At 64.5% G+C, this 57,671-nt stretch carries 38 protein-coding genes and 1 riboswitch (1 of these 39 running past the window's edge); of the genes, 18 read left to right on the top strand and 20 right to left on the bottom strand.

Features of this window, described 5'->3' with window-relative positions:
• Positions 1 to 310 carry the 5' portion of a 30S ribosomal protein S12 gene (rpsL, locus tag ACJRPG_RS24130; protein ID WP_231767594.1) on the bottom strand. 74 nt of this gene lie to the left of the window's left edge, so 310 of the gene's 384 nt are visible here — the first part of the coding sequence; it begins with the start codon at positions 308 to 310; its stop codon lies off the left edge, out of view.
• A gap of 288 nt (positions 311 to 598) precedes the next feature.
• Here rpsL and ACJRPG_RS24125 point away from each other — a divergent pair, with 288 nt between their 5' ends.
• From ACJRPG_RS24125 to ACJRPG_RS24090, 8 genes are all read left to right on the top strand, one after another.
• Positions 599 to 2,404, top strand: a complete 1,806-nt coding sequence (locus ACJRPG_RS24125) for a phosphoethanolamine transferase (protein WP_408002659.1) — start codon at positions 599 to 601, stop codon at positions 2,402 to 2,404.
• A gap of 139 nt (positions 2,405 to 2,543) precedes the next feature.
• Positions 2,544 to 3,815: an efflux RND transporter periplasmic adaptor subunit gene (locus tag ACJRPG_RS24120; RefSeq protein WP_408002658.1), complete on the top strand. Its 1,272-nt coding sequence runs from the start codon at positions 2,544 to 2,546 to the stop codon at positions 3,813 to 3,815.
• Positions 3,816 to 3,843: 28 nt separating this feature from the next.
• Positions 3,844 to 4,536 carry an ABC transporter ATP-binding protein gene (locus tag ACJRPG_RS24115; protein WP_408002657.1) on the top strand — a complete coding sequence of 231 codons (693 nt, stop codon included), beginning with the start codon at positions 3,844 to 3,846 and terminating at the stop codon, positions 4,534 to 4,536.
• A gap of 9 nt (positions 4,537 to 4,545) precedes the next feature.
• Entirely contained in the window at positions 4,546 to 5,859 is a 1,314-nt protein-coding gene (locus ACJRPG_RS24110; RefSeq protein WP_408002656.1) for an ABC transporter permease, read from the top strand.
• Between the two features lie 8 nt (positions 5,860 to 5,867).
• Positions 5,868 to 7,106, top strand: a complete 1,239-nt coding sequence (locus ACJRPG_RS24105; RefSeq protein ID WP_408002655.1) for an ABC transporter permease — start codon at positions 5,868 to 5,870, stop codon at positions 7,104 to 7,106.
• A gap of 29 nt (positions 7,107 to 7,135) precedes the next feature.
• A complete protein-coding gene (locus tag ACJRPG_RS24100) occupies positions 7,136 to 8,485 on the top strand; it encodes a sigma-54-dependent transcriptional regulator (RefSeq protein ID WP_408002654.1) in 1,350 nt (449 codons plus the stop codon).
• A gap of 119 nt (positions 8,486 to 8,604) precedes the next feature.
• Complete coding sequence (locus ACJRPG_RS24095) at positions 8,605 to 9,909, top strand: sensor histidine kinase (RefSeq protein WP_408002661.1); 1,305 nt, start codon at positions 8,605 to 8,607, stop codon at positions 9,907 to 9,909.
• 21 nt (positions 9,910 to 9,930) lie between these two features.
• A complete protein-coding gene (locus ACJRPG_RS24090) occupies positions 9,931 to 10,689 on the top strand; it encodes a spermine/spermidine synthase domain-containing protein (RefSeq protein WP_408002653.1) in 759 nt (252 codons plus the stop codon).
• 19 nt (positions 10,690 to 10,708) lie between these two features.
• Here the strand turns inward: ACJRPG_RS24090 and ACJRPG_RS24085 are convergent, their stop codons facing one another.
• The gene (locus tag ACJRPG_RS24085) at positions 10,709 to 12,556 is read right to left on the bottom strand and encodes a glycosyl hydrolase family 18 protein (RefSeq protein WP_408002652.1); all 1,848 of its coding nucleotides are present in this window, start codon (positions 12,554 to 12,556) and stop codon (positions 10,709 to 10,711) included.
• A 290-nt stretch (positions 12,557 to 12,846) separates the two neighbouring features.
• Between ACJRPG_RS24085 and ACJRPG_RS24080 the strand changes: the two genes are divergently transcribed.
• The gene (locus ACJRPG_RS24080) at positions 12,847 to 15,288 is read left to right on the top strand and encodes a TonB-dependent receptor plug domain-containing protein (protein ID WP_408002651.1); all 2,442 of its coding nucleotides are present in this window, start codon (positions 12,847 to 12,849) and stop codon (positions 15,286 to 15,288) included.
• On the opposite strand, the gene pdxR is transcribed toward ACJRPG_RS24080, so the two are convergent.
• The gene (gene pdxR, locus ACJRPG_RS24075; RefSeq protein ID WP_408002650.1) at positions 15,289 to 16,758 is read right to left on the bottom strand and encodes a MocR-like pyridoxine biosynthesis transcription factor PdxR; all 1,470 of its coding nucleotides are present in this window, start codon (positions 16,756 to 16,758) and stop codon (positions 15,289 to 15,291) included.
• Between the two features lie 97 nt (positions 16,759 to 16,855).
• On the opposite strand from pdxR, the gene ACJRPG_RS24070 reads away from it, so the two are divergent.
• Positions 16,856 to 17,500: a pyridoxamine 5'-phosphate oxidase family protein gene (locus ACJRPG_RS24070; protein WP_408002649.1), complete on the top strand. Its 645-nt coding sequence runs from the start codon at positions 16,856 to 16,858 to the stop codon at positions 17,498 to 17,500.
• A 4-nt stretch (positions 17,501 to 17,504) separates the two neighbouring features.
• On the opposite strand, the gene ACJRPG_RS24065 is transcribed toward ACJRPG_RS24070, so the two are convergent.
• From ACJRPG_RS24065 to ACJRPG_RS24020, 10 genes are read right to left on the bottom strand one after another with little or no spacing between them, the layout of a single operon-like run.
• Positions 17,505 to 19,112, bottom strand: coding sequence for a hypothetical protein (locus ACJRPG_RS24065; RefSeq protein WP_408002648.1), 1,608 nt, complete (start codon positions 19,110 to 19,112; stop codon positions 17,505 to 17,507).
• A complete protein-coding gene (locus ACJRPG_RS24060; protein WP_408002647.1) occupies positions 19,109 to 21,151 on the bottom strand; it encodes a DUF4175 family protein in 2,043 nt (680 codons plus the stop codon). The genes ACJRPG_RS24065 and ACJRPG_RS24060 overlap by 4 nt, the downstream gene beginning before the upstream one ends.
• Entirely contained in the window at positions 21,135 to 22,142 is a 1,008-nt protein-coding gene (locus ACJRPG_RS24055; protein WP_408002646.1) for a BatA domain-containing protein, read from the bottom strand. The genes ACJRPG_RS24060 and ACJRPG_RS24055 overlap by 17 nt, the downstream gene beginning before the upstream one ends.
• The gene (locus ACJRPG_RS24050; protein WP_408002645.1) at positions 22,139 to 23,092 is read right to left on the bottom strand and encodes a DUF58 domain-containing protein; all 954 of its coding nucleotides are present in this window, start codon (positions 23,090 to 23,092) and stop codon (positions 22,139 to 22,141) included. The genes ACJRPG_RS24055 and ACJRPG_RS24050 overlap by 4 nt, the downstream gene beginning before the upstream one ends.
• A gap of 5 nt (positions 23,093 to 23,097) precedes the next feature.
• Complete coding sequence (locus ACJRPG_RS24045; protein ID WP_408002644.1) at positions 23,098 to 24,099, bottom strand: AAA family ATPase; 1,002 nt, start codon at positions 24,097 to 24,099, stop codon at positions 23,098 to 23,100.
• On the bottom strand, positions 24,096 to 24,716 hold the full coding sequence (locus ACJRPG_RS24040; RefSeq protein WP_408002643.1) for a DUF4159 domain-containing protein: 621 nt from the start codon (positions 24,714 to 24,716) through the stop codon (positions 24,096 to 24,098). The genes ACJRPG_RS24045 and ACJRPG_RS24040 overlap by 4 nt, the downstream gene beginning before the upstream one ends.
• A 5-nt stretch (positions 24,717 to 24,721) precedes the next feature.
• On the bottom strand, positions 24,722 to 26,059 hold the full coding sequence (locus ACJRPG_RS24035; RefSeq protein WP_408002642.1) for a TldD/PmbA family protein: 1,338 nt from the start codon (positions 26,057 to 26,059) through the stop codon (positions 24,722 to 24,724).
• A gap of 11 nt (positions 26,060 to 26,070) precedes the next feature.
• Entirely contained in the window at positions 26,071 to 27,708 is a 1,638-nt protein-coding gene (locus tag ACJRPG_RS24030; protein ID WP_408002641.1) for a TldD/PmbA family protein, read from the bottom strand.
• 9 nt (positions 27,709 to 27,717) lie between these two features.
• Positions 27,718 to 29,055: a TldD/PmbA family protein gene (locus ACJRPG_RS24025; RefSeq protein ID WP_408002640.1), complete on the bottom strand. Its 1,338-nt coding sequence runs from the start codon at positions 29,053 to 29,055 to the stop codon at positions 27,718 to 27,720.
• A gap of 11 nt (positions 29,056 to 29,066) precedes the next feature.
• Positions 29,067 to 30,704 (bottom strand): TldD/PmbA family protein, encoded by a 1,638-nt coding sequence (locus tag ACJRPG_RS24020; RefSeq protein ID WP_408002639.1) that lies wholly within the window; start codon positions 30,702 to 30,704, stop codon positions 29,067 to 29,069.
• 227 nt (positions 30,705 to 30,931) lie between these two features.
• On the opposite strand from ACJRPG_RS24020, the gene ACJRPG_RS24015 reads away from it, so the two are divergent.
• Positions 30,932 to 31,729 (top strand): class I SAM-dependent methyltransferase, encoded by a 798-nt coding sequence (locus ACJRPG_RS24015; RefSeq protein WP_408002638.1) that lies wholly within the window; start codon positions 30,932 to 30,934, stop codon positions 31,727 to 31,729.
• 707 nt (positions 31,730 to 32,436) lie between these two features.
• Positions 32,437 to 32,568, top strand: coding sequence for a hypothetical protein (locus ACJRPG_RS24010; protein WP_408002637.1), 132 nt, complete (start codon positions 32,437 to 32,439; stop codon positions 32,566 to 32,568).
• A 31-nt stretch (positions 32,569 to 32,599) separates the two neighbouring features.
• Here the strand turns inward: ACJRPG_RS24010 and ACJRPG_RS24005 are convergent, their stop codons facing one another.
• Complete coding sequence (locus ACJRPG_RS24005) at positions 32,600 to 34,210, bottom strand: serine hydrolase (RefSeq protein ID WP_408002636.1); 1,611 nt, start codon at positions 34,208 to 34,210, stop codon at positions 32,600 to 32,602.
• Between the two features lie 16 nt (positions 34,211 to 34,226).
• Entirely contained in the window at positions 34,227 to 36,077 is a 1,851-nt protein-coding gene (locus ACJRPG_RS24000; protein ID WP_408002635.1) for a M1 family metallopeptidase, read from the bottom strand.
• Positions 36,078 to 36,180: 103 nt separating this feature from the next.
• Positions 36,181 to 36,351: riboswitch (yybP-ykoY riboswitch) on the top strand.
• Between the two features lie 14 nt (positions 36,352 to 36,365).
• Here ACJRPG_RS24000 and ACJRPG_RS23995 point away from each other — a divergent pair.
• On the top strand, positions 36,366 to 36,941 hold the full coding sequence (locus ACJRPG_RS23995) for a TMEM165/GDT1 family protein (RefSeq protein WP_408002634.1): 576 nt from the start codon (positions 36,366 to 36,368) through the stop codon (positions 36,939 to 36,941).
• On the opposite strand, the gene ACJRPG_RS23990 is transcribed toward ACJRPG_RS23995, so the two are convergent.
• Positions 36,938 to 45,529, bottom strand: coding sequence for a glycoside hydrolase family 94 protein (locus ACJRPG_RS23990; protein WP_408002633.1), 8,592 nt, complete (start codon positions 45,527 to 45,529; stop codon positions 36,938 to 36,940). The two genes, ACJRPG_RS23995 and ACJRPG_RS23990, sit on opposite strands and share 4 nt — an antisense overlap.
• Positions 45,530 to 45,759: 230 nt before the next feature.
• On the bottom strand, positions 45,760 to 47,727 hold the full coding sequence (locus ACJRPG_RS23985) for an aminotransferase class V-fold PLP-dependent enzyme (RefSeq protein WP_408002632.1): 1,968 nt from the start codon (positions 47,725 to 47,727) through the stop codon (positions 45,760 to 45,762).
• A 100-nt stretch (positions 47,728 to 47,827) separates the two neighbouring features.
• On the opposite strand from ACJRPG_RS23985, the gene ACJRPG_RS23980 reads away from it, so the two are divergent.
• Both ACJRPG_RS23980 and ACJRPG_RS23975 read left to right on the top strand, forming a co-directional pair.
• Complete coding sequence (locus ACJRPG_RS23980) at positions 47,828 to 48,310, top strand: Lrp/AsnC family transcriptional regulator (RefSeq protein ID WP_408002631.1); 483 nt, start codon at positions 47,828 to 47,830, stop codon at positions 48,308 to 48,310.
• Positions 48,311 to 48,322: 12 nt separating this feature from the next.
• A complete protein-coding gene (locus tag ACJRPG_RS23975) occupies positions 48,323 to 49,474 on the top strand; it encodes an HPP family protein (protein ID WP_408002630.1) in 1,152 nt (383 codons plus the stop codon).
• On the opposite strand, the gene ACJRPG_RS23970 is transcribed toward ACJRPG_RS23975, so the two are convergent.
• On the bottom strand, positions 49,471 to 50,097 hold the full coding sequence (locus tag ACJRPG_RS23970; RefSeq protein ID WP_408002629.1) for a TIGR02281 family clan AA aspartic protease: 627 nt from the start codon (positions 50,095 to 50,097) through the stop codon (positions 49,471 to 49,473). The genes ACJRPG_RS23975 and ACJRPG_RS23970 overlap by 4 nt on opposite strands.
• Positions 50,098 to 50,196: 99 nt before the next feature.
• Here ACJRPG_RS23970 and ACJRPG_RS23965 point away from each other — a divergent pair, with 99 nt between their 5' ends.
• Complete coding sequence (locus ACJRPG_RS23965) at positions 50,197 to 51,993, top strand: DUF885 domain-containing protein (RefSeq protein WP_408002628.1); 1,797 nt, start codon at positions 50,197 to 50,199, stop codon at positions 51,991 to 51,993.
• Between the two features lie 101 nt (positions 51,994 to 52,094).
• Here the strand turns inward: ACJRPG_RS23965 and ACJRPG_RS23960 are convergent, their stop codons facing one another.
• Positions 52,095 to 52,538, bottom strand: coding sequence for an acyl-CoA thioesterase (locus ACJRPG_RS23960; protein ID WP_408002627.1), 444 nt, complete (start codon positions 52,536 to 52,538; stop codon positions 52,095 to 52,097).
• A 156-nt stretch (positions 52,539 to 52,694) separates the two neighbouring features.
• On the opposite strand from ACJRPG_RS23960, the gene ACJRPG_RS23955 reads away from it, so the two are divergent.
• The gene (locus ACJRPG_RS23955) at positions 52,695 to 54,107 is read left to right on the top strand and encodes a sensor histidine kinase (protein ID WP_408002626.1); all 1,413 of its coding nucleotides are present in this window, start codon (positions 52,695 to 52,697) and stop codon (positions 54,105 to 54,107) included.
• Here ACJRPG_RS23955 and ACJRPG_RS23950 read toward each other — a convergent pair.
• Positions 54,086 to 54,703, bottom strand: coding sequence for an ArsR family transcriptional regulator (locus ACJRPG_RS23950; RefSeq protein ID WP_408002625.1), 618 nt, complete (start codon positions 54,701 to 54,703; stop codon positions 54,086 to 54,088). The two genes, ACJRPG_RS23955 and ACJRPG_RS23950, sit on opposite strands and share 22 nt — an antisense overlap.
• 121 nt (positions 54,704 to 54,824) lie before the next feature.
• Between ACJRPG_RS23950 and ACJRPG_RS23945 the strand changes: the two genes are divergently transcribed.
• Positions 54,825 to 57,563: a M16 family metallopeptidase gene (locus ACJRPG_RS23945; RefSeq protein WP_408002624.1), complete on the top strand. Its 2,739-nt coding sequence runs from the start codon at positions 54,825 to 54,827 to the stop codon at positions 57,561 to 57,563.
• Positions 57,564 to 57,671: the final 108 nt, after the last annotated feature.

Below are 57,671 nucleotides of genomic sequence, written 5' to 3'. Positions count from 1 at the left end.
TATCCAGAGAGCCGCGGACCATGTGGTAACGCACACCCGGCAAGTCTTTCACACGGCCGCCGCGCAGCAGCACGACGCTGTGTTCCTGCAGGTTGTGGCCTTCACCGCCGATGTACGAGATCACTTCGAAACCGTTGGTCAGGCGCACCTTGGCGACTTTACGCAGTGCCGAGTTAGGCTTCTTAGGAGTGGTGGTGTACACACGGGTGCACACGCCACGCTTTTGCGGGCAGTTTTCAAGTGCCGGCGATTTGCTCTTCACGACCGCAGCGGTACGTGGTTTGCGAATCAGTTGATTGATGGTTGGCATCGTTCTAAATCCAACAAAATTACAGCGTTGACAACCCGAACCCGCAGGTCCGGGGGCTAAAACCGATCTCAAAGAGATGCGTTGCAGAGGCACGAAAAGCCACCCTCAGCGGAGCGGCCGGTCAAATGCGTAAACGAAGCGCAGACTAAATTGAGAACTCGCGAGTATATACGCCCCCTTCCGCCCAGTCAACCGCTTTGCGGAAAAATTAGGCAACCTGCCGTGCCCGCCACACTGACACCATGGGGCCAGACCCCATGGTGTCAGTGCCTCAGCCATAATGGCGGGATGCGCCTGCTGCTCCGCCCCTCCCATCTTTTCATTTTAATAACTTATCTGGCCCTGTCGGCGGTGCCCTTCGTTCCGCTCGCGCTGGGAAAGCCGGTGCCGCAGGCCTGGCAGATCCTCGGCATCGAGATCGTGGCCTGGGCTGCGGTGTGGGCGGTTTTCGGCCGGCCGGCGCGCTTTCACTGGCTGCTGCTGCCCGCCTTCCTGGCGCTGCCGACCGAAATCTACCTGATCGTGTTCTACGGACAGGGCATCTCCACCCACCACCTCGGCATCCTGGCCGAAACCAGCCCGAAAGAGGCCATGGAATTCCTCGGCCGCAAGGTGTGGAGCATGCTGGCCGTGATGGTGCTGGTGGCGGTGTGGTGGGTGGCAAGCTTCCGCGCCGCGCGCCAGACCCGGGAACTGGACTGGCATGACGCGTCGCGCTGGGTCGTGGCAGGACTGCTGGCGGTATTCGGCCTGCTGGGCGCCTATGCCTGGGAATTCGGTGTCCGGCCCGCCAGGCCGGCGGCGGACGCCTCGGACAGCTCCTCCGCGTCCGCCCTGTCCGGCGCTGCCGTCACCGGCCTGAAACTGGGCGCCCTGCCGCGCTGGGCCGCGGTGCCGGTGGAATTCGATGCCTTCATCAAGTCCTGGCCCTTCGGCCTGCTGGCGCGCGGCGTGGACTTCTATAAGGAGCGCCGCTACCTGGCCGAACTCAATGAGCGCAGCAGCCATTTCCGCTTCGGCGCGCACCAGGTGGCGATCGACAGCACGCCGGAAGTGGTGGTGCTGGTGCTGGGCGAATCGTCGCGCTATGACCGCTGGAGCCTGAACGGCTACACGCGCGACACCAATCCCCTGCTGTCGAAGGAAGAAAACCTGGTGGCGCTGAGCGATGTGGTGACTTCCGTGGCCGCGACGCGGCTCTCGGTGCCCGTCATCATCTCGCGCAAGCCCGCGATGCAGAGCCTGAAGGACGGATTTACCGAAAAATCCTTCGTCAGCGCCTATAAGGAGGCGGGCTTCAAGACCTGGTGGCTGTCGAACCAGATCTCCTTCGGCAAGTTCGACACGCCGGTGTCCGTGTTCGCGAAGGAGGCGGACGTGATCCAGTTCCTGAACCTGGGCGGCTTCACCAACAACTCGAATTTAGACGAGATCCTGTTCGAACCGCTGCAGCACGCGCTGTCCGATACCGCGTCGAAAAAGCTGATCGTGCTGCACACGCTGGGCAGCCACTGGAACTACAGCCAGCGCCACCCGCAGTCCTTCGACAAATGGAAGCCTTCGCTGTTCGGCATCGACAAGCCGGTCTACACCGACCTCGATATCAAGCCGCAGCTGAACAACAGCTACGACAACTCCATCCTGTATACAGACTGGTTCCTGGCGCAGGTGATCGGTTCTCTGAAGGCAAGCGGCAAATCCGCCGCCCTCCTCTATGTGGCCGACCACGGCCAGACCCTGTACGACGGCAGCTGCCGCATTGCCTTCCACGGCCACAATACTCAGTATGAATTTCACGTGCCGGCATTCATGTGGTACTCGGACCAGTACATGAAGCGCTATCCGGACAAGATCGAACTGCTGGCCAAGCGCCGCAAGGCGAAGCTGGCCACGGAAAACATGTTCCACACCCTGCTGGACATGGCCGACATCCGCTACCCCGGCGACCGCCTCGAATGGAGCTTCCTCAGCCCCGAATTCAAGCGCCACAAGCGCTATGTGGACAGCTATGGCTGGGCCAACTACGACAACTCCACCTTCAAGGGCGATTGCCGCGAAGTGATCGACAAGGGCAAGCCGCTCAGCCGCAACTAGTTCGCCGGACATGCGGACAGCGCGGACACCGCGGACGCCGGTTTCGGCCACACCGGAACCCATAAGAATCAATGACTTAGGGATTGGCACGGTTCCTGCATAAGTGCAGGCATCGCTTAACCGTCCACAGACTAAGAACATGATCCGAGATACATCCCATCAAGACGCCGTGATCGCGCCGCCGCCGAACCACAAGCTCAAGCGCAATATCGTCATCGGCGCGGGCGCTGCGGCGCTGGCCGCCGTTGCGCTGTACCTGTACGGCGGCTGGGCCGGCAGCAGCCAGTCCGTGAACATCGCCCGCCTGCGCATTGCCGAAGTCACGCGCGGCACGCTGATCCGCGACGCCGCCGTCAACGGCCGCATCGTTGCCGCCGTGAGCCCGACGCTGTATTCCACCGCGCCTTCGTCCACCGTGACGCTGAAAGTGAAAGCCGGCGATACCGTGAAGCGCGGCGACGTGCTGGCCCAGCTGGAATCGCCGGACCTGCAGGACGAACTGAAAAAGGAACAGTCCACCTACCAGGAGCTGGTGGCCGAAGTGGGCCGCCAGCAGATCCTGGCGCGCAAGCAGCGCCTGCTGGCGCAGCGCGACGCCGACACCGCCGAAATCGACCGCCTCTCGGCGCTGCGCGTGCTGCAGCGCTACGAGAGCGTATCGAACGTGGACATCATCGCGAAGATCGACCTGCAGAAGGCAAAGGATGCCGTCGCTGCCGCCGAGATTCGCGCCAAGCATGCGAACCAGGCCTCTACGCTGGAGAAAGACAACGTGGAGCTGGAGCTGAAAACGAAGCAGGCGCAGTTGGAACGCCAGAAGCTGAACCTGGCGAATGCCCAGCGCCGTGTGGATGAACTGACGGTGCGCGCACCGGTCGATGGCTTCATCGGCACCCTGTCGGTCGCAAACCGCAGCGTGGTGCAGGCGAACACGCCGCTGATGACCCTCGTCGACCTGTCGGCGCTGGAGGTTGAACTGGAAGTGCCGGAGACCTATGTGAACGACCTGGGCCTGGGCATGAGCGCCGAGATCCTGGTCAACGGCGTGAAGACGACCGGCAAGCTGTCCGCGCTGTCGCCGGAAGTGGTGAAGAACCAGGTGCTGGCGCGCGTGCGCTTCGATGGCAAGCAGCCGGACGGCCTGCGCCAGAGCCAGCGCGTGTCGGCCCGCCTGCTGATCGACGAGAAGCCGAATGTGCTGCTGGTGGCGCGTGGCCCATTCGTGGAGTCCGAAGGCGGACGCTATGCCTACAAGGTGGTGGACGGCATTGCCGTGCGCACGCCGATCCAGATGGGCGCCACCAGCATCAATGCCGTGGAAATCATCAGCGGCCTGAAACAGGGCGACAAAGTGGTTGTCGCCGGTACCGAAACCTTTGAAAACGCCCCGCGCGTTTCGATCAACAAGTAACACTTCCCTATCAAGAAGAGAGGCCACCATGCTGCGCATGACTAACCTGAGCAAAGTCTATCGTACCCACATGATCGAAACCCACGCGCTGCGCGGTTTCGAAATCCACGTCAAGCAGGGCGAGTTCGTGACCGTGACCGGTCCTTCCGGTTCCGGCAAGACCAGCTTCCTGAATATCGCCGGCCTGCTGGAGGAATTCACCGACGGCGAATATATCCTCGACGGCATCAATGTGAAGGGTATGGACGACAACGCCCGTTCCAAGCTGCGCAACGAGAAGCTGGGCTTCATCTTCCAGGGCTTCAACCTGATTCCCGACCTGTCGCTGTTCGATAACGTGGACGTGCCGCTGCGCTACCGGGGCTTCAATGCCGCCGAACGCAAGGAGCGCATCGAGGACGCGCTGTCCAAGGTGGGCCTGGCTTCGCGCATGAAGCACTACCCGGCCGAACTGTCCGGCGGCCAGCAGCAGCGCGTGGCGATCGCGCGCGCACTGGCCGGTTCGCCCAAGCTGCTGCTGGCCGACGAGCCGACCGGCAACCTGGATACCCAGATGGCGCGCGGCGTGATGGAGCTGCTGGAAGAGATCAATGCCCAGGGCACCACCATCCTGATGGTGACGCACGATCCGGAACTGGCTACCCGCTCGCAGCGCAATGTGCACATCATCGACGGCCAGGTGTCCGACCTGGTGCGCAAGACCCCAACGCTGGTGGCTTAAGGAGCGAGCATGTTCAGCTACTACTTCAAACTTGGCCTGCGCAACCTGCGCCGCAACCCGGCGCTGACGGCGCTGATGGTGCTGACGCTGGCCATCGGCGTGGCATCGAGCATCAGCACCCTGACCATCCTGCACGTCATGTCCGGCAACCCGATGCCGCACAAGAGCGACCGCCTGATCGTACCGCTGTTCGACAACGGCCCGATCGAAGGCTACTCGCCGGGCGATGAGCCGAACGACAACCAGCTGAGCTACGGCGACGTGCAGCGCCTGCTGGCCTCCGGCAAGGGCGAGCGCCGCACCGCCATCATGGGCCTGGGCGGCGCTTTCGAACCGGACCGCAAGGACGTCAACGCGTTTTCCGCCACCGGCGCCGGGCCGACCAAGGACTTCTTCGCCATGTTCGACATTCCCTTCCTGTACGGCGGCGCATGGTCCGAGGCCGACGACAAGGCGGCGACAGACGTGATGGTGCTGACCCGCGCCCTGTCGGAAAAGCTGTATGGCGATGCCAACCCGGTCGGCAAGCGCGTGCGCTACAACGGCTTCGACTACCTGATTACCGGCGTGATGGACAAATGGGATCCGATCCCGCGCTTCTACCGCGTGGTCGGCAAGGGCGCCTTCAGCACCGAGGATGAGTTCTTCATTCCGCTGAGCAGCGCAACCCGCCACGAGTTCAGGAACAGCGGCAACACCAACTGCAGCGGCGGCAACCGCGATCCCGGCTACCAGGCTTTCCTCGACTCCGAATGCACCTGGCTGCAATTCTGGTTTGAGCTGCGCTCCGCCAGCGACCGCAGCGACCTGCAGAACTACCTCGACGCCTATGCCGCCGAACAGCGCAAGCTGGGCCGCCTGAAACGCAATGCGCCGAACCAGCTGTTCGACCTGATGGAGTGGATGGACCACCTGAAAATCATCGGCAACGACAACAAGCTGTCGGCCTGGCTGGCGTTCGGCTTCCTGCTGCTGTGCCTCGTGAATACCGTGGGCCTGCTGCTGGCGAAGTTCTCGGTGCGCGCCTCCGAAGTGGGCGTACGCCGCGCGCTGGGCGCCTCGCGCAAGGAGATCTTCCACCAGTTCCTGACCGAGACCGCGGTGGTCGGCCTGGTCGGCGGCCTGCTTGGCCTGCTGCTCGCCTTCGGCGCGCTGGCCCTGATCGCCATGCAGTCCAAGGCGCTTACCATCGTCGCCCATCTGGACTGGGTGATGCTGATTGCAACCTTCGCGATGGCCGTAGGCTCGGCGATCGTGGCGGGCCTGCTGCCAACGTGGCGCGCCTGCCAGGTCACGCCCGCCATCCAACTTAAATCCCAGTGAGGCCCAGCATGGAAATCCGACCAATCCTTTCTGCGCTGATGCGCAACAAGACCGGCCCGATCCTGGTGGCGATCCAGGTCGCCATCAGTCTCGCCATCCTCGCCAACGCCCTGCATATCGTGAATGTGCGGCAGGGCGTGATGGCGCGTCCGACCGGCATTGCGCACGAAGAGGATGTAATCCACGTCCAGATCAACAACCTGAAAACCAGCGACGAGTTCAACGAAATCCTGGCCGAGCAAAAGCGCCAGCGCGACGTGCTGCGCGCAGTGCCGGGTGTGGTCTCGGTGGCGCAAACCAACCAGACCCCAATTTCCCGCTCCGGCTGGAATTCGGGCATCGCCGCCGACCGCAAGCAGCAGAAAGTCACCACCGGCGCTTCCTACTACTTCACGCCGGACTCCCTGGTGAAAACCTGGGGCCTGAAGCTGGTGGAAGGCCGCGACTTCGCGCCCACCGAAGTGATCGACGTCGATGAACGCAAGAGCAACGAGACGCCGAAAATCGTCATCATCACGCAAGCCCTGGCGAAGAAGCTGTGGCCGGACGCCACCAGCTATGTCGGCAAGCCGATTTACCTCGGCACGGGCGACGATGCCGACGAGCTGCGCGTGATCGGCGTGACGGAAGCGATGCAGTCCACCGGCGGCGAGGTGGGCGAACGCGGCGAGATGTCGACCATGGTGCCGATGCGCCTGATCACCTCCCCGCGCGCCATGTACACGCTGCGTGCCGAGCCGGGCCAGCGCGACCGCGTGATGAAAGAGGTGGAAGAGGCGCTGCAGAAATCGGCCAACAACCAGGCCGTGGTGCGCGCCAAGACCATGGAGCAGGACCGCAATGACCGCTACCGCGCGGACAAGGGCCTGGCCTGGATGCTGATTACCGTCAGCGTGCTGCTGATGCTGGTGACTGCCAGCGGCATCGTCGGCATGGCCAGCCTGTGGGTGATCCAGCGCCGCAAGCAGATCGGCGTGCGCCGCGCGCTGGGTGCGAAGAAGGTGGATATCCTGCGCTACTTCATCACCGAGAACCTGATGATCACCAGCGCCGGGGTGGCAGCCGGCCTGCTGAGCGCCCTGGCGCTGAACCAGCTGCTGGTGTCCAAGCTGGAGATGGCGCGGCTGCCGGCCGACTACCTGCTGGGCGGCGCCGCCATCTTCCTGGCGCTGGGGGTGGCAGCGGTATATGGCCCGGCATGGCGCGCCGCCAGCATTTCGCCGGCCACCGCCACCCGCGGCGTCTGAGCCGCCCTGCTTGATGTTATGCTGACGGCATGCCTACTACACTGATCATTGACGACAATGCCGCCGTCGCCGTAGCGCTCGAAGTCCTGTTTTCCCTGCACGACATCGACGCGCTGCGCGCGAGTTCTCCCGAGGAAGGCCTGGCGCTGCTGGCGCAGCGCGGCGCCAGCATCGACCTCGTGATCCAGGACATGAACTTCACCGCGGACACCACCTCCGGCGAGGAAGGCGTGGCGCTGTTCCGCGATATCCGCCAGCGCTACCCGGACCTGCCGGTGATCCTGCTAACGGCATGGACCCACCTCGACGCGGCGGTGGACCTGGTGAAGGCCGGCGCGGCCGACTACCTGGCCAAGCCCTGGGACGACAACCGCCTGATCGCCACCGTCAAGAACCTGATTGAGCTGGGCCAGGCCAACAAGGCCCTGCGCCAGCGTCTGCAGGGCGAATTGCGCCAGCGCCGCGAACTGGAACAGTTCGACCTGCGCGGCATGGTGTGGAACGACCCGGCCACCGAACGCGTGCTGACCCTGGCCTGCCAGGTGGCGCGCGCCGATGTGCCTGTGCTGATCAGCGGCCCCAATGGCACCGGCAAGGAACGCATTGCCGAAATCATCCAGGCCAATTCCGCCGTGCGCAACGGGCCCTTCGTGGTGCTCAACTGCGGCGCCCTGCCTGCGGAACTGATTGAAGCGGAACTGTTCGGCGCCGACGCCGGGGCCTACACCGGCGCCTCCAAGGCGCGCGAAGGCAAGTTCGAGGCGGCCGATGGCGGCACCCTCTTCCTCGACGAAATCGGCAACCTGCCGCTGGCCGGGCAGATGAAGCTTCTGCGCGTGCTGGAAACGGGGCGTTTCGAGCGCCTGGGCTCCAACCGCGAGCGCCAGGTGCGGGTGCGCGTGGTCAGCGCCACGAATGCCGACCTGCCGGCGATGATACGGGCCGGCACCTTCCGCGAAGACCTGTATTACCGCCTGAACGTGATTGAACTGAAGCTGCCGCCGCTGGCTACGCGCCCCGGCGACATCCTGCCGCTGGCGCGCCATTTCCTCGGCAACGGCAAGCGCCTGCAACCTGCCGCCGAGGCGGCCCTGCTGGCGCACGGCTGGCCCGGCAATGTGCGCGAGCTGAAGAACGTGATGGCGCGCGCCACCCTGCTCACCAGCGGCAGCGAGATCGACGCCCAGGTGCTGGGACTGCCCCTGCCATCGTCCGCCGGCAGCAGCGGCGCCAACGGCGACAATGAACCGGACCGCGACGCCATCGCCCAGGCCCTGAGCCGCGCCAACGGCGTGGTGGCGCAGGCGGCGGCGGAGCTTGGACTGTCGCGGCAGGCGCTCTACCGCCGCATGGAGCGGCTCGGTATCGCCCGTTCCTGATGAAACGCGACGCACAGGGAGGTGGCGGCGAAGGCCGGGACGGCGGCCCGGACGCCGAGCGGCGCCGCGACGGCAAGCGCGCCGCGCCGCGCAGGCCGCGCGGCCTGCGCCTGTCGCTGATGACGCGCTGGTCGGCCCTGATCGCGACGCTGCTGTCGCTGGGCGTGCTGATCGCCATCGGCCTCGATTACCTGTTTCCGGACCAGCCGCTGCTGGTGCTGGGCGTCTGCCTGCTGTGCGTGGTGCCGCTCTCGGTGATTACCATCCGCGCGCAGATGGCGCCTATCCTCTCGCTGTACCGCGCGCTGGGCGGCACCGTCACCAGCTACCGCGACGGCGACTTCTCCTTCAGCCTGCACTGGCCGCAGAACGATGAACTGAGCGACCTGGTGGAGGCCCACAACCAGCTGGGCCATGTGCTGCGCGAGCAGCGGCTCAACCTCGTGCAGCGCGAACTGCTGCTGGACACGATGGTGCAGAACACGCCGGTCGCCATGCTGCTGGTGGGCGACGGCGGCGCCGTGGTGTATGCCAACGTGTCGGCCCGCCACCTGCTGAACGAAGGCAGGAAGCTGGAAGGCCACCACCTGCAGGAGCTGCTGGCAAACGCTACGCCTGCCCTGCGCGACGCGATGAAGCGCGGCGGCGACGGCCTGTTCACCACCGGCGAAAACGAGGAAGAGGAAGTGTTCCACCTCGCGCGCCGCCGCTTCAACCTGAACGGGCGGCGCCACGAACTGCTGCTGCTGCGCCAGCTCACGCTGGAGCTGCGGCGGCAGGAAGTGCAGACCTGGAAAAAGGTGATACGCGTGATCAGCCATGAACTCAATAATTCGCTGGCGCCCCTGACTTCGCTGGCGCATTCCGGCGCGGAGCTGGTGCGGCGCGGCCAGACGGAAAGGCTGCCGCAGATCCTGGCCACCATCGAGGAACGCACGCGCCACCTGGAGGGCTTCATTCTCGGCTACGCGCGCTTCGCCAAGCTGCCCGCGCCGCGCCCCGAGCCGGTGGCCTGGCCCGGCTTCCTGGACAAGCTGGCGGAGCAGGTGGCCTTCCGCCGCAGCGGCGACCTGCCGGAAGAGCATGCGCTGTTCGATCCGGCGCAGATGGAACAGGCCCTGCTCAACCTGTTGAAGAACGCCCACGAATCCGGCTCCGCCGCGAACGCCGTGGTGCTGGATGTGCGCAAGGTGCAGGATGCAATCCGCATCGAGGTGCAGGACCGCGGCCCCGGCATGAGCGATGCAGTGCTCACCAATGCCCTGGTGCCCTTCTACTCCACCAAACGCAGCGGCACCGGCCTCGGGCTGGCCCTGGCGCGCGAGATCGCGGAAGCCCACGGCGGCCGCATCACGCTGGCCAACCGCGACGGCGGCGGACTGACCGTGACCATCATCCTGCCCGTGGTTCCGGCGGCGGAGTAGCTGCGCTGGTAAACTGCGGGCATGCAGAAGCAACGATTCGACCTGCCGGGACATCCCCCGGCCACCATTACTGAATTCCAGGGCGTACGCTCGCTCCATCTCGGCACCTCCTGGGTGCAAGGGGCCATGCGCCTGTCCAGGCCCGATGTCATCGAGCTCGAATACGTGCGCATGATGATGATGTGGATGCTGTTCATGGATAATCCGCGCCGCATCGTGCAATTGGGCCTGGGCAGCGCCGCGGCCACCAAGTTCTGCTACCGGCGCTTTCCGCAGGCCGACGTTACGGCCATCGAGCTCAATCCGAACGTCATCGCCATCTGCGAAGCGCTGTTTGCGCTGCCGCCGAACGACGAACGCCTGCATGTGCGGCAGATGGATGCCATGGATTTTGTGACCGACCCTGCGAACCACGGCACGGTGGACGTGCTGCAGGTGGACCTGTACGACGAGGAGGCGCGCGGGCCGGTGCTGGATACTCCCGAGTTCTACCAGGCCTGCTTCGACTGCCTGGCCGAGAACGGCATCATGACCACCAATGTCTTCGGCGATTTCAGCAACTACGGCAAGAACATCCAGGCCATGGAGCTGGTATTCGATGCCGTAGTATGGCTGCCCGAAGTGCATGACGCGAACATCATCGTCATCGCCTTCAAGCAGTCGCCGTCACTGGACTTCAGCGTGCTGTATGAACGCGCGGGCGCCATCAAGAAGCAGTACAACATGAACGCCAAAGACTGGGTCAACGGCCTCAAGTCCTGGATGCTGGACCATCAGTGACCGCTGGCCCGGTGCATGCCTAGCGGGCGGCGCAGAAGCCCACGTCGCGGTTGCTGCTGTTGGCGGCGAGGTCCTTGTTCCAGTCAGGGCCGGAGACCTGCATGCTGGCGCCGTTCTGGACGATCTTGCCGCTCCAGTGCGAGGTGACGGTGCCCGCCACCGGCACCGTCACCGTCCAGTTCACGGCTTTCGATGACGAGGCGTTGGTCACAACCACATTGGCGCAGTAGCCACTGGTCCAGTCGTTGCTGATGACCACCGTGCCGGTGACGGAGCCTGCCGGCGGCGGCGGCTCGTTCGGCGGCGGCGCAGCCTTGCGGGTGGCGCAGAAGCCGACTTCACGCGTCTCCTGCGGATCGATATATTTATTCCACTCGGCGCCCGATACATTCAGCTTTTCTTCGGCAACCGTATACACGCCGCCCCACAGCGAATTCACGCTGTCCGTGAACGGCAGCGCCACCTTCCACTCGCCCGGATAGTCGCCGGTGTTCTTCACCAGCAGGCTGGCGCAGTAGCCGCTGCCCCAGTCGTTGCTGACATTGAGCGTGGTGCTCAGCTGCGGCGGCGGAGGCGGCGGCAGCGGGTCGGGGTTGGGGCCCGGATCGGTGGCGTTCGGATCGAGGAAGGCTTTCTTGACGGCGAACAGCAGCGGGTTGTTCACGCCGTTCGTGGTGCCGTAGTTCACCAGCCAGATAATGGTGCCGCCCGCGCCCTCGCCTTCGCGCGTGCTCTGCGACCATGCGCCCTTGGCGGCAATGCTGGTTTCATCCTCATAGCTCACATAGCCGGTGGCGCCGGTGTTACGGGTGGACGGCGTATAGCCGCCGCCCGGATAGGTGCGGTAGCCCATCTGCGACGATGCTTCGAAGCCGTAGATGCCATTCGACAGATAGCCATGCTTGGCCAGCTGCGCATAGTTCCAGGTGACGTCATTGACCGAGAAGGAATTGAAATCGTAGCCCGCGGTCGGCTGGCCCGGATGCGTGAACGGCGGCTTGTAGGCCAGGCCGTAGAAGCCGATGCCCATGCCGATCTTGCTGCGCGGGATACCGGCATCCACATACAGCTTGATGCTGCTGGCGATGTCGGTCGGGCGCGAACCGGTGCGGCCCGTGAGCGGAGCGAAGGTAGTGGTGTCCCAGCCTTCGCCAAACCAGGCCATGCCGTAGCTCATGATATTGAACTGGTCCACCAGCCCCGCCACGCGCACATCGTGTGCGCTGGCTGCCTGGTAGTTCGGGTTCAGGGTGCCGGCCGGGAAGGTGATGATGACCGGCCTGTCCTGATAGCGCGGGCGGGAATTCGCTTCGGCACGCAGGTCGATGATCAGCTGCTCCAGGCGCGCCTGGCTTTCGGTGTCGCTGCTGTCGATGCCTTCCCAGTCCACGTCGATGCCGTCGTAATCGCGCGAGACCATGAAGTCCACCAGGTTCTTCACGAAGGTGGCGCGCACGCCCGGCGCGGTGGACGCGCTGAAACCGGCATTGTCGCCCTCGCCGCCCAGCATGATGATGGCCTTGGTGCCCACATGGTGGGCGCGGTCCACCAGGTACTGCTCCACCGTGCGGTAGGGCGCGCCGGGGCCGATCTTCTTGCTGGTCTGCGCGTCGCTTGCCCCCAGCAGCACCTCGCCCGGCTGGCCGCCGAACTTGCCGCCGCCCGGGCCGATACGCGCGAAAACAAAGTGCGTCATGGCCCGCATGTCCACGTGCTGCGGCGCCTGGTAGTCGCTGTTGTTCCAGAAGTAGCCGCCGTAATAGCCAGTGACCCATTGGCCGCCCTGGGCCTGGGCGGTATTGATCGAACCGAAGGCCGAGAAGGCCAGCAGCGCAGCGGCTGCCATTTTGAAGGTCTTGTTTCGCATTTTCTGCTCCGTTTAGATGCTGTACGGCAACTTTAACGGAAGCGTCACTGCGGAATTGTCGGAAAAATGTCCCCGACGGTAGGTCTTTTGTAGATAGCCACTAGTTATGGGGGCATAAGGTTACGGCAAATTCTCATGCTGAGCACGCACTATTTTAGAGCGTGCCTTTCTCGCAACAATACGTTACAAGCAGCTTGGAGTGCCAGTCTGCGCCGCAGTAGGATTGCCAGCGCAGCAATACCAGAACGTACTTTATTACGTCGAAAAATAAACAACGAGAGATCCTGCCCATGACAAAAAGTCCCCAGTTTTTCCGTCGTACCCTCCTCGCCAGCGCTGCACTGCTGGCGGCCAGCGGCGCCTTTGCGCAGAACGATGCCGCCGCGGTTCCCGAACAGCAGACCGTGGTCGTTCTGGGTTCCCGCTCCGCTGCCAAGACGGCGCTCGACACCGCCGCCCCGGTTGGCCTGATCAGCCTGAAGGACATGCAGACCGCCGGTCCGCTGGAGCTGGGCAAACTGCTGCAGACGCTCGACCCGTCCTTCAACTTCTCCAACACCTTCATCAGCGACGGCACCGACATCATCCGCCCGGCCACCCTGCGCTCGCTGGGCCCGGACCAGCTGCTGGTGCTGGTGAACGGCAAACGGCGCCACCAGCAGGCGCTGGTGAACGTGCAGCAGACCGTGGGCCGCGGCTCGGCCGGTACCGACATCAATGCGATTCCGCTGTCCGCCATCCACCATATCGAAGTGCTGCGTGACGGCGCGGCGGCGCAATATGGCTCGGACGCGATTGCGGGCGTGATCAACATTGTCCTGAAGAGCAATGTCAATGAAACGGCGCTGAGCGGCACGCTGGGCACCACCTCCGAACACGACGGCGACCTGATCTCCGGCAGCGTGAACCGCGGCTGGGCCATCGGCCAGGACGGCGGCTACATCAACGTGTCGGTCGAAGGCCGCCGCCGCAAGGAAACCAACCGTGCCGGCCCGGACACGCTGCGCGTGAACCCGCCGCGCGTGACCCAGCGCATCGGCGACAGCGATGCCAAGGACGCCTACCTGTGGTGGAATGCCGCGCTGCCGGTGGACGCTTCCGGCGAGTTCTACTCCTTCGGCGGCGCCTCGAAGCGCAAGGGCGACTCGTCCGGCTTCTACCGCTCCGCCGGTGACGGCCGCACCGTGCCTGCCGTGTACCCGAACGGCTTCCTGCCCAACCTCCTGACCACGGTGAAGGATGCATCCTTCGCTGTCGGCTACCGCCGCGACCTGGCGAACGACTGGAAGGCCGACATCAGCGTGAACCACGGCCGCAGCGAGCTTGGCTTCCACGAAGGCCAGACCATCAACGTCAGCTACTGGTATGAGCCGAAACCGGGCGGCGGCATCTATGCGGAATCGCCGCTGGAAGCCGATACCGGCAAGCTGAAATTCAACCAGACCACCTTCAACGCCGACCTGAAAGGCCCGCTGAACGTGGGCGGCAAGGATATCTTCCTCGCCACCGGCTTCGAATGGCGCCAGGATAATTACCAGATCGTTGCGGGCGACCCGATGTCCTACCAGTATGGCCGCACCAACAACCCGGCCATCGTGATCCGCGACCAGAACGGCGATATCGCCGCCTCCGGCGCGCAGGGCTTCCCTGGCTATACGCCGGGCACCGCCGTCGATGACGGCCGCCACAACATCGCGCTCTACCTGGACGTGGAACACCGTCCGGTGCCGGAGCTGCTGCTGGCGGGCGCCGTGCGGTACGAGAAGTACTCCGACTTCGGCAACACCACCACCGGCAAGGTCAGCGCGCGCTGGGATCCGTCCAAGCAGGTGGGCGTGCGCGGCAGCCTGTCCAGCGGCTTCCGTGCGCCGGGCGTGCAGCAGGAGTTCTACAGCTCCGTGTCCACCAACCTGAACTCGGCCGGTGTGCTGACCGAAACGCTGACCGCGCGCCAGGACAGCGCCGTAACGCGCGCCCTCGGCATCAAGCCGCTGAAGGAAGAGACCTCGCGTAATGCCAGCATCGGCCTGGTGCTGCGTCCGGCGGCCAACTTCTCGCTGACCACCGACATCTACCAGATCAAGATCAAGGACCGCATCGTCTTCTCCAGCAATATCGCTCCGGAAGCCGGCGGCGGCCCGATCGCCAATGTGCTGGTACCGCTCAAGGTCGGCCAGGCGCAGTTCTTTACCAACGCGGTCGACACGAAGACCCGCGGTATCGACATCGTGGCGGAACACACGAACAAGATGCCGGGTGCGACGCTGGTGCTATCCGGCCAGCTGGGCTTCAACAAGACCGAAGTGACCGACCGCCACTCGACCTCCAGCATCCTCACCGGCGAACAGCTGTTCGACAAGGCGCAGGTGCTGCTGATCGAACGCGGCCAGCCACGCCAGCACCACGTGCTCGCGGCCGACTACACCCGTGGTCCATGGAACTTCAACACGCGCGCCAACTACTATGGCGAAGTGCAGGGCCAGGGCTTCACCGGCGACTACGTGCAGACCTGGGATGCCAAGTGGCTGCTGGACATGACGGTGCGCTACTCCTTCAGCAAGAAGACCAGCCTGACCTTCGGCGTGAACAATGTGTTCGACACCTACCCAACCAAGTGGGATCCGGTGAAGGCCGCTCCGTTCCCGCAGCTGGGCTTCACGCACTGCTGGGAAACCTGCCCGTTCGGCGTGAACGGCCGCTCGATGTACGTCCGTGTTGATACGGCCTTTTAATTAAGGCTTGCGGTTGGCGGTGAATGCCGCCAGGTGAATGATCGCCGCCAACCGTTTTACCAGTCCTTCGATCTGCTCCGCAGGCACCTGCGCGTAGCCCAGCATCAGTCCATTCCACCCCGTCTCACCGATCGCGTGCGCGCTCAGCGCATTGACGATAATGCCCTCTTCACGCGCGCGCTGGTTGATGTCGATATCCGAAATGCGCTGGTCGCGGAAGCGCAGCGAAAGGTGCATGCCGGCCGATGCGCCGTGCACTTCGGCGATTTTTCCCAGGTGCTTGTGCAGCGCCTCCACCAGCACGTCGCGGCGCTGCCCGTAGAGCCGCCGCATGCGGCGCAGGTGCAGCGCAAACTGGCCACTGCGCAGGAACTCCGCCAGCGCAAGCTGCTCTGCCGTGCGGCCGCTATTCGCCGACTGCGCGCGCATGGTAGCCATCGGGCCTGCCAGCTCGGGCGGCACCACAAGGAAGCCGATGCGCAGGCCCGGATACATGGTCTTGCTGAAGGTGCCGCAGTACAGCACCGGCGCATCCGGCGCCAGTCCCTGCATCGCCGAAAGCGGCGGGCCGTCGTGGCGGAATTCGCTGTCATAATCGTCTTCGATAATCAGCGCCCCGGCGGCGCGCGCGCCGTCGATCAGCGCCATGCGCCGCTGCAGCGAGAGCACCGTGCCCACCGGATACTGGTGCGACGGCGTCGTGTAGATCAGCCGCGGCTTGCGGCGCTTCCAGTCCGAGGCTTGCGGCGCAATGCCTTCTTCATCCACCGCAATCGCCTCCAGCTTCAGGCCCGCACTGCGGAACGCGGCAATCGCACCGCCATAGCCGGGGTTCTCCATCCACACGGTTTCGCCGTCGTCGGCACAGGCGCGTGCGCATAGCTCAAGGCTGCTCTGACTGCCGTCCGTAATGAAGACCTGGGACGCATCGCACACCACGCCGCGCGAGGCGCGCAGGTGGTCCGCAATCGCCTCGCGCAGGCTGGCGTCGCCGGCCGGGTTGCCGTAGTTGAGCTGGCGCGACTCGATCGCGCGCCAGGCACGGTCCAGCATGCGGCGCCACAGGGCGAGCGGGAAGCTGTCGAGATCAGGCACACCCGGCACGAAGGCCGACGCCACGCTGGCGGAGGCGTGCAGCCGGCGCAGGTTCTGCGCGCGCTTCGACAGGCCAGCCTGCGGCACCGGCGTGCGCTGCCTGCCCTGTTCGGGAACGATGCTGGCGACGATGGTGCCGCGCTTGTCCGTGGTCACAAAACCTTCGCTGGCCAGCTGCTCATACGCATACAGCACGGTATTGCGCGCCACGCCGAGCTCCGTGGCCAGCGCGCGCGTGGCCACCAGGCGGGTGCCCGCAGCCAGCGTGCCGTCGCGGATGGCCGAGCGCAGACATTCGTGCAGCAGGCGCTGGCGCGGCCAGGCGCGGTGGCCGTGCTGGCTGGTGAAGGCGGAAATGAGCAGCGCGTAGTCCATTGTGGCTCCATGAAATCGGGTATGGCTGGACCTTTTTTCAGGGCCAGCCAGCACATTATATTGTGGACTCATCAACCACCAAAGGGAATCACGCACCATGACACAGCCTGCAGCACCTTCCGCCCGCACCCGCGTGCGCCGCGCCGCCAACCGCGCCTCGTATGAAGACGGGACGCTGAAAGCGATCATCGATGCGGCCTACGTCTGCCACGTTGCGTTCGCGGACGAGGAAGGCGCGCACTGCATTCCCACCGCCTGCTGGCGCAGCGGCGAGCACCTCTACATCCACGGCTCGAACGGCAGCCGCATGCTGAAGGCGCTGCTGGCGCAGGATGCCTGTGTGACCATCACCCATCTTGATGGACTGGTGATGGCGCGTTCGGCCTTCAACCATTCGATGAACTACCGCTCCGCGATGATCTACGGGCGCTTCGAGCTGGTGGAGGGCGATGGCAAGCACGAAGCGCTGGCCGCTTTCATGGAGCACCTGGCGCCGGGCAGGCAGCAGCAATCGCGCCCCGGCAACGAAAAGGAATATGCCGCCACGACCGTGCTGCGGGTGGCGCTGGATGAAGCGGTGTGCAAGGTACGCAGCGGCGGGCCGAAGGACGATGAGGAAGACATGGCGCTGCCGGTATGGGCGGGCGTGCTGCCGCTGGTGCAGCAGCGTGCCGCGCCGGTACGCGATCCGGCATGTTCGGCGCCCGCGCCGGACTATGTGGTGGGCTGGTCGCTGGACTAAGCGTTCAGCGGCGCTCGCGCCACCACAGCGCGAGCATCGCCGCCGCGAACAGGGCGGCCCAGCACCACCCGGGCAGCAGCGCTGCTGCCTGCGCCGGCCCTGCAGTGCCGGTGCGGCTTTCCACTGAGGCCCTCGCAGGGGTCCTGCTGCGCGCGGCGTAGCGCGTGGTGGCGTCATGGCGCAGGGCGCGCTGCCATGCGGGCCAGTCGCCGTTTGCGAATACATACAGCTGCGTGGCGGCCATGCCGTTTGCGCCCACGGTCAGCCATCCGGCACGTTCCGGCCACACGGCGGCGCAGGCGGCGCCGGAACGGTCTGCGCGCGGCAGCAGTTCCACCTTTGCCGCGCCACCAGCCACAAGCTGGCCTGCCGCCAGCCCATCTGCGCAGATTTCCGTGCGCAAGCCCGGCAACGGCATCGGATCCGGGAAGCGCCACGTCTTGCCGGCGGCGCTTTCGCCAAGGCTCTGGTCGAATACGGTTTGCCACCACTGTGCCAATGCCAAGGGCTCGCTGATGGCATAACGGTGCCAGCCGCTGACCGACAGCCAGCTGATGCGCCCTTTTCTCCAGCTGCGCTGCGACAGCCATGGTTCGCCTTCGGCATCCACCGCCATTGCACGCCAGCCGGATCCTTTTGCCACAGGCAGAAGCGGCGCTGCCGCCAGCTGCAGCTTTGCGGCCTGGCGTTGCGGGTCGTCGCCTTGCGCGGGCGCCAGCCGCAGGTCCATCGCGCGCTGCCAGAACCCGGCCTGAGAGGCGCTGCCGCCCAGCACCAGCATGGGCGTACCTTCCCCTACCTGCGCAAGCAAGGCCGCCAGCGCTTGCGGGGCGAGCCCCTCGGCATAAGCAGCGTCGATCACGATGCCATGCGGTGCACTCAGCACTTCAGATGGCGTTTCGCTGCGCGCCACCGACTTTCCGAGCTGCGTGCGCCAGTCCAGTACCGCCCCGCTATCCGTCAGCAGCTGATTCAGTGCGCGCGCATCGAAAGATGGCGACGCGAAGCGCCCTTGCAGCCGCAGCGGCATGGGCGCCTGCACAAGCAGAGGCACCGGGCCTTCCGCAATGGTCTTGCCTGCGGCGTTGCGCAGCCGTGCCGTCAATACCATCGATTCCGCAACGGGCGGCAGCCATGTGAGCGACAGCATGTTCCCGCGGCCGTCCGCTTTCGCCTCGGCCAGAACCTGCCCGTTCTCGGCAAGCAGTTGCGCGCTCCAGGGCTCCGGTGCCGAGGGACGGCGGATGGTCAGCGCGAACACCCGGCCCTGGGCGATCGAACGCGGGAAATCAAGCCACAGCTTGTCCTGCGGGGCCGGCTGCCATTCCATCGGCAAGGCCGGAAGATCGTTCCACATGGCCTCACGCAGCCCATCGCCCCGCACCCGCAGGCGTTCGGCCTGCGCTGCATTCGCCAGTCCGGCCCGCAATGCGGTTGGGTCTTCCGTATCCAGCGTTGCAGTGATGGCCCTGGGCGGAACACGTTCATGCAGAAGCAGCGCAGCGAGCGCGAAGCCTGCCAGCAGCACAAGGCCTGCGTCCGGCCACTGCCCGCGCCGGAGATAGTGCAGTGCGGCCAACAGGCCAACGGCGGCAGCGAGCATTGGCATCATGGCTGCCTCCCTTGCGCAAAGGCGTCGCCGACCGTGTTGCGTGGCGCCGGTTTCGCCTGCAAGCGCAGCTTTGCGGCGAGGGTGCTGCGCAGCCAGGCACGCAGCGGCGCCCGGCACGATGCGCAGCCGTCCTGCACTTCCTGTACCAGCACCAGCGCGGCGAGACGCTTGTCATCCTCGGCCAGCGCCGCCAGCGCTTCACGCGCGGTACGCGGCCACAGCGCTGGCAGTGCACCCTCGCCTGCCAGCGCCCCGATCAGTTCACGCACTTCGGCCGGAACGGCGTCCGATCCGCCGTCCTGCTTGCGCTGGTAGCTGCGCGCGCCGATGGCATCGCCGCTCAGGCGCTTCTCCTCCTTGATGGCAGGCGGAACGAAGGCGGTGCGGTGCAGGTAGATGCGCTCGGCCTGCTGCAGCTCCTTGATGGCGTCGAGCGCCTTATTCTCAGGCGCCAGCGCGGCTTTGGGCGTGATCGCCGCCAGCGCCTTCTCTGCATCCCACATCGCGGAGATGGCGCGGCGCAGCACTTCCTTCGTTTTCGGGTCGAAGATGGTTGCGTTGTCTTCCATATCGTGGGCGTGCCCGAACTGCGCCGCGAGGTTGGTGCTGCCGTCCATAGGCTTGTGGCCGTGCCCATCGCCTTCGTGGTGGTGGTCTTCATCGGCGAAGAGGGTCGATTCCTCGCCCAGGAACTGGCCGTAGCGGCGGCGCAGCTGCGCCTGGTCCGCAGCAATCCCTTCGCTGCGTTCGCGCACCGCCGCTGCGCTCAGCTTCCCGCCCTGCATGTCGGACAGCAGCTGCTCGGTATCGATGATGATCTGCCGCTGGCTGCGCAGGTTCTCCGGCTTTACCATCGACGGCAAGGCCGATGCATCGAGCGATTCGGCTTCAGGGCCCGGCAAGCGCAGCGTATAGGTCGGGGTCTGGACGGTATGGGGTTTGTCCGGCGCGTTATCGGTGACGCGGACGAAGAAATACAGCTCATCGCCCGGCTCCATGCCGAGTTCCGTGAGCAGCCAGGTCTTCTGCCAGTTGCGCGTGCGCGGATCAGCGGAGCGCGGCAGCGGCACTTCCCTGTCGCTGAAGCGAATGTTCTCGCCGCTGCCGCGCGCCAGCGTCAGGTGCAGCGTGGCCCGCTCGATCGCGTAATCGTCCTTTGCGCTCACGGCGATGGCGGCGGTTTGCGCATCCCTGGCCAGCACCGTGACCGCTTCCTTTGGCGTTGTGATCGACACAGTTGGCGCCTGGTCCGGTATCACGCGGATGGTGTAGCGTGCCGCGCCCTGTTCCCTGCTGCGCCAGAACACGGATTCTGTCGCCGTCCATGCCGCACATGCGCCGGCGCGCACGGCCAGTCGCTGGCCGATGCTGATCTCGATTTCGGCATCCTTGCCTTTGGCGCACCAGCGCACTTCCGAGTGCTGCGGCAACTGCAAATCACGCGCTTCGGTGTCGAATGGCCGGGCTCCCGTGTAGGCGGACGGGGTGACGCGCAGCGTCAAGCTGCCCGGAAACGCCTGCGGCCCCACTTGACGAGCCGGTGCGGCGCCGTCCGCTCGCACATGTGGTGCTGCGGCGAGGACGGCAATTGCCGCTGCCGCAATCAGCGCTGCAGCTGCCGGAATCAGGTTGATACGGATATGCCGTTTTACCAGTGCATATGCGAAGCCCTCTTCGAGCGAATGGGCGCGGCCGGCAATCCTGCTGCGCTGAAGCTTTGCCACCACACCCTGCGGCTCCTGTGCGAGCAGGCCGCTGCTGTCTTCCAGCTGCGGATAAGCCTCGTTCAGCCAGCCGGCCCATTGATGCCGCACGCGCCTGCGAAGCGCGCTGTGGTCCCAGACGATCCACACAAGGACCGCCAGCATGATGGCGCCGCCTGAAGCGAGCAGCGCTATCCCTCCTTGCATGGCCACGGTGAAGGCCAGTGCTGCGGCGGGCGCCACGGCGGCACCGATCCAGCCTGGACACCGGCGGCGGATGGCTGCGCGTTCGAGTTCCTTGCGTAGCGGCAGGGACAGATCAGCGGCGTCGGACATGGGCTGTGATCCGTTCGAGGATGAAAAACAGGAGCAAGGCCCAGGCCAGCCAGTCGGATGGGCGTTGCTGCTGGCTGCTGCGGACGGCAGGGTTGGCAACCAATGCGGCCGATGGCATCGGATAGGGACCTGGCTGCAGGTGCAGCTGCTGCCATGTTTCGTAGATGGCGGCTGCAGTGCTTCCACTCGCCGCAGGCCAGTCGGGAGAACGCCAGACACGGCCCTGTGCGGAATCCGCGATGGCCAGGCGCAGCCCATTGACCTCGATTGCTATCGCGCCGGCAGGTGCGGCGCCGGTGCGCCACCACAGTGGGGATTTCCATGCGGCCGGAGGATTGCCGTCGCGGTCCCATATAACGAGTTCCGTGTCCGCATCCGGCACCTGGCTGATATCGAACCTGTCGCCCGCCGCGCCGAATGCTGCGACCAGTGCGCGCCATTGCGGCTCGCGTTCCGGTGTGCTGGCGAGGACGATGTGGCGGGTTTGTGCCGCAGGCTTCCGCGCATCGGGAAACACCCGCACTGTCACCGGCAGCGAGAACTGCGGCAATAGCGCGGGCATGGGCAATGCGCGCGCCAGCACCAGTACCCGGGCGTTGCCGCGGAACTCATGCTGGTGAGTTGCCAGCCATTGCAGCGGGTCTGTGGAGAGCTGCACGGTGTTCGCGCTGGAGAGTCCAGCTACCGCTTGCTCGCGTGCGGAGAGCCCGGGCGGGATGTCTGACGTGGCGAGCACGGTGTCGCCGCGCCATGGCATCACAGTAACCGCCAGCCATGCGATCAGCGCCAACAGCAGCAGCAGACGGAACAGCAAGAGCAATCGTTCCTGCCAGCGCGGCGTGCGCTGCTGCTGTGGCGTGGTGGCCGGCAGGAAGCGCGCGGTTGCCAGCAGACCGGCCTTGTGGCGCTCGCGGCGGCGCATGTGCAGCCAGAGCGGCACCAGAAGCACCGGCAGCGCGAGCCACCACCACGGCTGGAGGCTGGCGATCACCGGGCACGCTCCGTGCGCAGCCAGCGCCGCAATACCTCGCCCAGCGGCTGCTCGATACGGGCTTCCAGCAACGGGACGTCGCTTTGCACGCAGGCCGCGCGTACGCCGTCGATGTGCGCGGCCAGTGCATGCAAGTACTCCGGCCTGTCGGCATCGGCCAGGCGGTGGAGGCCCGGCGCCACAGCTGAGCTCCTGTCCACCTTGGGGTCAGGCACCAAGGTGGACACGGGCTCGGCTGCGGGGCGGGGCGGTTCGGGGTCGCGGTAGGCGGCGGAGGCGGGGATGGTGCCTTCGGCTTCGGCTTCGGTGCGCAGCATCAGCAGGCGCACGTCGTGGCGCATGCGGCGCAGGCGCAGCAGGGCATCGCCCTGTGCCGAAGGCCAGTCCAGGAAGTCGCTGGCGGCGAAGACCATGGCCGGCGCGTGCAGGAACGGCATGGCGCCGCGCAGGCCGTCCGCTTCAGGCAGCAGGCCCGCCGGTTTGGCGCGCATGAGGGCGGCCAGCACGCGCTGCAGCTGGCGTGGGCCGCGCGATGCGGGGACGAATTCGGTTCTTCCATCGCAGCAGATCACCAGGCCGAAGGCATCGCCCTGGCGCTGCGCTATCGCGGCCACGCAAGCCAGCGCAGTGCGCGCGAACCAGTGTTTGTCCAGGCCCTCGATACGGCGGCTTGGCTCGGCCATGGAGGCGCTGGCGTCCAGCCAGAGCCAGACGGCGACGTGGCTGTCGCGTTCCGCCTCGCGGACGTAGTACCGGTCGGCGCGTGCCAGCAGCTTCCAGTCCACGCGCCGCCATTCGTCGCCCGGCGCGTAGGCGCGGTATTCGGAGAATTCAACGCCCGCACCGCGCTCGCGGCCCGCATGAATGCCATGTCCCAGCCCCGCCAGCACATGGCGGATGACCAGATCCAGGTTGGCGGAATGCGCCAGCAGCGACGAGGTGTCGAGCATTGCGTTTATTCGGGACGGATTTGCTCGCGCAGTGCGGCCAGCACGTCGGCGATGCTGACGCCGTCCGCTTCGGCTTCGAAGTTGCGCAGCACGCGGTGCGCCAGCACCGGCAGCAGCATGGCTGCAATATCTTCACGCGTCACCGCCAAGCGCTTGTGCATCAGGGCGCGCGCCTTCGATGCCAGCACCAGCGCCTGCCCGGCACGCGGCCCCGCTCCCCAGCCGATGTGCTTCTGCACCGCGGATACGGTACTTTCGGCGGGCCGCGTGGCGCGCACCAGGCGTGTTGCGTAGCGCAGCAGGTGGTCGCCAATCTGGATTTCGCGCACCAGGGCCTGCAGGCGCAGCAGCGTGCCCACATCCATCGCAGCAGCTGCGTCGCTCAGGCCTGCGTGCGTGGTCGCGGAGACCATCGCTATCTCTTCGTCCTCGCTCGGATAGCCCACGTCGATCCGCAGCAGGAAGCGGTCGAGCTGCGCCTCGGGCAGTGGGTAGGTGCCGGCCTGCTCGATCGGATTCTGCGTGGCCAGCACAAAGAAGGGCTTCGGCAGCGCATGCGTCTGGCCCGCGAAGGTGACGGCGCGCTCCTGCATTGCTTCCAGCAGCGCGGATTGCGTCTTCGGCGGAGCGCGGTTGATTTCGTCCGCCAGCAGCACCTGGGTGAACACGGGGCCTTCCTGGAAACGGAACTCGCGCTTGCGCGTCGCCGTATCTTCTTCGAGGATCTCGGTGCCGACGATATCGGAAGGCATCAGGTCCGGCGTGAACTGCACGCGGCGGAACTGCATGCTGGTGGCCTGCGCCAGCGATTTCACCAGCAGCGTCTTGCCCAGGCCCGGCACGCCTTCCACCAGCGCATGGCCGCCCGCCAGCAGGCAGATCACCAGCGACTCAACCACGTCCTTCTGCCCGATGATGACCTTGCCCATGCTGTCCATCAGCGCGTCCACGCTGGCGGTCAGCGCCGCGATTTCAGTTTCGTTCCAGCCGCTCTCAGACACCGTCATGCTCCCAGCGCATATTGAATGATGTTGACGGCGAAGCGCGTGTTGTCCACCGCCAGCCATCGCTTGTTGCGAAAATCGTAGTCCCACTCGCAGCCGTAGTCCTTGTTGCTGTACAGGACGCGCACCCGGCCGCCGATCTCGATTGCTTTCAGATAGTCGTGCACGAGATCATCGCCCCACCCGTTCAGCTCCACGCTGGTATTCGGCGGGCCATCGAAAGTGAAGAAGCTCGAATACACCGGATGGTTGTTGGGAATCTTGTGCAGCGCCTTCGCGCCGAAAATCTTCGCCATCTCGGCTTCGAAGGATTTGGCGAACAGGCCGTCGATATCGTGGTTGCAGTCGTCCACGAACACGAAGCCGCCGCCCTTCACGTAGCGCTCGAAGTTCCTGCGCTCGGCGGCGGTGAACTGCACCAGCTTGTGGCCGGCCAGGTAGCAGAACGGCGCTTCCAGCATCTTCGGGTCGGACAGCGCAACAATGCGCTCCACGGTGTCCACCTTCAGTGTGGTGTACTCCACCAGCGAATTCAGGACATTGCTCGGCATACGCACATCCACGTCCCAGTCGCCCGACTCATAAGTCAGGCGCGTGAAGTAGAAGTCGTATGCCGCCATCGGATTTACACCGCGTCCGATTTGGACGTGAAGTTGAACTCGCGCACCTTCATCGCCGGAACCATCATGCGGAAGCGGGAATCCGCCTCGCCGATCAGCATCGGCTTGCCCAGTTCATCGATGTTGTTCAGCAGCGCCACCGGGCTTTCGTTGAAGCGGAAATTCTTCACCGGGTACTTGATCTGGCCGTTCTCCACATAGAAGGTGCCGTCGCGCGTGAGGCCCGTGAGCAGCACCGACTGCGGATCGACCATGCGGATATACCAGGTACGGGTGACGAGGATGCCCTTCTTGGTGCTGGCAACCAGCTCCTCGGTGGACTTGCTGCCGCCCGCCATGATGATATTGCCGTGGCTCGCCGTCGCAGCCTTGCCCTGCTTCTGCGCCCAGTAGCGGTTGTACTCCAGCGATGCCACCTTGCCGTTGCGGATCAGGTCCGTGCGCGCACGCGCCAGCATGGACTGCTGGTCCCATGGCAGCACCGGCGCATCCGGATCCCAGGGGTCGGCCCATACATTGACCTGCTCATCGAACAGCTTGTCGCCCACGCGGTTGCCGCCGCCCTTCTTCGCGAGGAAGCTGCGGCCTTCATCCGCGGCGCGCGCATCGAAGGCGGTGAACATGTAGTTCAACAGGTCGGAGGAAGCGGACGGCTCCAGGATCACGGCATAGCGGCCGGGTTCGAGCGCTTTCGCATCGACCGAACGCAGCGCCTTCTCAATGGCGATCTCGGATGCGGCACGCGCATCGAACTTCTTTGGATCGTAGGCCGCGCGGCTTACCCAGCCGGACCCGCTGCCGTCTTCCGTACGCGCCGTGACCGTGAAATTCAGGCTGGCCAGTTCCTGGTAGCCGAACACGCCGTTCGAATTTGCGATGCATTCAAAGCCGGTGCTGTCCGAGAAGAAGCCGGCAGCGACAAGATTCTTCTTGCGTGCAGCGTCGATGCTCTGGAAGGCGACTTCCGCCCGGTATTCCGGATCAAAGGCGCTGGCGTTGGGATTGTAGGTTGCTGAAGGCTTGAAATCCTGTTTGCCGATCGCAGGCAGGAACTCGGGATTTTCCGGCGCCAGGCGCGCCACTTCCTCGGCGCGGCGCACGGCCTTTTCCAGCGACTTGTCGTCGAATTCGTTGACCGAGGCGGTGCCCTGGCGCTTGCCGAAAGCGACGCTGACGGCAAGCTGCGTGTTCTGCACCTGGCCTGCCGTAGACACGCTGTTGCGCGCGTAGCGCACATTCCCGCGTTTGCTGCCGCTGATCGATACGCGGCATTCATCCGCCTTCGAGAGCGACATCACCTTGCCCGCGATGCGTTGTGCTTCTTCCTGGTTCAGTAATTTCATCGGATGATTCCTTAGTCGATCTTGCGGGCGGTGTTGATGACGTTGATGCCGTTAAAGCGCGTGGTGGCGGAACCGTGCGAAACCGCGCTGACCTGGCTTGGCTGGCCCTTGCCGTCGAAGAAGGAGCCGCCCATGCGCCAGTCGCGCTCATCGCACATGGCCGTGCAGGCGTTCCAGAACTCCTGCGTGTTGGCCTGGTAAGCCACGTCGCCCAGCGGCTGCGTGATCTTGCCATCCTTGATCTCGTAGAACAGCTGTCCGCCAAACTGGAAGTTGTAGCGCTGCTGGTCGATGGAGTAGGAACCACGGCCGAGGATGTAGATACCCTTCTTCACATCCTTCACCAGCTCATCGGGCGTGAGTTTCTTCGCGCCGGCCTTCAGCGACACATTGGGCATGCGCTGGAACTGCACGCTGCTCCAGCTGTCGGCAAAGGAACAGCCATGCGATTCCTTCTCGCCGATGATATGGGCCTGGTCGCGCGTGGCCTGGTAGTTCACGAGCACGCCGTCCTTGATGATGTCCCAGCGCTTTGCGGGCACGCCTTCGTCGTCATAGCCCACGCAGCCCAGCGACGCCGGGGCGTTCTTGTCGGCGGTGAAGTTGACGATCTTCGAACCGTACTGGAAGTTCTTCGACTGCCATTTATCCAGCGTGGCGAAGCTGGTGCCCGCGTAGTTGGCTTCGTAGCCCAGCACGCGGTCCAGTTCCGTGGCATGGCCGACGGATTCGTGGATGGTGAGGAACAGGTGCTCAGGACTCAGCACCAGGTCATATTTGCCCGGCTCCACCGATTTCGCGCTCAGCTTCTCCTTCGCTTGCTTGCCTGCGGCGCGCGCGTCTTCAATCAGGTCGTAGGATCCGTTGTACAGCGTCGTTACGCCGCCGGCCGCGCGCACCTTGTGCGCCGCCTTCGGTTCCAGGAACTCGTAGCCCATGCTGACCGGAGAAGACAGGCCGTCGCGCGTGCGGAACTTGCCGCTTGCCTTATCCACGGCGGTGGCAGTGAACGGCGCCCACAGGCGATGGAAGTCCTGGTCGATATAGGAACCGTCGGTGGAAGCAAAGTACTTCTGCTGGTTCACCTGGAACAGCATGGACTGCATGAAGGATGCGCCGCTGTCCATGCCGGCCTTGTTCGCGGCGATCAGCATATCGGCCTTGTCCTTTACCGGCACGCTGCGCCAGTCACGCGTGAACGGCGTGGCCCACGCCACCTCGCCCACGCCTTTCACCGGCGCCAGCTGCACCGGTTCCGTTTGCAGGCGCGCATTGGCTTTGGCGATTGCCACGGCCTGGCGGGCTGCATCGGCCACGGCGTCCAGCGTCATCACGTTGGTCGCCACGAAACCGTAGGCGCCGCCGGCGATCACGCGCACGCCTACGCCGCTGGATTCGGTGTTGACGATGTTCTCCACGTTCAGGTCGCGCGTGGTGATGAACTGGTTCAGGTAGCGCCCGATGCGCACGTCGCAGTAGCTGGCGCCGGCCTTGGTGGCGGCGTTCATCGCGGCATCCGCCAGCGACTTCTTGAACGCAACGGCCATGGGATTGAGGAGCTGTTCTTCGGCGATGGCTTCGCCGAAGACAGGAATCAGCAGGGCGCCGCCGGCGGCGGCGCTCACCTTGAGGAAGGTACGGCGTTCCACTCGTGCTCCTTATACTGCGTCCGACAGGGAGGTGAAGTTGAAGTCCCTCACGCGGATGGCCGGAATCACCATCTGGTAGGGGCTTTCGTCGCCCGACAGGATTTCGCCGCGGCCCAGTTCATCGATATTGTTCAGCATCGTTACAGGGCTTTCGTTGAAGCGGAAGTTCTTGACCGGATGCTTGATCTTGCCGTTCTCGATGTAGAAGGTGCCGTCGCGCGTGAGGCCGGTCAGCAGCACCGACTGCGGATCGACCATGCGGATATACCAGGTGCGGGTAACGAGCACGCCTTTCTTGGTGCCGGCAATCAGCTCCTCCGTGGATTTGCTGCCGCCTGCCATGATGATGTTGCCCGGCGTGCCGATGGCGCGCTTGCCCATCTTCTTGGCCCAGTACTGGGAATAGTCCAGGCTTGCAACCTTGCCGTTCTTGATCAGGTCCATGCGCTCGCGCGCCAGCAGGTTCTGGGAATCCCATGGCAGCACCGGCACATCCTTGTCCCATGGATCGGCCCAGATATTGACCTGCTCGTCGAACAGCTTGTCGCCCAGGCGGTTCTGGCCGCCCTTCTTGGCCAGGAAGCTGCGGCCCTCGTCGGCGCTGCGGGCATCGAAGGCGGAGAACATGTAGGCCATCAGGTCCGCCGATGCGGCGGGCTCCAGGATCACGGTGTAGCGGCCCGGCTCCAGCGCCTTGGCGTCGGCGGAGCGCAGCGCTTTCTCGATGGCGATGTCGGATGCGGCGCGCGCGTCGAAGCGGGCCACATCGTTCGCATCGCGGCGCACCCAGCCCGAACCCCGGCCATCTTCCGTGCGCACGGTGCAAGTGAAGTCCACGCCGGTCTGCTGCTGGTGGCCGAATACGCCGCGCGAATTCGCCACCGTCTCGAAGGAAGTGCGGTCGGTGAAGAAGCCTGCTGCCACCAGCTTGTTCTTGCGGCTTTGCTCGATGCTGTAGGCCGCCACCTGCGCACGGTATTCGGGGTCGATGGCGGCCGTTTTCTCGCTGAAGGTGCTGGTGGCGCGGAACACCTGCTTTTCCGGCGTCGGCATGAACTCCGGATTCTCCGGCGCCAGGCGGGCCAGGTCTTCGGCGCGGCGCACCACCTTCTCCAGCGATTTGTCGTCGAATTCATTGATGTTGGCGGTGCCCTGCTTCTTGCCGAAGGCAACCGATACGGTGAGCTGGGTGTCTTCCACAAGCCCTGCGGTCGATACCGCATTGCGCGCGTAGCGCACATTGCCCACGCGGCTGCCGTTCAACGTTACCACGCATTCATCGGCCTTGCTGAGCGAGAGCACTTTGTCGGTGATGCGTTTTGCTTCGTCCTGGGTCAGAATTTTCATTGTGCGTCCTCTCAGCCGATCTTGCGGGCGGTGTTGATCACGTTGATGCCGTTGAAGCGCGTGGTGCTCGACCCGTGCGACACGATGCTGACCTGCGATGGCTGGCCCTTGCCGTCGAAGAAGGAACCGCCCATGCGCCAGTCGCGTTCATCGCAGGTGGCGGTGCAGGCATTCCAGAACTCCTGGGTGTTGGCCTGGTAGGCCACGTCTTCCAGCTGGCGCGTGATCTTGCCGTCCTTGATTTCGTAGAACAGCTGGCCGCCGAACTGGAAGTTGTAGCGCTGCTGGTCGATGGAGAAGGAGCCATCGCCCACGATGTAGATGCCCTTCTTCACGTCCTTCACCAGTTCATCCGGCGTGAGCTTCTTCTTGCCCGCCTGGAGCGAGACGTTCGGCATGCGCTGGAACTGCACGCTGCTCCAGCTGTCCGCGTAGGAGCAGCCGTGCGATTCTTTTTCGCCGATGATATGGGCCTGGTCGCGCGTGGCCTGGTAGTTCACCAGCACGCCGTTCTTGATGATGTCCCAGCGCTTGCACTTCACGCCTTCATCGTCATAGCCCACAGCGCCGAGCGAGCCCGGTTCGGTCTTGTCCGCCACGATGTTGACGAGGTCCGAGCCGTACTTGAATTTCTTCGACTCCCACTTGTCGAGCGTGACGAAGCTGGTGCCGGCGTAATTCGCCTCGTAGCCCAGCACGCGGTCCAGCTCCGTCGGGTGGCCAACGGATTCGTGGATGGTGAGCCACATGTGTTCAGGGCTCAGCACCAGGTCGTATTTGCCCGGCTCCACGGATTTGGCCGTCAGCTTGGCCTTGGCCTGCTTGCCCGCGGCGCGCGCGTCTTCGATCAGGTCGTAGGACTTGCGGTAGAGGGTGGTGACGCCGCCCGCCGCCTGCACCTTGTCTTCCTTGCGCGCGTCGAAGTATTCGTAGCCCATGCCCACCGGGGTGGACAGGCCGTTACGGGTGCGGAATTTGCCGGAGGCCTTGTCCACAGCCGTCGCGGCGAAGGGGCACCACAGGCGGTGCAGGTCCTGGTCGATATAGGAACCGTCGGTCGATGCGAAATACTTCTGCTGGTTGACCTGGAACAGCAGCGACTGCATGAAGGAGGCGCCGCTTTCCATGCCGGCCTTGTTGGCGGCGATCAGCATCTCGGCCTTGTCCTTGATCGGTACCGCGCGCCAGTCCTTGGTGTGCGGCGTGGCCCATGCCACTTCGCCCACGCCCGGTGTTGGTGCAAGGCGCACCGGTTCCGGCTGCAGCTTGGCGTTGGCCTTGGCGATCGCCACCGCCTGGCGCGCGGCGCCCGCCACGCCGTCCGGCGACATGTCGTTGGTGGCGGCAAAGCCGTAGGCGCCGTTCGCAATGACGCGCACCCCCACCCCGGCGGATTCGGTATTGGTGACGTTTTCCACGTTCAGGTCACGCGTGACGATGAACTGGTTCAGGTAGCGGCCGATGCGCACGTCGGCATAGCTGGCGCCGGCCTGGGTGGCCGCGCCCAGCGCGGTATCGGCCAGCAGCTTCTTGAACTTCACATCGGCGGGCTTGAGCAGTTCCTCGGCGGCGATGGCGCGGCCGAAAGGAGGGAGCAGCAGGCCGCCGAGGGCCAGTCCGCCAATATTGAGAAATGCGCGTCGTTCCATAAATATCTCCAGGGAGGGGGTAAGTTCCTGAGCAGCGTTGCGACTAACGCAATAAATGTGCCACAGATTGGGTCCGGGTTGGAGCCTTTTGCTGTTGGACGCCGGGCGTCCGGGCTGCTGTCCGTCTGTCCGGAAAGTGTCCGCCGCTGTCCGCCCCGGACACTTGACCGGCAACCGGACTTGCACCATCATCGGCGCACTCTCACCCAACAATGATGGAGACCCACATGAAACGACTGTTTGCAGCAGCTTTGATGGTTTGTGGTTTTAGCGGTGCGGCCATGGCCGACGATGCGCTGAAGGCGGCAATTGCGGGCGCCCAGCGCAGCCCGGACAACGTGAAGCGCGATATGTATCGCCACCCTTACGAGACGCTGAGCTTCTTCGGCATCAAGCCGAACATGACGGTGGTGGAGCTGGCGCCGGGCGGCGGCTGGTATACCGAAATTCTCGGCCCCTACCTCAAGGACCACGGCAAGCTGATTGCAGCCGGCAGCACGCCGGATTCGGCCGACGCGAACGTGCGCAAGTCGGGCGAGCGCTTCAAGCAGAAGCTGGCCGCCAATCCCGTGCTGGCCAAAGTACAGCTGGGCGCTTTCGAACCGGGCAACGGCGTTTACAACTATGCGCCGAAAGGCAGCGCAGACATGGTGCTCACCTTCCGCAATGTGCACAACTGGATGGAGACGGGCGAGCCGAATATGAAGAAGCTGTTCGCCAGCGTGTATGACGCGCTGAAGCCGGGCGGCGTGTTCGGTGTTGTCGAGCACCGCCTGCCGGCTTCGCGTCCTGCGGCGCCGGATTCGGGCTATGTGCACGAGGCTTACGTGATCAAGATGGCGGAAAGCGCGGGCTTCAAGCTGGCCGCGCGCTCCGAGGTGAACGCCAATGCGAAGGATACGGCCGACCACAAGGGCGGCGTGTGGGCGCTGCCGCCGACCTATACGAACAAGGATGTGGACCGCGCCAAATATGCCGCGATCGGCGAGAGCGACCGCATGACGCTGAAGTTCGTGAAGCCCTGAGCGGGCTGCAGAAACGCCAAGGCCGGGATGTCCCGGCCTTTTTTTATTTCTGCGTTTGCAGGCGGCTCATGAAGGCTGCGAAAGCCAGCACGCCGACAACGAGGGAACCGCATACAGCGGCAATCGAGAAGAACAGCTCATTCATTCAGTGAATCCGTATGGTTTTGCCAACGGACGCTATTATGCTGCAATTGCACATGAAACATTCTCTCTGAAACTCACTGTTACAGGTTTTGATTTCACCGGTGGCGGCCTGACCGCTTGCCGCCAGAATAAGGTTCCGTACAAGGAGCCTCCTATGGGCTGGTTCGCCATCACAATCCTTCTTCCCTGCCTTGCGCCGCTGATCGCGAGCTTGACTTTTTCGGCTGCTACCCCTGCCGGGACACACGCGGATACCTTGGCTTAACGCTTTCAAGGATGGGCAGCTATGCTGGATAGCAATCGGACTATGCGCCTCTGCGCAGTACGAACTGGCACAGCGGCCCCCTTCGCCGAACGATTGGACCGGGGGCTCGATCAGTGTGTTGCTAGTGTTGTCCAGCCTCATTGCGGCAGGAGGCGCGATGTTTCCCACCAAACATTCACCCAAAAGTGGGCTTGCTTGGATTAAACACTACCGCTGCTTTGTCGCATCACTTCTTGTTTGGGCGGCGGCGGGCGCAGTCTATTCGGTAGTACACTATTCGAGGTGAAGGAGGTCCGCTATGCTCAAGGCCTGGATCAGATCGCTTTTCAAGGACGGCCCCACGGCAAGAGACACGATCGCAACCGTCGGCGGCGTGTATAGCATTTGCGTGCTGATTTACGCGATCTATCTTGCCGTGACGCGGTGGTGAGAAAAGGGCCGCAGATGCGGCCCCTGGAGACTTAGTTGGCTTTCTTCTCTTTCACCGGGGTGAAGGAGAGATCGGCGAAGTCGTAGCTGAAGTCGGTTTCGGCGGAGATGGGGGCCATCTTCATGCGCTCGATGCTGCCGTCCGGGTTCAGCGCGAAGGTAACGTAGGCGTCCGCATTGAAGTTGCGCTCCTTCCAGCGCACGATGAAGGTGTCGTGCTGGAAGTGCTCCAGCTCCCCCACCAGGTCGGGCGTGCGGGTGAAGGTCATGATCTGCTTCTTGCCTTCGCGCGTGATCGTCACCTTGCCGTACCAGGCGTCGTTGTATTCGCCTTCATAGGAAGCGAGCGGCAGCGACGGCGAGGACTTGGCAGCACGCGCCGCAACGGCCTTGCCCTGCTTCTCCAGCTCCTTCTTGTGCATCTCCTGCTCCTGGTCCGACACCACCTTGATCCAGTCGGTCGGCGCAGCGCCCATATAGTGGTCGAGGATACGCCACTGCAGGGCGCTCATCGAGCCGCTGTTTTCGGCGTTGGTGAAGATGGCCACGCCCAGCTTCTCCTCCGGGATCATGATCACGCGCGAATAGAAGCCCTGCAGCGCGCCGCCATGCGACACCATCTTGCGGCCGCGGTAGTCGCGCAGGTTGAAGCCCAGGCCATAGGCATTGAAATTGGCTTTCGTCGCCGCCAGTGCGCCTTTCGGATTGCCGATCTTCATCGGCGTCTGCGCCGTCCACAGCTCGCGCGCCTGCACGTCGCTGAACAGGCGCTTGCCGTTTTCCAGCTTGCCTTCATCGAGCAGCGCGATCATCCACTTCGCAATGTCCTCGGCATTGGTGTTGATGCCGACCGCGCCAACAGCATTCGCCACCGGCATCGGCTTCACCACCGAGACCTTGTCGTTGATGCGGCTGTGCGGCGCCGAGTAATCCGGGGACTTCAGCATGTCCGCCACGCTGGTGGTGGTGGCGCTCATGCCCAGCGGGTCGAGGATGCGGGCGCGCATCGCCTCGTTCCAGGTCTTGCCGTCCTTCTGCGCGATGATCTTGCCCGCCACGATGTAAAGCAGGTTGTCATAGGCGTAGCTGTTGCGGAAGCTGGTGGCCAGCTTCACATGGCGCAGGCGGTCGATGATTTCGTCGGTGCTGAAGCTGGTGGTGGGCCACCACAGCAGGTCGCCCGCGCCGAGGCCAAGGCCGCTGCGGTGCGTCAGCAGGTCGCGCACGGTCATGGAGTTGGTCACATAGGCATCCGCCATCTGGAAGCCCGGCAGGTGCTTGTTGACGGGATCATCCCAATTCAGCTTTCCCTCGTCCACCAGCATGGCCAAGCCCGCAGCCGTAAAGCCTTTCGAGTTGGAGGCAATCTCGAACAGGGTCTTGCCCGTTACCGGCGCCGGGTCGCCCAGCTTGCGCACGCCATAGCCTTTGCTGGCCACGACCTTGCCGTCCTTGACGATGGCGATGGCAATGCCCGGCACATCGAAAGTCTTGAGCACACGGTTCACGTCCGCATCCAGGTCGAATGCAGGCGCGGTCATGGCGGAACCGGCAGGCGCGGCATCCGGTGCGGCCAGCGCCGGGGCGCCAATCGAAGCGAAGGCCAGCAGCAACAGCGCGGCCAGAGGTTTTTTCAACAGCATGTTTTGTCGTCTCCTTTTATTTCTTGATCAGCTTATCCACGGAACCCTGCGTTTCCGGGTGATAGCGCGGACGCGCTTTGGCATACACCGACTTCGCCCATGCGGCGTCTTTCGGGTTCTTCAGCAGCGCCGCGTACAGCGGCACCACGAACTTCTGGCGCCCCACGCTGAGGAGGAAGGCGTCCAGCTGCTGGCGCACGTCGTAGCCTGCATGCACCGAGGCCAGGTAGAAGCGGAAGGCGATTTCGTTGTTCTTGCTGTTGCGCAGGCTGAAGGTGTCGTCCAGCTCCTTCAGCTGTGCCGCATTGGCCTTCTTGTCGATGTCGTTCAGGAAGTGCATCCACTCCGTGGCGATCCAGCTGCGCGCGCTCAGGTCGGCCGTCTGCAGCTCGCCTTTCAGCCATGCGTCGCGCTGCGCATCCACCGCAGCGAAGCGGGCGGACACGACACGCGTTGCCATGGCAGGAATGCCGGGACCGTACAGCCATTCATCCAGTTCGGCTTCCGGCATGATGTCCGGATGCTTGTTCAGCAGGTTGGCGCGCAGGAAGGCCACGAACTGTTCGGTGGTCGCAGACTGGAAGGCATGCTGGTCGAACCATGCGCGCAGGAAGACGTCGAAGGATTCGCGGCCCGCGCGCTGCTCCAGCGTGCGCAGGAACCAGGCGCCCTTCGGATAGGCCAGGCCTTCGTCCGTATAGGAATCCGGATTCACGTCCGGGTCGCGCGGCACAAGCGCCTGCTTGGCGGCTGGAATATCCTTCAGCGAAGCCAGCGCTTCTTCCTGCTCCACCTGCAGGTGCATGTCCGCCACCTCAATGCCGTACAGGCTCTCCATGATGCGGGTGGTAACGTAGGTAGTGAACCCTTCGTTCAGCCACCAGTGCTTCCACGACGCATTCGTCACCAGGTTGCCGGACCAGGAGTGCGCCAGTTCATGCGCGATCAGGTCGTTCAGGCTGCGGTCGCCCGCGATCATGGTCGGCGTGAGGAAGGTCAGGCGCGGATTCTCCATGCCGCCGATAGGGAAGGACGGCGGCAGCACGATCATGTCGTAACGCCCCCAGCGGTATGGGCCGTACAGGGCTTCCGCCGCGCTGATCATCTTCTCGGTGTCGGCCAGCTCGAAGGCGGCCGCTTCCAGGCGCTGCGGCTCAGCATACACGGCGGAACGCGGGCCGAGGTTGCGCACGCCGATCTCGCCGATGGCAATCGCCAGCAGGTAGGAAGGAATCGGCTGCGGCATTTTGAATGCCCAGCCATTCTTGCCCGGACCATTCTGGTCGTTCTCGGCGCTCATCACCACGCGCATGCCGGAAGGCGCATTCACGCGCGCGCTGTAGGTGAAGCGCACGGCCGGCGTATCCTGCACAGGCGCCCAGGAACGGGCGTTGATCGCCTGCGACTGGCTGAACATGAAGGGGCGCTTGCCGGACAAGGTCTGCGCGGGTGTCATCCACTGCAGCGCGCTCGCAGTCGGCGCCGTGCGGTAATAGATACGGACTTTTTCAGGCTGGGTTGCGATGGCGATGCGCAGGGCCTGGCCCTTCTTCGCATCGAATTTGTCCAGCATATAGGAAGCAGGCTGCCAGCGGCCGTCCTTCAGCACCTGCACGCGCGAGATGGTGAGCTGGCGCGTATCCAGCGCCAGGGTACGGGCCGACTTGTCGATCCAGTTCAGGGTCAGTTCGGCGTAGCCGCTCAGGGTCTTGCGGGCGAAGTCCGCCTTCAGGTCGAGGTGCAGGTCCGTGGTACGCACCTGATCGTAACGGGCATAGCTCAGGGGATCCTGCGCGTGGGCGCTGAATACCATCCCCACCAGTGCCAGCGTGGCGGCGAAGCGCCGCAAAGTGAAGGTTGTTCGCATGGGCTCTCGTTTTCAGTCATGGAAATGCCTGCTCGTGGCAGGCGGTGCAGCATAGCATAGTGGCCGGGCCGCTGGGCAAGCTGCGCCGGTATCTGCTATCATGCCGCTGTTCTTTGGGGAGTAGCCGCCTTCCGTCCCCGGAAGTAGATACGTCAACATAATCGGCCCGCAGGCCGTGGCGTACCTGGCCTGATGGCCTGGCGAGACCAATGATCCCTGGACGGCCAGCAAAGGGCCGGTGCCGTCCATGGATCATCGGTTAACTATCCGGCCCTTCCTGTCAAATCAATGGATGCATTTTTCGTATCGACCGGTATCGTCGCGCTGGCAGAAATCGGCGACAAGACCCAGCTGCTCGCGTTCTGCCTGGCCGCTCAATTCCGCCGCCCCCTGCCCATCGTCGCCGGCATTTTCGTTGCCACCATTGCCAACCACGCCTTCGCGGCAGCCGTTGGCGCCTGGATTACCAGCCTGCTCGGCCCCGATGTGCTGCGCTGGGTGCTGGGCCTGGGCTTCATCGCCATGGCTGCCTGGATCATGGTGCCGGATGAAATCGATGAATGCGAAACGCAGTACTCGCGCTATGGCGTGTTCGCGGCGACGCTGATCGCCTTCTTCATCGCCGAGATGGGCGACAAGACGCAGATTGCCACTGTGGCATTGTCGGCGCGCTTCCACGATATGGCAGGCGTGGTGGCCGGCACCACGCTGGGCATGATGCTGGCGAACGTTCCCGCCGTCTATCTTGGCAAACGGGCAGCTACCGCCGTGCCGCTCAAACTGGTGCATGGCATCGCGGCCTTCATCTTCGCTGGTCTCGGCCTCGCCACGCTGCTGGGCGCGGCGAAGGCGGTCGGGCTCTAAACCGTCAGCTCCACCTGGTGAGTGCCGCCATCATCCCGCAAGCGGATGGCGGCGCCCTCCTGCGGCTGGCCGTCCACCAGCAGCGCCGGGGTGCCGCGGCTGATGCGGATCTCGTAACGCGAGGCGCCATACCGGTAGCTGAGCGTGAAGCCCGGCCAGTCCGCAGGAATGCGCGGCGCCAGCGTCAGGGTATCCGCGCGGCGCGTGAGGCCCAGCAGCGATTCCAGGATCAGGCGGTACATCCAGCCCGAGGAACCGGTGTACCAGCTCCAGCCGCCACGCCCCACATGCGGCGACACCGCATAGACGTCCGCTGTCACCACATAAGGCTCCACCTTGTACACCGCCGCACGCTCCGCATCGCTGCCGTGCGACACCGGGTTAATCATGCGCATCAGCTCCCAGGCGCGCTCCACGTCGCCCATCTTCGCAAAGGCCATCACGGTCCAGATGGCCGCGTGCGTATACTGGCCACCGTTCTCGCGCACGCCGGGCACATAGCCGCGGATATAGCCCGGATTCAGGTCGGCCTTGTCGAACGGCGGGTCCAGCAGCTGGATCAGGCCGAAGTCGCGCCGCACCAGGCGCGCATCCACCTGCTGCATCGCGCCCCGCACCCGCTCCGGATCCGCAGCGCCGGACAGGATGCCCCAGCTCTGCGAAATCGAATCGATCTGGCATTCCTCGTTTTCGTGCGAGCCGAGCGGCGTGCCGTCGTCGAAGTAGGCGCGGCGGTACCACTGTCCATCCCAGGCATGCTGTTCGACATTGGCCGCGATTTTGCGCGCTTCGTCGCGGCACTCGGCGGCGAAGGCCTGGTCCTGCCGCAGCTCCGCCACCTCGGCGAAGCACTGCAGCACATCGAACAGGAAGAAGGCCAGCCACACGCTCTCGCCCTTGCCTTCCTCGCCCACCTTGTCCATGCCGTCATTCCAGTCGCAGGAACCGATCAGCGGCAGGCCGTGCACGCCGAAGCGCAGGCCGTTGCGGATGGCGCGCACGCAGTGCTCGTACAGGTCGCCGGATTGCGCCGAGCGGCCGGGCATATCGTAATAGGAATCTTCGTCGTGCTTGACGGGGCGCCCCTCCAAATAGTGCGCCTTCTCGTCCAGCACGGACAGGTCGCCCGTCGTGGTCACGTAGCGCCATGCAGCCAGCGGCAGCCAGAGGTAATCGTCCGAGCAGTGCGTGCGCACGCCGCGGTCCGATGGCGGATGCCACCAGTGCTGCACGTCGCCCTCCAGGAACTGGTGCGCCGCGCACAGGATCAGGTGCTCGCGCAGCAGCTGCGGTTCGGTGTGCACCATGGCCATGGCATCCTGCAGCTGGTCGCGGAAGCCGAAGGCCCCGCCGGACTGGTAGTAACCGCTGCGCGCCCACAGGCGGCAGGCGATGGTCTGGTACATCAGCCAGCCGTTGGCGATGACGTCGATCGAAGGCTCCGGCGTCTGCACCTGCACCGCGCCCAGCGTTTCCGCCCAGTGCGCACGTACCGCCTGCAGCGCCTCGGCCGCAGCGCCCTGGCCGCCGTGCTTCTGCACCATGGTGGTGGCATCCGCATTGCGCCTTCCGCCCACGCCGAGCACGAACACGATCTCGCGTTCCTGGCCCGGCTGCAGCTCGAAGGGCACCTGGATCGCGGCGCAGCTGTCGAGACCCGTGCCGACCTTGCCCGACAGGCGGGCGCGTTTCATGGCGGCAGGCGTAGCGAGCGTGCCGTTCCGCCCGAGGAATTCGGTGCGGTCCGCGGTAATGGTGCGCGTCGCGGCATCGCAGTTGAAGAAGGCCACGCGGCCGGAGAACTCGGTGTTGTAGGCATTGCGCGCGAAGATGGCGCCGCTCACCGGATCCTGTTCCGTCACCAGGTGCATGCCGGACTTGGAACGCATATCGCCCAGCACCCATTCCACATAGCCGGTGACCGACAGACGGCGCGGCACCGATGAATCGTTGCGCAGCCTGAGCACCGTGTACTTGACCGGCGCATCGAGCGCCACGTAAGTGGTCATCTCGGAGGTGATGCCGGCTTCGCTGTGCTCGAATACGCTGTAGCCGAAACCATGGCGGGTAAGGTAGTTGCCGCTGCCGCGCGCGGGCAGCGCCGTGGGCGACCAGAAACGGCCGCTCTGTTCATCGCGCAGGTAGAAGGCCTCGCCGCTGGCGTCCGATACCGGATCGTTATGCCATGGCGTGAGACGGAATTCGTGTGCGTTCTCATGCCAGGTATAGGCCTGGCCGCTTTCCGACAGTACGCTGCCGAACTGCGGATTGGCGAGCACGTTCGACCACGGCGCCGGCGTACGGCGGCCTTCGCCGGTAAGGATCACGTATTCGCGGCCATCCGGCGAGAAGCCGCCGGTGCCGTTGTCCAGAATCAGGTCCGATGGCAGGCGCGTGACGGAATCGCCCTCCTCGTATTCGCCGCGGCCATCCGGCAGCAGCGGCGGCATGCGCAGCGGCGGCGGGCTGGAACGCTTGATCTGTTCGGCCAGCGTGCCGCGGCTGTCCGCCAGCACAACGCGCGCCACGGTCTGCAGCAGGATACGGTCTTCGGGTGAGATCTGATCCAGCGGGCGCACGAAGATGCCGCCCGGCCGGTCGATGGCCTGCGCGTCGATGCCGGAGGCGATCAGTCCCATGATCTGGTCATGCAGGGCCTGGCGGTAGCCCGACTGGTCCTCGAACCAGATCACCAGGTCCACCACCAGCCCTTTCAGGCGCCAGTAGGCGTGCGCCTGCACCAGCTGGCGTGCCAGCTCGATATTGGCCGAGTCTTTAATCTGCAGCAGCACAATCGGCAGGTCGCCGGAAATGGCATAGGCCCACAAGCCTGATTGCCCGCGCTGGTTCTTGATCAGCACACTGGCATCGGCCCGCAGCGCGGGGTTCGGATAGATGACGTGGTTGGCCAGGCGGCCGTACAGCTGCGCGTCCGTCTCGCTGGCGTTCAGCTGGCGCAGCACCACCTGGCTGTGGGTCCATGCCAGCTCGAAGACGCGGTCCGCCATGTGGCGGTCCTGGTATTTGTCGATCAGGTACTGCGCCGCCTCGCGCGTGTCGGTCATGCCGGTGGCGATATCCACCACCGCCGCCTGGTCCGGCTTCAGCGTGATGCGGTAGCGGATGGCGACCACGGGGTCGAGCACCGAACCGCTGCTGCCGGACAGGCGGCCGCCTTCGGCCACCGCACGCGGCACCTGTGCCGTATTGCCGCGGCCGATGAACTGCGAGCGGTCGGTTTCGAACGACACTTCGTCAACCTGCGCGTCATGCACCGTCATCAGGTGCAGCAGGCAGGGCGTGTGTTCGCCCTTGCCGCGCGGACGGCGCGTGCACAGGATGGCGCTTTCGTCCTCGATGATTTCTGTCTGCACGAACAGCTTGCTGAAGGCCGGGTGTGCCGCATCGGCCGCAGCCGGGGCCATCACCACTTCGGCGAAGCTGGTCACTTCGATGGTACGCGTGCGGTCGGACTTGTTGCTGATGCGCGTGCGGCGCATTTCGATATCGTCTTCCGGCGAGACCACGATCTCCGTATACAGCTCGATCTCGCGGTCGCTGCGGCGGAATTCGGCGCGCCCTTCCGAGAAGATGATTTCCTGGCGTTCCGGCTCCACCAGCGTAGGCTGGTACAGCGCCGACCAGTACGCGCCATCGTCCACATCACGCACATAGCAGAAGGTGCCCCAGTTGTCGCGCGTGCTGTCTTCGCGCCAGCGCGTCACCGCAAGATCCTTCCAGCGGCTGTAGCTGCCGCCTGCAGCCGTCACCATCACGTGATAGCGGCCGTTCGACAGCAGCTGGGTTTCCGGCACCGTGGTATTCGGCTGGTTCAGGATGCGCATCGGCATCGACTGGTCCGGCGCAGTGGTGCGGATGGCGGACTGCTCGGCGCTGGTGGAGAAGAAGGCGCCGACCTGCGGACTGCGCTCCTGCAGCATCAGCAGCGCGGACTGCAGGATCGGATCGGATTCGAAACGGCGCTGCATCGGCCGGTCATGCAGCAGGTAGCTCAGGGCGAGGAAGCCCATGCCCTGGTGGTGCACCATGAAGGACTTGATGACATTGAAGGCCTGGCCGCGCGGCAGCCGCGCCGTGGTGTAGTCGATCGCTTCGTAGAAGCCGTAGCGTCCCATGAAGCCCAGCTCCGCCATTCTCTGCAGGTTCTGGGTGGCCGCATCCGGCGCCACCATCAGGCTCATCAGCGTTGCGTAAGGCGCGATCACCAGGTCGTCGGCCAGGCCGCGCTTGAGGCCAAGGCCCGGCACCCCGAAGGCCCGGTACTGGTAGTTCATCGCCGCGTCCACCGTGCTGTAGCCGGATTCGGAGATCCCCCACGGCACATTGCGCTGCTTGCCGTATTCGATCTGCGCCGCCACCACCGACTTGTAGGTCTGGTCGAGCAGGGTGCTTTCGTAGGTGGGCATCACCAGCAGCGGCATCAGGTACTCGAACATCGAGCCGCTCCAGGACAGCAGAACGGGATGGCCGTGCACGATGCACAGCTGGCGGCCCAGCGCGAACCAGTGCTCCTGCGGCAGCTGGCCCTGTGCGATGGCGACGAAGCTGGCCAGGCGCACTTCGGAAGCCAGCAGGTCGTAGGAGCTGGCATCGAGCCGGCGTTCGCTCACGTTGTAGCCGATGGACAGCAGCTTGGTGGTGCGGTTGTAGAGGAAGCCATATTCCATCTGCGCGAAGTCGTGCGCCCGGCGTGCCAGCCCGGCGATGCGCTCCATGCGCTCGCGGGCCTGGCTTGCGCCCTGCTCCACCAGCGCGGCAAGCTGCAGCTGGCGCTCGCGCTCCTCCGGCGCCAGGTCGGACAGTGCGGCGGACAGCATCGGGAAAGAGGCGAGCTCGCGCAGGGTCGGAATGCGGCGCAGCTGGGCGTCGAACAGGGTTTCCGGCGCCGCGGCGGCCCATGGCGCCAGCAGCAGCAGCTCGTCGAGCGCGGCCCGGCACTGCGCGGCCAGCGCCGTGGCCCACATATGGACCGGCGCATCGCCTGCCAGTTCCGGATTGGAGAGGAAGGCATCCGCCAGCGCTACGGCGCGCTGCAGCCAGCCGTGCATGTCCAGCAGGTTCTGGGGGCGCTCGGGCCGCGCCAGCAGCGCATGTAGCGGCTCCAGCGCCGGCGGCATGGCCCTGCCATCCGCCTGTGCCGCTTCACGCAGCACTTCGAAGGTAGTGGCCAGGCCATCCACGATTTGCGGCCCGATGACCGGAGCATCGAACAGGCCGGTGAGGCCAGGCTCCAGCGTCAGCAGGTGGCCAGCCAGGTTGCCGCTGTCCACCGTCGAGATATAGACCGGATGCAGCGGCTTCAGGGATTGCGTGTCATACCAGTTGTAGAAGTGGCCCTGGTAGCGTTCCAGCTGGCTCATGGCGTCCAGCGTGTTCGCCGTACGGGTAAGCAGCTGCGCGCCCGTGATATACCCGAAGTCGTGCGCCGTGAGGTTGGCCAGCAGCGCCATGCCGATATTGGTCGGCGAGGTGCGATGTGCGATCACCAGCGCCGGATGCTCCTGCACATTATCCGGCGGCAGCCAGTTGTCGTCCGGTCCCACAAAGGTATCGAACCATGCCCAGGTTTTGCGCGCGAGGATGTTGAGGAAGCGCGCCTGGCCTTCGTCGAGCTGTGCCTGCAGACGCTCAATCGGGCGGCTGATCCACCATGCCACAACAGGTGCAAGGAACCACGCCACAAAGAACAGCAGCGCGGCATCGAAAGCGCCGGGGCGGTAGACGGCCAGCGCGGCGCCGGCGGCCAGCGCCAGCAGCGGCGAGATCCACATGGTGCGGAAGCTGCCGGCCAGGGTGGAGGTGGAACGCGCCAGCGCCGATGCCTTCCACTCCAGCAGGCGCTTGCGCGACACCAGCAGGCGCCACGTCGTGCGCACGATGGCGTCAAGGCTGAACCATGCCTCATAGGGCAGGAACACCAGCATCAGCAGGCCGTGTGCGAAGTGCAGGCTGCTGCGCCGCAGCGACATCGGAATATGCTGGCTCCACAAAGTGTCGCGCGGTTTGTTCGCAAGATCCCACAAGGCAGCGGCCAGCGGCGGCAGGAAGATAATGGTCAGCACCGCGGCGGTCCAGAACCAGGGGTGCGGCAGGGCAGCGAAGGCCAGCAACAGCGCCAGCGTGAGCACCGGCGCCACCAGGCTGCGGCGCAGGTTGTCGAACAGCTTCCAGCGCGACAGCGCCGACAAGGGGTTGCGTTCGCGCGCACCGTTGGCCTTGCGCACACGGCCCACCAGCCAGCCCGCGAGCTGCCAGTCGCCGCGAATCCAGCGCTGGCGGCGGCTCACATCGTCGCGGTAGCGCGCGGGATACTGCTCGTAGAGCTGGGCGTCGCTCAACAGGCCGGCACGCACATAGCAGCCTTCCAGCAGGTCGTGGCTCAGGATGCGGTTATCCGGGAAGCGTTCGCCCAGCACCTGCTCGAATACGTCCACATCGTAGATGCCCTTGCCGATGAAGGAGCCTTCCGCGAACAGGTCCTGGTAGACGTCCGATACAGTGCGGGTGTACGGATCGATGCCCGGCTCGCCGCCGCACAGGCGCTCATACAGCGAGGCATTCTCGCTGGGCAGGCTGACCGCCACGCGCGGCTGCAGGATGCCGTAGCCCTCAACCACGCAGTTGCGGCGCGGGTCGATGCGCGGCTGGTTCAGCGGGTGCCGCATGGTGGCGACAAACTGGCGGGCGGCGTCGCGCGGCAACTGAGTGTCGGTATCGAGCGTAATGACGTATTTGAAGGTGTGCAGGTCGGACGTATCGCCCACCACCAGCGAGAATTTGTCGCGCGCGCCGCCGCGCAGGAAGCGGTTCAGGTCGGACAGCTTGCCGCGCTTGCGCTCGTGGCCCATCCAGGCGCGCTGCGCCGGATTCCACAGGCGCGGGCGGTGCAGCAGGAGGAAGGGCTGGCCGCAGCCCTGTTCCGCGTACTTTGCGTTCAGCGCTTCAACGCAGGCATGCACCTGCTGCAGCAAGGCCTCGTCGCCCGGCATGGTTTCCGCCGCCGCATCGGCGAAGTCGGTGGCCAGGCAGAAGCGCAGGTTCGGATCGCGGTTGGCGAGGAAACGCACCTCCATCTGCTCGCACAGTTCAGCGACGTTCTCGCTGCTGTACAGCAGCGTGGGCACCACCACCAGCGTCCGCGCGTCGGAAGGAATGCCTTCCCTGAAGTTCATGCGCGGCAGCGGATGCGGGTGGGTGATGAGGGTGGCGATCCAGTTCACCAGCGATAGCGCCAGGTGGCTGCTGCCCATCAGGCCCAGCACCGCCAGCACGGCCAGTGCCCAATCGTTGACGCCGTCGCGGATGGCACGCTCCAGCATCAGCGCGGTGAGCGCCACCGAGACCAGGGCGATGGAGCCGAGATAGGTGGACAGCGGCGCCGCGCGCAGGGTCTGGCGTGTGGCCTGGCCCATGGGCAGGCGTGCCTGCGCCTTCTTCTGCAGCAGATGCAGCCCTTTGCCGATCAGGTAGAAGCCCACATGGGCGTGGCGCGGATCGTCGCCATTGCTGTGGGTGCGCGCCAGTTCCACCGCCTGCTGGGCCACTTCGGTTTCCGTCAGCGGCGAACTGCGCGCCACTTTTTCGATGATGTGCCGGTACTGGTCGCGCGTGGAGAAGTCCATGGCGCCGTAGACGTCCGCCGGGTCGGTGCGCAGCACCTGCTCCACGGTGCTCATGGTCTCCACGAATTCCTGCCAGTCCATGGTGCCGAGGAAGCGCAGGCTGCCGATGCTGTTGGCGATGGAGACCTGCTCCGCGGCCTGCTGCTGGATTTCGGCCTGGATCAGCTGCTCGATGGTCTGGCCATTGTCCGCCAGCCGGTAGCTGATCCAGTTCAGGGCCAGCGTGAGCACCGGGCTCTGGCCCTGCAGGCGGCGCGCCATTTCGGCCACGAAGGCGCTGGTGATGGGCGGATTCGAGCGCGCCATATCGGCCACCAGCAGGATCACGCCGCTCGGATTCTTGTCCGAGATCTCCACCATCTGGTCCGCCCACTGGTTGGCCAGGTCGCGCTGGAAGCGGTTTTCCGCGATGCGCGCCGCCACCCGGCGCAGGTTCTCGATCAGCGCCAGGCGAAGCATGATCGGAATCGCCCACAGTTCGCCCAGTTTGAGCGGCGCCACTTCCTGGTAGGCCTCCACGAAGCGGCACAGGCTTTCCGGATCCACGCGGCCGTCGCCGTGCGCAATCACCTCCAGCGCCAGCTTGTAGGCGCGCGGCGTGCCTTCGGCTGCGCCTTTCGCGAGGCGTGGCAGTTCCTTGCTGTAGTCCTTGGGCAGGTGGCGGCGCGCGGTGCGGATCTGCTCTTCGATCAGGTAGTAGTTATCCAGCAGCCATTCGGAGGCAGGCGTGATCTGGCGCCCTTCCTTCACGGCGGCCGTCAGGTCTTCGCAGGTTGCGGCGATCAGGGAGGCGTTCGCGCTCAGGCGCGCCAGCAGGCGGTCGCCGCCGCTCCGCTTGCTCAGCACATGCTGGGAAGCCAGGGTGCGGCCATGATTGGCCATCTGCTGCGCGCTGAACAGTTCGGCACGCAGCGGTAAGTCGTCGTCGTTATTTCCGGGTTGCAATGTACCGGATGCGGATTCACGGAAACCGACACGATTGCCGGCCCAAATACTGATGTGCTCTTTCAAGAGGGCCTCGCTTGGAGGGCGGATTAAAACAACCGCCGCGGAGATAAGAATTATGTTCCAAGCAATATTAGGCGGGCGCACGCCTGCTCACTGTGCGCTAGCGTACAAAAAAAACGGCGGCCGAGGCCGCCGTGAAAGGCAAATTCAATAATCAGGCAGCAGCGTCAGGCCGCCAGCGCCAGCGTTCCTGCCACGCCGGACAGGGCCAGGCCGCCCTCCAGGTGCCAGGCGGCGCGGTAGCCGAGGCGGCGCATGCACTCCACCGCCTTCTCGCTGCGCTTGCCGCTCCGGCAGAAGAAGACCAGCGGCGGCTGGCGTTCGCTGGCCAGCCAGTTGGCGGCTTCGCCGGCGAGGCGGCTGAGGGGCACACTTAATGCAGCACGGCCCATCGGGGCTGCGCTGTCAGCTGCGTGTTCATAGGCTTCGCGCACATCCACGAGGCAGGCGTCCGGGTGCTGCCGCAGCAGCGCTTCCAGCGCGGCGCTGTCCAGTTCCATGCCGCTGCAGCAGGATGCATCCTGGGCTTCGGCGCGCAGGCTGGTGCAGCAGGGCTGGCAGGCTTCCTGGCCGGGACAGAGCAGCGTGTCTTCGCCGACCAGGCGGACGAGATCCTGCGGCTGGGCCGAGCCGATGAAGGCGTGGCTTGCCTGCGCTGCGCCTTCCAGCAAATAGGCCAGTTTGCGCGCGCCGATCGGCACGCGGCGCAGCTTGCGGCGGCCGATGCTGAGCATATCGTCCTGCGCCGGCCACGACGAGCCGTCACGCGTGCTCAGTTGCGCAGCCAAGGTATAGCCCTGCGCCTTCAGCAGCGCATTGATGCGCTCCGCCAGTTCTGCCTGCGGATCGATGACGGCGCATTGCAGGCCTGCGGCATCGAGCACCAGCCAGGTGTGGGCGCCGTTGACGCTCAGCTGCACCACGCCGTCCAGCGGCGCGGCGGCGGCGCCGGACAGCATGCCGCTCACCCGCAGCGCCTCGCCGCAGCGTGCGATGCGCTGGCAGGCATCCGCGATCATCGCCTCATCGGCCAGGGGACCGAAGGACAGGCGCACCGCGCTGCTGCTGCGCCAGTGCGGCAGGCCCATGGCATCCAGCACATAGCTCGGCGCGGCCTTGGCGGCGGAACAGGCGCTGCCTGCGCTCACGCGCACGCCGGCGGCATCGAATACATCCAGCAGTTCCTTGCTCGACAGGCCGGGCACGGAGAAATTCAGGGTAGTGGGCAGGGCCAGCTCCAGCGGCGCATTGAAGGCCAGGCCGGGCAGCGCTTTCTGCAGGCTCTCGGCAAGGCGGTTGCGGAACTGCTCAAGCTGCGCATGCGTGCGGAAGGTCGTGCCGTCTTCCAGCGCCGCGAGCACGGCGCCCAGCGCCGCCACGCCGGCCATGTTTTCGGTGCCGGAGCGCTGGCCGGATTCCTGGCCGCCGCCCATGATGAGCGGCGTGAACGGCGCGTCTTCGCGCACATACAGCATGCCGATGCCTTTCGGCGCATACAGCTTGTGGCCGGAGAACGGCGCATAGTCGATGCGCGTGGCCGCCAGGTCCAGCTGCAGCTTGCCCAGCGCCTGCACGCAATCCACCATCCACAGCGCGGGGCTGCCGGCCAGCACGGCGGCGATGCCTTCGATATCGGACACGATGCCGGTTTCATTGTTGGCGGCCATGGTGCAGACGAAGGCCGCGTCATTCACCACGGCGCGCAGCGCAGCGAGGTCGTGGCGGCCGTCGTGGCCGACGGGCAGCTTGTGCAGCGTGAGATTGAGGCCGAGCAGGCGGTTCCAGTGCGCGAGGCTTTCGGGAACGGCCTTGTGTTCGGTGGCGCCGTATACCAGCAGGCTGCCGACAGGCTCGCCCCGCTCGCGGCGCTCACGGATGGCGCACAGCGCCGACAGCACTGCGGTCTGTATCCCTTCGGTGGCGCCGCTGTTGAACATCAGGCGTCCATTGCCTGTGCCCAGCAGGCGCGCGGCGCGTGCGCGCACCGCATCCAGCAGGGCTTTCGCCTTCATGCCGGTGGAGTGCGTGCTGCTTGGATTGCCATAACGCTCACCCATCATGTGCAGCGCCGCCTGCATGGCGGCGGGCAGCACCGCAGTGGTGGCATTCCCGTCGAGGTAGATTTCAGTGCTCATGCTGATAGCTTACGCAAGCATGGCGAAGCGTTTATTCCAAATCCATGCCACTTTGGCGTATTATTTGGAATGTTTATTCTTTATTTTGTACTTACATAGCATGAATGATCTTGACCGCTTTGATTATGCGATCCTGGGCGCGCTGCAAATGGACGGCACGCTCTCCGTGGCCGAGCTGGCGGAGAAGGTCGGCCTGACCACCACGCCCTGCTGGAAGCGCCTGAAACGGCTGGAGGAAGAAGGCTATATCGACGGCCGCGTGGCGCTGGTCAACCGCAGCAAGGCTGCGCTGCCGGTGACGGTGTTCGTCAGCGTGCGCACCAGCCAGCACGACGAAAAGTGGCTGGCCAAATTCGCGGCGGGCGTGATCGCGCTGCCAGAAGTACAGGAGTTCCACCGCATGAGCGGCGATATCGACTACCTGCTCAAGGTGGTGACTACCGATATTGAAGGCTACGACCGCTTCTACAAAAAACTGATCAAGGTTGCCAACCTGACTGGCGTATCGTCCGCCTTCTCGATGGAACAGATCAAGTACACGACTGCTCTGCCCCTGCATCTGGTCTCCCATAGTCCGGCATAGGATAATGACGGGATGCTGAAACAACTGATTCCGCCGCCCTCCACTGCCAGCGCAACTGAACGCCTGCGCGCCAGCGGCGGCGCCTTGATTGGATTGCTGCTCACGGCGCTGTGCGCCCATGCGATGATGCCAGGCCAGTCCATCTGGCTCGTGGCGCCGGTCGGCGCATCGGCCGTGCTGCTGTTCTGCCTTCCCGCCAGTCCGCTGGCCCAGCCCTGGTCTGTTATCGGCGGTAACGTGGTGTCGGCGCTGGTGGGCGCGGCCTGCCAGCGCTGGCTGGGCGCCGCAATGCCCGTGGTGCTGCTCGGCGCCCTCGCCAGTGCCGCAGCGATCGGCGCCATGTTTGCGCTGCGCTGCCTGCATCCGCCCGGCGGCGCGGTTGCGCTCACCACCGTGATCGGCGGCCCGGCCGTGCAGGCGGCAGGCTTCGGCTTCGGGCTCGGGCCGGTGCTGCTGAATTCCATCCTGCTGGTGCTGGCGGCCGTGGTGTACAACCGCCTCACCGGCAAGCGCTATCCGCACACGCAGGCGCTGGTCCATCCGAACCTGCACGCCACGGCCGATGCCGTGCCGACCGCGCGCCTCGGCTTCACGCCGGAAGACCTGGACGAGGTGCTCAAGCGCCACAACGAGGTGCTGGACATCAGCCGCGACGACCTGGAAGAGCTGTTCCTGCAAACGGAGATGCATGCCTATCAGCGCCGCTTCGGCGTGATCCTGTGCGGCGACATCATGTCGAAGGACGTGGTGACGGTGGAATTCGGCACGGGGCTGAGGGAGGCATGGAAAGAGATGCGCCAGCACCGCATTGCCGCCCTGCCGGTGCTGAACCGTGCGCGGCGCGTCATCGGCATCGTAACCCAGAGCGACTTCCTCGCGCATGGCGGCATCGATGACTACCGCAGCCTGCGCGAGCGCCTGCACAGCTTCCTGCGGCCCAGCGGCCTAAGCCATTCGGAGAAGGCGGAAGTGATCGGGCAGATCATGAAGCCGCATCCGCAGCTGGCAAGGATCGATACGCCGATCGTGAACCTGGTGCCGCTGATGGCCGATTCAGGCTTCCACCATATTCCCGTGGTCGATCACGAGGACCGCTTCGCGGGCATCGTGACGCAATCCGACCTCGTTGCAGCGCTCTACGAGAGCCGCCTGGCGCAAGCCTAATAGCGGCGCTCCAGCGTCATCTGATCTCCGTCGCGCTGCATATTGAAGCGGTTCAGGAAGGAATTCCCGAGCAGGATGATGGACAGGCCGTGTTCGTGCACCACGGCATCCAGCTGGTTCAGCTCCATATCGCCGATGCGCAGGCGGTCGATGCGCACGCGCCAGGCCGTAGCCTGCCCGTTGGCGGTGTTGACGAACACACGGCGCCCCTTGCGGTATTCGATGCCCATGCGCTCCGCTTCAGCCGCGGGCAAGGCAACCAGCGAGGCGCCGGTATCGATCATCATGCGTGCCTGGGCGCCGTTGATCTCGCCGGTCAGCGAATAGTGGCCAAGGCCATCCGGCGCCAGGATCAACTTCTTGCCCGCGCCGGAAGACGCCACGCGCGCCGCCGGCTGGCCCAGCGAGGCCGTGTAACGCCGGCCATCCTGCTCGATCACGGCATCATTGCCGTTGACGGCCACGAGGCGGCTGCCATCAGGCAGTGCGGCGCCCACCGCATACATGCGGGGCGGCGCGCCATCCACCGACAGCAAGGCGCGGTTCGACATCACCCCCATCACGCTTACGTCCGCGTGGGCGGCGGCACAACACAATGTCAGGAAAACAGCAAAGGCTCGCATCACACTCCCCGGAAAGTGTCAATATTCTGGCACAGCCGGGCGGCAATCGCTTATGCTTGTCGCCGTTTGCATTCCAACCATAACCAAGGGAATCCATAGATGAAGCACAGCCTGACCCTCGCCGCCCTGAGCGCCGCCCTGCTGATAGCCTGGGCGCCGGCCCAAGCTGCCGCGCCGGCGGCCAAGGTATCCGCCGCCGTGTCGGACGCCGCAGCGAAGCAGTTCCTCGCGCTGGCCGACGAATACTATGACGCCATCGCCCGCTTCGAGCCGGTGGGCGCCACCGAGAACGGCGACAACCGCTTCGACGACCAGATCGGCATGTCCATCTCGCCGGAAGAGCGTGCGAAGCAGTTCGCGCGCTACCGCGAATTCGGCAAGCGTCTCCAGCAGATCAACAAACAGGCGCTCACGCACCGCGACCGCATCAACTACGATGTGATGGCGTTCGAGCTGAAGACCTTCCTGGCCTACGAACCTTATCCCGAGCACCTGCTGCCCATTACGCAAATGAGCAGCATGCCGGTGATGCTGGCGAACTACGCAAGCGGCGAAGCCTCGCAGCCCCTGCGCACGGTGAAGGAATACGAGGCCTACCTGAGCCGCCTGGCGCAGCTGCCTGCGTGGATAGCCCAGGCCATTGTGAATATGGACGAAGGCATCAAGCGCGGCATCACGCAGCCGAAGGCCATCATGGTCTCCGCGCTGCCGCAGTTCCAGAAACTGGTGAGCGCCACGCCGGAACAGAGCATCTACTACACGCCGGTAAACAAGATGCCTGCCGAATTTTCGGCTGAAGACAAGCAGCGCCTGACGGCGGCCTACCGCGATACGGTGGGCAAGCTGCTGCCGGCGCTGGACAAACTGGCGAAGTATGTGGAGCAGACCTATATCCCGGCCTGCCGCACCAGCACCGGCCTGGGCGCGCTGCCGAACGGCGCGGCCTGGTACAAGGTGCGCATCGCCGATTCCACCACCACGCAGCTGACGCCGGAGCAGATCCACCAGACCGGCCTGAAAGAGGTGGCCCGCATCCAGGCCGAGTTCGCGAAGCTGGGACCGAAGCTGGGCTACAACGGTCCGGCCGCAGGCCTGCCGACGTGGATTTCGCAGCAGCCGAAGTTCTTCCCCTTCAAAACGGAAGACGAAGTGCAGGCCGTGTACCACAAGCTGAACGACGTGCTGGACACCAAGCTGCCCGCCATGTTTACGTTGCTGCCCAAAGCGAAACTGGACCTGCGCCTGGAGCCTGAACTGAGCCGCGACACCGCATCCGACCACTACACTGCGCCAGCGGCGGACGGTTCGCGCCCCGGCGTGTTCTGGTCGGTGGTGACGGATCCCACCAAATACGGCAATACCGGCATGACCACGCTGTTTCTGCACGAAGGCAAGCCGGGCCACCACTTCCACATCGCGCTGATGCAGGAACTGAACCTGCCGAAGTTCCGCCAGTTCGGCGGCAACACCGCGTTCACGGAAGGCTGGGCGCTGTATGCGGAAACGCTGGGCCGCGAGATGGGGCTGTTCGAAGATCCGGCCCAATACTTCGGCCACCTGAACGACGAACTGCTGCGCGCCACGCGCCTGGTGGTGGACACCGGGATGCACGCCAAAGGCTGGACGCGCGAAAAAACCATCCAGTACATGAAAGACACGCTGGGCTACGACGCCGTCGCGAAAAGCGAAACGGAGCGCTACATGGCGTGGCCGGGGCAGGCCGTGGCGTACAAGATCGGTTCGCTGAAGATCATGGAACTGCGCCGGCGCGCACAAAAAGCGCTGGGCGCAAAGTTCAGCCTCCCGGCCTTCCACCAGGTCGTCCTGGAAGACGGCACCATCCCCCTCGACCTGCTCGAAGCCAAAGTGACCCACTGGATCGCCACCCAGCGCTAACGGCCCGGCCCGCCTGCGACACCATGGGGTCAGGCACCCGCTGTCAGCATGACAAGCGGTGCCTGACCCCATGGTGTCGCAGGCGAACTCAGGTTTAGGGCTTAGCGCAGCTCGTAGCGCTTGATGCGTTTCAGGACGAGCTCGGGCAGCGCGGTGATCTGCTTGGCGTGGTTGGCGAAGACGATCTGCTGGCGGCCAACCGAGACCGGATTCCCGTCGGCGTAGAAACGGAACTCCAGCCAGAAGGAGCAGCGCTTTACGTCGTAGGCGTTGACCTCGCACACGACGTCCTGGAAGGGGAAGGTCTCGTGCAGGTAATCCTGCTGGGCGTGCTTGGTAATGAATACGCCCTCATTCTTCAGCATGTCGCGCGAGATGCAGTCGTAGAACCATTTCTCGCGGCAGATACCCTGCCATTCAAAGTAGCGCGCAAAGTAGGTGTTGCCGTAGGCATTCGAGTCCTTGAGATAGATCGAGATCTGGTGATGGAAGGTCAGGTCGGCGCGTGGGGCTGTGGCGAGAGCATCAGTGGCATGCATGAACATGGAATTCTCCTGTTGAGGTTGGGCCTTTCTTTACTCTTGCTTAAATTCCTTGCGCACTTTTGATCTATCGCAAAGCTCCTGCCGATATACCCCAGCAATGAAACAGTCCGTTGTTACTATGCGTAAATGTGAACGGTTCTCAAGGGGAATACCTGCATGTACTCGGTGCTGCCTGCGGTTGTGTCTGCCCTCTTCATTGGCTACGGCGCGTTCGTCCTGAATTCGCGCGGCGCCAATCGTGTCAGCATGACCTTCTTCATTCTTTGCATGAGCACCTTTCTCTGGCAGGCGGCATGGGCCATCCTGTTCCAGACCGAGAGCCCGGCGCACGCCTGGCGCATCGTCCAGGCCGGCTATGTGCCCATTCTTTTCCTGCCCACCACGCTTTATCACTTCATCACCGAACTCACCCGGCGGCACCAGGACCGGCCTTTCGTGTACGCCAGCTACCTGCTGTGCGGCGTGCTGACCGTGCTGCTGCTCAGCACGGATCTCGTGATCCAGGGCCTGTATCCCTATTTCTTCGGTTTCTATCCCAAGGCGGGCGAGCTGCATCCGCTCTACCTGCTGCAGACTGTTGTGGTAGTAGGCCGTGGCGTGGCACTGCTGTACCTGCGCCAGGGCGTGGCGGTCTCGACCGAACGCACGCGGCTGCGCTACTGCCTGTTCAGCATCCTGATCTACTTCGCGGCGGCAGTGGACTACCTGTGCAACTACGGCGTGGAGTTCTATCCGCCCGGCGTGCTGTGCATTGCCTGCAGCCTCGGCCTGATTGCCCAGGCCATGGTGCGGCATAACCTGCTGGCCGATCCGCTGTTTGCGGCCGCCAGCATCGCCCATGAGGTGCGGACGCCGCTGGCCACCATCCGCAGCCAGTCGCGAGTGCTGGCGCGCAGCCTGCCCGAGCTGATTGCAGGCTACCAGCGTTCGGAAGCGCCGGGCCTGGCGCCCGAACAGCTGCGCTACCTGAGCGAAATCGCCACCCACATCGAGACCGAAGTGGCGCGCTCGAACTTTATCGTCGACATGCTGCTGGCATCGGCCCGCGCCGGATCGCTGCAGAGCGATGATTTTGCCGTCCATTCGGTGAAGAAGTGCGTAGATGAGGCCATTTCCTGCTACCCCTTCGCCGAGGCCGAGCGGGAGAGGGTCCGCCTGGTGCTGCGCGAGGACTTCAACTTCTTCGGGTCGGATACGCTGCTGGTCTACGTGCTCTACAACCTGCTGAAGAACGCCCTGCATGCGGTTCACGCCGCCGGGCGCGGCAACGTCACCGTGGAGTGCTACACCCAGGAGGAACTGAACTGGCTGGTGGTGACAGATACCGGCCTGGGCATCGCGCCGGATGTGCTGCCCCATGTCTTCGACCCCTATTACACCACCCGCCACAGCGGCGGCGGCACGGGCATGGGGCTGGCTTTCTGCCGCAAGGTGGTAAGCGCCTTTGGCGGCGCTATCGAGGTGGAGTCGGAACCCGGCCGCTATACGCGCTTCGCGCTGAGGTTTCCTATGGGAAAGTCCTTCCGCACAATCGGCAGCGGTGAATTTCAGATTGCTTCGGCGTCCTGATTCTCGCTACGCAGTATCTCGTCCAGGTCGACATCGTCGCCGAGCACGAATACTTTTCGGTCTTCCAATACCTTCAGGATAAAAGGCTGCTTTTCACGCAGGCGGCGCTGGAAATCGGGAACCGAGTATAAATTCGGATTAATGCGGCGGCGCAGAATACGTTCGGCTATCGGCAAACGGTTCAGCAATTCGCCATATGTCGTATTTTCGCCGATCAGCAATAACTCCAGCGGTTCGGCCGACGCTTCCTGTTCGCGTGCGCTCGGTCCGTAAATAAAAGCCACATTCAGCGAGCGGCGCAATGGCGCCAAGGCCGAATTCAGCACGCTGACCACGCCAAATGTTTTCTTGACGATGCTGCTCAGTTCTTCATAGACCGGGCTTTGTTTATTCGGCCGGAACTGGCGCACATTGCCGATGCGCTCGGACACAATCAGTCCCGATTCATGCAGGCGTTTCAGCTCGCGCTGGGCCGATGCGCTGCCCAGGCCGGTGAGCCGCATGATCTCGTTCAGGTGGAAGCCGTCGTTCACACGTACAAACAGCAAACCCAGCAGTTTCTGCTGGGCGGGAGTGAAAAGAGCCTGGGCGATCATGAGCCAAATCTTAGCATGGATAAGCTCAGGTTTGGCGTGCTTGCCGGGCGTAAACGGGCGTAGAATGGCCTGGCGCAAGCATCGGGCTTGCGCGCTACGACATAATCACAACAGGTGGCCAATGAAAAGAATTCTCGCTTTCGCTGCAGCCCTTGCTTTCACCGCTCCCCTACCCCTCCTCGCCGCATCCGCGCCCGCAACTGTCGATCTGAAACCTTATGCCATCGAGTACAAGAAATTTGTGCTGCAAAATGGGCTGACGCTGATCGTGCATACCGACCACAGCGTGCCCGTGGTCGCCGTGAATACCTGGTACCACGTGGGTTCGCGCAATGAGAAACGCGGCAAGACCGGCTTCGCGCATTTATTCGAACATTTCTTCTTTAATGGTTCGGAGAATTATCCGCACGGCTTCCGTGAAGCGATGGATGATCTGGGCGCTAATAACCGGAATGGCACCACCAATACCGACCGCACCAATTTCTTTGAAGACGTGCCGGTATCGGCACTGGAGCGCACACTTTATCTGGAAGCGGACCGCATGGGTTTCCTCGGCAATTACATTTCCAAGGAAATGCTGGAGCGGGAACGCGGCGTGGTGCAGAACGAAAAGCGGCTCGGTGAAAACCGCCCTTATGGCAAGGTGCACCTGGAAATGTCGGCGAAGATGTATCCCTATTCGCATCCCTACTCCTGGTCCACCATCGGCAGCATGGAAGACCTGGCAGCGGCATCGCTGGAAGATGTGAAGGAGTGGTACCGCACCTATTACGGCCCGAATAATGCAGTGCTCTCGCTGGCCGGCGATATCACGCCCGAGCGTGCGCTGGAACTGGTGAACAAGTACTTCGGCTCGATTCCGCCCGGCCCCGCGCTGCCGCGTACCGAAACCTGGATTCCCGTGCTGGATCGGAATATCCGCGACGAGATGGAGGACGCAGCGCCGCAGGTGCGCGTCTACCGCAGCTACCACGGCCCGGCATGGAAGGATCCGGAGCTGCAAAGCCTGCAGCTTGCCGCCGGCGTGCTGGCTGGTTCGCGCAGCGCGCGGCTGGAGAAGCGGCTGGTGTACGACAAGGCGCTGGCCACCGGCGTCGGCGTGCAGGCCGACGGCAGTGAGCTGGGCGGCACCTTCGACATCGTAGTTACCCTGAAGCCCGGCGTGGATCCGGCACAGGTAGAACGCGAGATCGACCTCGTGGTGAACGAACTGCTGGCCAAGGGGCCGACGGCCGAAGAACTGGCGCGTGTGAAGACCAGCGGCCTGGCGCAGATCGCCCGCAGCATCGAGCGGCTCGGCGGCATGGGCGGCCGTTCCGACGTGCTGGCCGAAAGCATGACTTACGGCGGCTCGCCGGATGCCTATCTGGCACAGATCGAACGCTGGTCGACGGCTACGCCGTCCGATGTGAAAGCGGTGGCGGGCAAATGGCTAAAGGCCAATCACTACACGATGACGGTGAAGCCTTTCGCCAAACTGTCTGCCGCGAAGTCGGACCTGAACCGCAAGCTGCTGCCTGCGCTGGGCGACGCGCCAGATGTGAAGTTCCCGGACATGCAGCGCGCCAAGCTGTCCAATGGCCTGAACGTGGTGCTGCTGGAACGCCATTCGGCGCCGATCGTGAACGTGGCGCTCACGCTGGATGCGGGCAGCGCTTCCGATACGGCGGACAAGGCCGGTCTCGCATCGCTGACGCTGGACCTTCTGGACAAGGGCAGCAAGAAACGCAACGCCTTCCAGATGTCCGACGCGCTCGAAACGCTGGGTGCGCGCCTGCTGACCAGCACCTCGTCCGACCTGTCGACGGTGCGCCTGCAAGCCACTGCCGCCAACCTCGCGCCCTCGCTGCAGCTGATGGCCGAAGCTGCGCTTACGCCTGTCTTCCCTGAAGACCAGGTCAAGCTGGCCCGTTCACGCCGCGTGTCCTCCATCGCACAGGACAAGGCGCAGCCGGCCAGCCTGGCTATGCGCGTGATGCCGGCGCTGCTGTACGGCGCCGACCATCCTTACGGCCGTCCCGTCACCGGCTATGAGAAATCCGTTGAAGGCCTCACGCGCGACGACATGGCGAAGTGGCACGCCAGCTGGTTCAAACCCGGCAGCGCAACGATCGTCGTCACCGGCGACACCACAATGGACAAAGTGAAGCCGATGCTGGAAGCGGCCTTCGGCAAATGGCAGGCTGGCAGCGCGCCGGCCAAGCAGGTGCCGCTTGCGCCGGTCACGCAGGGCAAACGCATCTTCCTGATAGACAAACCGGATGCGCCGCAATCCAATATCGTGGCTGCACACATCTCGCAGATCCAGGGCCAGCCTGAGGATCTCGCGATGGAGCCGGTGATGCAGAACTTCGGCGGCATGGCCACCTCGCGCCTGAACCGCAACCTGCGCCTGGACAAGCACTGGAGCTATGGCACCACGGGCCAACTGAGCGGCCAGCGCGGACAGCGCAGCTTCTTCGTGCTTGCGCCGGTGCAGACCGACAAGACGAAGGAGTCCATGTTGGAGGTGGCAAAAGAGGTGCAAGGCATCGCTGGCGCACGCCCGATCCAGGGCGAGGAGTACGGCAACATCATGCGCAATATGACTTCGCGCCTGGCGGGCCGTTTCGAGACCATCAACGCACTGGAAGCGGCAGCGCTCACCAGCATCAACTACCGGCTGCCGGATGATTACTGGGCGAAGTACGCGGGCAATGTGCGAGCGCTCTCCGAGCCGCAGCTGGCCACCGCCGCGGCCAAATTCATCAAGCCTGATGAAGCCATCTGGATCGTGGTCGGCGACCTGCGCAAGATCGAAGCACCAATCCGCTCGCTGGACTGGGGGGAAGTCACCATCCTGAGCAGCGAAAGTTTCTAAAAAATTCGGGACAGACGGGGGCGCCGAGCCACGGATTTTGGAAATCCGTGGCAAAAGGGGGGGGGGGGGGGGGGGGGGGGGGGGGGGGGGGGGGGGGGGGGGGGGGGG

Origin of the sequence: Pseudoduganella rhizocola, assembly GCF_045984285.3 — a bacterium.
Taxonomy (GTDB): Bacteria; Pseudomonadota; Gammaproteobacteria; order Burkholderiales; family Burkholderiaceae_D; genus Rugamonas.
This window is presented reverse-complemented; position numbering and strand designations above follow the sequence as displayed.

Bases quoted from the DNA above. Each gene is read 5' to 3' on its own strand.
- ACJRPG_RS24125 (WP_408002659.1), top strand. From the start codon at position 599: ATGCGCCTGCTGCTCCGCCCCTCCCATCTTTTCATTTTAATAACTTAT.
- ACJRPG_RS24120 (WP_408002658.1), top strand. From the start codon at position 2,544: ATGATCCGAGATACATCCCATCAAGACGCCGTGATCGCGCCGCCGCCG.
- ACJRPG_RS24115 (WP_408002657.1), top strand. From the start codon at position 3,844: ATGCTGCGCATGACTAACCTGAGCAAAGTCTATCGTACCCACATGATC.
- ACJRPG_RS24110 (WP_408002656.1), top strand. From the start codon at position 4,546: ATGTTCAGCTACTACTTCAAACTTGGCCTGCGCAACCTGCGCCGCAAC.
- ACJRPG_RS24105 (WP_408002655.1), top strand. From the start codon at position 5,868: ATGGAAATCCGACCAATCCTTTCTGCGCTGATGCGCAACAAGACCGGC.
- ACJRPG_RS24100 (WP_408002654.1), top strand. From the start codon at position 7,136: ATGCCTACTACACTGATCATTGACGACAATGCCGCCGTCGCCGTAGCG.
- ACJRPG_RS24095 (WP_408002661.1), top strand. From the start codon at position 8,605: ATGACGCGCTGGTCGGCCCTGATCGCGACGCTGCTGTCGCTGGGCGTG.
- ACJRPG_RS24090 (WP_408002653.1), top strand. From the start codon at position 9,931: ATGCAGAAGCAACGATTCGACCTGCCGGGACATCCCCCGGCCACCATT.
- ACJRPG_RS24085 (WP_408002652.1), bottom strand. From the start codon at position 12,556: ATGCGAAACAAGACCTTCAAAATGGCAGCCGCTGCGCTGCTGGCCTTC.
- ACJRPG_RS24080 (WP_408002651.1), top strand. From the start codon at position 12,847: ATGACAAAAAGTCCCCAGTTTTTCCGTCGTACCCTCCTCGCCAGCGCT.
- pdxR (WP_408002650.1), bottom strand. From the start codon at position 16,758: ATGGACTACGCGCTGCTCATTTCCGCCTTCACCAGCCAGCACGGCCAC.
- ACJRPG_RS24070 (WP_408002649.1), top strand. From the start codon at position 16,856: ATGACACAGCCTGCAGCACCTTCCGCCCGCACCCGCGTGCGCCGCGCC.
- ACJRPG_RS24065 (WP_408002648.1), bottom strand. From the start codon at position 19,112: ATGATGCCAATGCTCGCTGCCGCCGTTGGCCTGTTGGCCGCACTGCAC.
- ACJRPG_RS24060 (WP_408002647.1), bottom strand. From the start codon at position 21,151: ATGTCCGACGCCGCTGATCTGTCCCTGCCGCTACGCAAGGAACTCGAA.
- ACJRPG_RS24050 (WP_408002645.1), bottom strand. From the start codon at position 23,092: ATGCTCGACACCTCGTCGCTGCTGGCGCATTCCGCCAACCTGGATCTG.
- ACJRPG_RS24045 (WP_408002644.1), bottom strand. From the start codon at position 24,099: ATGACGGTGTCTGAGAGCGGCTGGAACGAAACTGAAATCGCGGCGCTG.
- ACJRPG_RS24040 (WP_408002643.1), bottom strand. From the start codon at position 24,716: ATGGCGGCATACGACTTCTACTTCACGCGCCTGACTTATGAGTCGGGC.
- ACJRPG_RS24035 (WP_408002642.1), bottom strand. From the start codon at position 26,059: ATGAAATTACTGAACCAGGAAGAAGCACAACGCATCGCGGGCAAGGTG.
- ACJRPG_RS24025 (WP_408002640.1), bottom strand. From the start codon at position 29,055: ATGAAAATTCTGACCCAGGACGAAGCAAAACGCATCACCGACAAAGTG.
- ACJRPG_RS24020 (WP_408002639.1), bottom strand. From the start codon at position 30,704: ATGGAACGACGCGCATTTCTCAATATTGGCGGACTGGCCCTCGGCGGC.
- ACJRPG_RS24015 (WP_408002638.1), top strand. From the start codon at position 30,932: ATGAAACGACTGTTTGCAGCAGCTTTGATGGTTTGTGGTTTTAGCGGT.
- ACJRPG_RS24010 (WP_408002637.1), top strand. From the start codon at position 32,437: ATGCTCAAGGCCTGGATCAGATCGCTTTTCAAGGACGGCCCCACGGCA.
- ACJRPG_RS24005 (WP_408002636.1), bottom strand. From the start codon at position 34,210: ATGCTGTTGAAAAAACCTCTGGCCGCGCTGTTGCTGCTGGCCTTCGCT.
- ACJRPG_RS24000 (WP_408002635.1), bottom strand. From the start codon at position 36,077: ATGCGAACAACCTTCACTTTGCGGCGCTTCGCCGCCACGCTGGCACTG.
- ACJRPG_RS23995 (WP_408002634.1), top strand. From the start codon at position 36,366: ATGGATGCATTTTTCGTATCGACCGGTATCGTCGCGCTGGCAGAAATC.
- ACJRPG_RS23985 (WP_408002632.1), bottom strand. From the start codon at position 47,727: ATGAGCACTGAAATCTACCTCGACGGGAATGCCACCACTGCGGTGCTG.
- ACJRPG_RS23980 (WP_408002631.1), top strand. From the start codon at position 47,828: ATGAATGATCTTGACCGCTTTGATTATGCGATCCTGGGCGCGCTGCAA.
- ACJRPG_RS23975 (WP_408002630.1), top strand. From the start codon at position 48,323: ATGCTGAAACAACTGATTCCGCCGCCCTCCACTGCCAGCGCAACTGAA.
- ACJRPG_RS23970 (WP_408002629.1), bottom strand. From the start codon at position 50,097: ATGCGAGCCTTTGCTGTTTTCCTGACATTGTGTTGTGCCGCCGCCCAC.
- ACJRPG_RS23965 (WP_408002628.1), top strand. From the start codon at position 50,197: ATGAAGCACAGCCTGACCCTCGCCGCCCTGAGCGCCGCCCTGCTGATA.
- ACJRPG_RS23960 (WP_408002627.1), bottom strand. From the start codon at position 52,538: ATGTTCATGCATGCCACTGATGCTCTCGCCACAGCCCCACGCGCCGAC.
- ACJRPG_RS23955 (WP_408002626.1), top strand. From the start codon at position 52,695: ATGTACTCGGTGCTGCCTGCGGTTGTGTCTGCCCTCTTCATTGGCTAC.
- ACJRPG_RS23950 (WP_408002625.1), bottom strand. From the start codon at position 54,703: ATGATCGCCCAGGCTCTTTTCACTCCCGCCCAGCAGAAACTGCTGGGT.
- ACJRPG_RS23945 (WP_408002624.1), top strand. From the start codon at position 54,825: ATGAAAAGAATTCTCGCTTTCGCTGCAGCCCTTGCTTTCACCGCTCCC.